Origin of the sequence: Bacillus sp. AFS088145, from assembly GCF_002564465.1 — a bacterium.
Lineage (GTDB): Bacteria > Bacillota > Bacilli > Bacillales > Bacillaceae_G > Gottfriedia.
In genome coordinates, this window is the sequence record NZ_NUUX01000023.1 from 1 (window position 1) to 57,254 (window position 57,254).

The window sequence follows — 57,254 nt, forward strand, 5'->3', positions numbered from 1 at the left end:
GCGAGCGTTTGCCAATAGTTGAAACACCGATTAATTCGGCGGTTCATTTTTATCTGTATAATATCTAATAACCCCTCTATATATAGCTGCAGCAAGTTTATCTTGATATTCTTCATCTCTTAACTGCTGACTTTCTTCATAATTTGATAAAAAGCCAACTTCTACAAGCGCACCTGGTACTTTGGCATATTTCATCAAATAAACATGATTAATAATTTTCGCTAATCGATGCGTATTATTTAGACTTTCTCTTAGCTCAGCTTGGACGTATTTTGCAAATCGCTCATTTTCAATTAATGAACCATAAAAGAATGTTTGTGCTCCTTTTGACGATGTTCTTGGTAAGGAGTTTAAATGAATTGATATGTATAGGTCTGCGTTCGATCCATTAATAATTTCTACCCTTTTCCTTAAATCCACGCTTTTTCTTCTACTATATCCTTTCATTCCATCCTCTGCTAAATCGTAATCTCCATCTCTTGTCATAATAACCGTTGCTCCTTGACCTTGTAAATAATCCCTCAGTTTGTTTGTTATTGATAGTGCCACAACTTTTTCAATAACATCTCCACCTGAAGCACCTCCATCTGGTCCACCATGCCCAGCATCCAAAACAATCACTTTTCCATCTAGAGGTAGTCCTCTAAAATTCCAGGTCTTTGAAGTTTTTTGTAATAAAGGTATACTCAAAATCAAAAAAACAAAGGTTACAATGATAACGATTAAATGCCATCTTTTCATTTTTTCTCCCCCTGATTGTCCTATAAAAAATATATGGGACAACTAGGAAGAATATGACTTACTTTGATAAACGAAGTCTGTGTCTTCTTTCTCCTTTTACATATCCATCTAACCACCAATTATTTAAAAAAGATTTACATCGGTCAAACGGTTCTGTTTGTATATCATCCTTACGGCCAAATACAGAAGAATAAAATAAATAAGCTAACCATTCAGATTCTTTAGCTGATCTTCTTATAACATTCTCGATTGGTTCGCCATAATAACCAAATCGGCTATATCTTGCACCTAATAAGTATGTCTCTACCGCTAACTCAAAACAGTAATCTTCTCGCGCTTTTCTTTGGTTAATGTCTGCATCTATACAGTAGGAAAACGAATCCTTTAATTGGGCTTTTAATTGCATGATTTTTAGTTCTTTTAATAAGCTCTTTTCAAATTTAATTTGCTTTGCTCTTCTTTTTTCTCGGAAATTTGTTATAAGATTCATGATGAAACCTCCCCGTAGCCATAGTCTAAGACGAAAAGGGGTGCTTCATTCAAAAACTACATACTTAATTTCTTCCATAAAAAAATAATAATTTTCATAAAAAACACTGATTTTAAAAATTGTATTAATTTTGAATTTAAAATGCATTTTTTTAAGACTTATAAAGGTCTACTATTTCTTAAATAATAAAAAAGAGAGGTCTCAAAAACACTTCCTCCCCTCTTTTCAAATTTTTAATTATTGAATGATTTCATTCTTTGTAAAAGTAATCCGTCACTTTTTTCATTTACTCCATATACAAACTGAGGCATATGATATTTTAAATACTGTCCATATTTACTATTTGTATTTAATACTAATTCATCAACAAAGTAGGCACCTTTTACTACAGTATCCAAAAATAAACTTGCAACCCCTGCATAAACTCCACACGCGACCTGAAGATAGGTTGCATTTGTACCGTAATTAGCGAATGAATCTTTATTGTTCATAACATTGTAGATATAGCGCTCTTTATCTTCGTACACAAGTAAAACTCCAACTACGTCCTCTCCTACCAATGGAGCTGTTGAAGGATCTAGAAGCTTTTTATCAAAACCCAATATTTCGTCAGTGTTTTTTAAATTATTTCTAATTAGATTTGTTGTATGCTCATTAACACGATACACAAAACCACTTTCTAAGTTGAACAATTTGCCAATAATAAATACTTCTTCATGTGGCATAAGACAACCATAAAAGACTTTTTCCCCCAAGGTTACTTTAAATTCAACAGAATAAACATCATCATACAAGAAAATTGGAATATTTTGTTTAACAAACATAGGAAAGCTTGTGACTGCCTCTTCTAGGAAGCAATCTGGGGACCAGGTGGTGTAAATTGTTTCTTTTTGAGCTATTGAAGGGTTTTCATAAAAAGAATTATCATGTTCAACAATGTAACATGCAAGAGGTTTTTCGGAAGGGAATTGGTTCATTAAATCGATGGCCATCCATTGTACAATACCTGGATTCATCCCTGAACCAATAATTGCTGTAGTATTTTTAAACTTTCGTTTATTTTCCTCGAAGATACGTAAACGTTCTTTAAGTGGGAACCCGGAACTAATACTTTCATCTCCATCAACTATTTCACTTTCTAAAGCTGTGTTAACATACTTCACACCAAACTCATTACAGCAGCGCAACATTTCAACAGAATCTGCTCTAGAAACATCGACTACAATAACTGTATTACTCTCTATGAGATGTTTTTTCATTAAATCAATATTATTAACATTCATTTCATGAAACGTAACGTTTTCTATAAGGTTAGGAATAATCCTTTCAAAATAAGGTAAATCTTTCTGTTTCAAATCAACTAAATGAAACCTGGCATTTTTCATTATCTGATGAATTGGATCATTTGGATCCTTTGCCGCTTTATTAAATATAGAAAGTACTGCCTTTGCCACTCCGCCAGAACTACCTAATAGGGTAATAATCGCATCTTTTTCAAACATATAAACAACTCCATAAATTGGTTTAATATTAGCTTTTACTTTACTATATGAACCAATGGAAAAAGTGTTCGGACAAGTATCCTGTCTATCTAACCTATGCTAACTTTCTAATTGAAAAAAAAAAGCCTAACTAATAATTAGTTAATAGCTCTATTTTATCTAATTAATTATTTTTTTCGTCTGTTTCTGGTTTTTCTAAAAGTTTCTTCTGTTCTTCCATACAAAATTCTTTAAATCGTTTACATTCAGCAATACACTCTTGTCTGCATTTTTCAATTTCTTCTTCACGTTTCTTTTCTCTTTCAACACGTAACTCAAATTCTCTATCTCTTTCTTTCTGATCGATTGGAGCCGTATCAGTTTTTAGAAGTGGAACATCTCCTCTTTGAATTGGTCCGATTCCCATTAAGGAACGCCATTCGTTAGGAGTTAAGGAAGCTCGTTCTACCATAATTGAAAATGCTAATTTTGTTGCAATTGATGCAAATTCTAAGTTAGATGCTTCAAAAACGATCCGATTACCATTTTTTCGTTCCGCTGGAGTGAAGAATTTACGTGTAAATTCATTATTCAGCTGGATGACTAAAGGATTAATTACGGCTTCATTATACGCATACCATTGATCCTCATTAAATGTACTTTGAACGATGTTTTCGTTCGTATTAAAAAAACTATAGATTCTTTTGATTGCATCACTTGTTCTTTGTGCTTCTGGAGCATAATTACTTGTAGGTACTTGTTGTAAAGTGTAAGTTGGCTCTGAAAAACCTGCTTTTACACCATCTCCTGTATATTTCATATAATTGTTTACAAATTCATTCGTATTCTTGATCATATCATCTTGATCTAGTACTTCCTTAAAGTTTAATAACCAATTCATAAAACGATTGTTACTTACATTATTGACGATACTGTCATCTACCGAATCAATCACTTCTAATAAAGGAAGTAAAGGATCATATGGGGGCGTTCCAAATAGATCATTACTATTAAAATCTTGTCTTAAATGAATGATATCGCTATATGGTAAAATTAGTACATTTTTGGTTTTGAATGTGAATTTTAAAAAGATCAAACCTTGATTATTTTCGAGCACTTCAACTTTCGTACAAGGAATAGGAAAAATGGCGGTAGGATAACCAAAATCATTTCGCTTTATAAATGCAAACGCATTACTGTTTAGGTCAAGCTGGGTTACCATTTTCTCTAAAAGTAATTGCCTAGACATAAATGGATTTGGTTCTTGCAGTACATTATAAACCCATGGATCAGGATTAATCTTGCATTCTCTATTGTTTTCTCTAACATGCGTTACTTTTAGTTTTCCAATTGCATTAGCTTTAGGTCTAATACATGCCCTAATCACATCATTCTTAAATAATGTATCACCTAATGTTAATTGGCCATCTCCTTCATCATTTAATAATTCAAAAGAACTAGTGCTTGATTGGAAATTCATTTTGCCCATTATCCAGTCGATTAAGCCCAATGTACATCACCCCTAACGTAGATGGCCATAGGTATAATTTATTAAGGTATATTATTTTATTCTTTTAAAACTCTTCTATGCTACAATTTGAGAATGAATTATTAGAATTTTTTAATTTTTGTCATTTTAAAATATGAGTATACTATTTAGTTTATTCCAGAAAGTAATCTCATACGAAAAGGCCCTCACCAAAAGCGCTTGAGGGCCTACTCATATTTTAATATCGTTCAACTAAAAGCTGTTTCGATTCAAAGTATAAAACTTGTATAAATTTCTTTGCATTAATGCGAGTATGTGTTGATGAAGTCAAGGATACTTGCTTCAATTCACTCATTCTTTGACGAACTGTTTCAAAATCAAAAAACTTTGAAGCATAATTTTCAAATTTAGGGTTCGCAAAATCTGTTAGTCCTATTGATGCCATATGGTTTAATGATTGATAAATTGCTCTACGAACTCGTTGTTCTGATGATTTCCTTTCCCGCTCAACATCTTCTTGAGAGTTTACAATCCCTAGCTTTTTCAAACTGATATGTGTGTATATATCCTTTAATGTAGGAAATCCTGCCTCTAAACCAAAATTCGTTTCATATTCATATAGGTAATTGAGCATATCAAGCAAGTCTTTGCTCCCATTTTCTCCAGCTATGCCAAGTTCTGATAATAGAACCTGTCCCCAATCCGTTATTTTCTTTTTATCAGACACTGGATTATGTTGCTTGATTGAATTTACATCAAAAACATTACTTAATGATTTTTGAATATCAAGAATCGATCGCTCTAGTCGAATTCGCTCTAAGACCTTTCTGACGACCGATATCACTTCAATTTTGTTCAATGGCTTAGTAATGTAATATTCAATACCGAGAGAATAAGCTTCTCCTATTAATTCTTTAGACTCCACTTGAGAAATCATAATAATTTTTCCTTTGAATGAAGATCCCATTCTCCGTATTGTTTCTATACCGTCCTGAAGAGGCATTAATAAATCGATAAATAATATATCAACATGATTTATTTCAAGCGTATTTGTATCTAAAAAAAAGCCGTCTTCCGCCTCACCAACAACTTCACCTAACTCTTCATCCTCTATGATTTGTGATAACATCGATCGAAAGACTTCATCATCATCTGTGATATAAAAATTCATAAATTCATCCTTTCTAAGACGAGAGCTCCGATTGGTAGTCGGATCGTAAAAATACATTCACTCTCTTTTTGATTGAGAATAACTTCTCCTCCAAGTTCTTCTGCCATTTCTTTGATATAGGATAAACCGATTCCTGTAGATGGGGTTCCATCATCGCTATACTTAGAAGTAAACCCAGGTTTAAAAATAAGCTTCATATTTTTTGAAGGAACTCCAGGTCCATTATCAATAACCTTACATTCAATCCAATCTTCAACTCTTTCTATTGATAAGAGAATCGTCCCTTTATGCTCTATAGCTTCAACTGCGTTCGCAACTAAGTTATTAATGAATGATAGCATTAGATAGATATGATAGTGCGGATGTTGTCCCTTTATTTCGGACATAAACTCAATATTCTTTCCTAGCATGCCTGCATATTTTTGATTAATTCGGATAACCATTGTCACTAAATCATTTACACTCATATATTCAGGCAAACTTTCACTTGTAATTAGTTTAGAAAGTCCAGCAAAAATTCTTTGGTTATCCTTTTTTATTTCATGTACCTCTCCTGCAATTCTTAAAGATTTGCTCCCCCATTTTTCAATTGGAACTCCTAAATCCTGTTTGTACTTACTCATGTCTCGATATAAATTGTAGGATTCTTTTGTTATTGTTTCGGCATTTTGTAATGTCTTTTTCAAATAAACAGACTCTACATACAAATTGGATAAATGCATAAGCATATTTTCATTTTCTTTACGAGTTTGTGATTCCTTCAGTTTTAGCTCGTAAAGTTTCATCATATTGATAAACGCTAATACAAAGAAGCTTCTAAACACTGCAATAATAATAATTTTGTTTAACTCTTCAACTGTAAGTGAAGAACCCATTCCATATAGTTGAAGGATTAATTCGATTAAACTAGATGTGATTTCAATCGTAATACCGAAGATTCCTATTAGTAAAGGATGCTGAAACCGATTCACCTTCAGTAAATAAAATAAAACGGAATATGAAAAATAATATAAGAAAGTAGGAAATCTAACCGAAAAAGATGAAGCAAGATTAAAATCGGTCAATATTAACCAATCTAGTCCAACACGGAATACAGAGACAGATATGCCTATTAAAAGCCCTATTAAAACTGAATGATATTTCTTAAAATACAATAAAGAAAAGAAAAAAATTGGGGTTCCAAAACTAACGCGAAATATATTATCAAAAGGATGAAAGTTCAGTTCACCCGCTATTGGAACTATAACCATAAGTGCAATAACAATCCAGAAATCTTTCCCTTGCAGTCCTTTAGATTTCAATTCCACCACTTCCTGATTTTTGCTACTAGTATATCGCCTTGTTGTTATTAACACAATGATCCTCCATACTACTAAATTTCATAAGAAAATACAGCTTGATCATACAAGCTGTATTTTTTATTTTTATATAGTGACCAATTCTTTTGTAGCTTTAATCGGTCGATATGCAGGCTCCCACATTGCGTTTCGTACTGCTTGTTCAATATCGTCGTGTACAACTCGAGCTACTCCATCAGCAACTGCTGCTTTAACTACTTCAATCGCAACTACTTCAGAAATAGTTCGTAGATTCTCGATTTGAGGAAGTAAAGGTGCACCTAATTTACTTACATCAATCATTTCCGCTACAGCTTCTGCCGCCGCTGCAAACATTCCATCAGTAATAATACTAGCGCGTGAAACATTTGTTCCAAGTCCTAAGCCTGGGAAAATAAGCGCGTTATTTGATTGACCAATTACATAAACCGTTTTGTTAAATGTTACTGGAGCAAAAGGACTTCCTGTTGCTACCAATGCTCTTCCTTCAGTCCACTTGATTAAATCAGAAGGTTTTGCTTCTGCAAGTGGTGTAGGATTTGACATCGGTAAAATTACAGGTCTTTCAACATGTGCTGCCATATCTTTTACAATCTCTTCTGTGAAAGCACCGGCAACAGTTGAAGTACCAATTAAGATCGTAGGATGAACTTGGCTTACAACTTCTGCTAGGCTTGCACCTGAGTTATTTTCCTCGATTGGGCGTGCATACGGTTGTTGGAAGTCGAACAACCCTTCCATATCCTCTGCAAGCAATCCATTTCGGTCAATACACCAAAATCTGCGGTTTGCTAATTCGAATGAAAGGCCTTCACGTACCATTGCATCACGTACTTGATCTGCGATCCCAATACCAGCCGCTCCTGCACCGAATACAACTACACGATGTTCACTTAAAGGAATACCAGATGCATTCACTGCTGCTAACACAGCGGCAAGTGATACTGCTCCTGTGCCTTGAATATCATCATTGAAAGTACAAACATGGTGACGATATTTATCTAATATGTTTCGTGCATTTTTAGAGCTGAAATCCTCCCAATGAAGTAAAGCATTTGGGAATTTTTCAACAGCAGTTGTTACAAACTTATCAATGAACGCATCATATCGACTATCGCGTACGCGAGGATGACGGTTTCCAACATAAAATGGATTATTTAGTAGCTCTTCACGATCAGTACCAACATCTAAAACGACTGGCAATACACGTGCTGGATCAATACCTGCCGCAGCTGTATATACCGCTAATTTGCCGATTGCGATATTAATACCTCCAACTCCCCAGTCACCAATTCCTAATATTCCTTCACCGTCAGTAATAACGATTAAATCAATTTCATCTGCATTTGCACCATAATGATCAAATGCTTGTTCAATACCATCTTCTTCATTAATAGAAAGATACAAACCACGTGGTCTTCTATATTCATTACTATAACGTTGAATTGCTAAACCAACTGTTGGTGTATAAACAACTGGAAGCATTTCAGGTAAGTGATCTGTTAGTACTCGATAAAATAATGTTTCATTACGATCATGTAAAGCTGATAATGCAACATTTTTATGCAAATCAGTAGGTTGTGACGAGAATTGCGCGTAAGCTCGTTTAGCTTGCTCCTCCAGCGTCAGTACAGCTGGCGGTAATAATCCTGTTAAACCTAATTCTTTTCGTTCCTCTTGAGTAAATGCAACTCCTTTATTAAGCATTGGTACACCTAATAATTCGGCACCTCGCAAGGTAGTCTCCACTTCTCCATTCGAACCTACCTTGAATTTATGCATATAATCCCATCCCTTTTCTATCTTTTTATTTTTATCTTTTTTAGTTAAGCAAAAAAGGGCTTTTCGCCCTTACTTTGTAATAATTAATTATCAGACTGATTGAAAACGAATTTTCTTTCAATGTACATGGCCCGATGCGGCGCTAAAGTTACATACATGGCGGTATAAGCACCGCAAACAGGCTAAGCAACATAGAAAGTGAGCTTTTATCAGCAGACTGACTGTTTTATTGACGTTCTAAAAGAACTGCACCAGCAATACCAGGGTGAGTCATTTCAAATGGATCTAAAATTAAATCAAGCTCTTCTTCAGATAATACGTCATATTTTAGGCAAAGTTCACGAATTGGCTTTCCTGTTAAAATTGCTTCTCTTGCTATTCTCGCAGCAACTTCATAACCGATATGTGGATTAACCGCTGTGATTAAACCAACGCTCTTTTCTACATATTCTTTCATTCTGTCTTCATTTGCTTCAATTCCTTTTAAACAATTATCAGTAAATGCACGGAATCCATTATTCATAATGTTAATTGATTGAAGTAAATTAAATACAAGAACTGGCTCCATAACGTTTAATTCTAATTGTCCCGCTTCAGAAGCTAAACAAATTGTATGATCATTACCGATTACTTGGAATGCAATTTGGTTAATTACTTCAGCCATTACAGGATTTACTTTTCCTGGCATAATAGATGAACCCGGTTGACGCGCTGGTAATGAAATTTCCCCAAGACCTGCACGAGGACCAGAAGCCATTAAACGTAAATCGTTTGCAATTTTAGACATATTCATCATACAAACTTTAAGAGCACCAGATACCTCTGTGTAAGCATCAGTATTTTGAGTAGCATCAACAAGATGCTCAGCTCCAACAAGTGATAAGCCGCTTATATCAGCAAGTTGCTTAACAACTAGTTCAATATAGCGTGGATCTGCATTTAAGCCTGTTCCAACCGCTGTAGCTCCCATATTTACTTCATATAAGTGCTGACGAGATTGTTCGATACGTTTTATATCACGACCAAGTACTCGAGAATATGCTTCGAATTCTTGTCCTAAACGAATTGGTACTGCATCCTGTAAGTGAGTACGGCCCATTTTAATTACATGGTCAAATTCTTTTGCCTTTAAGTCAAATACATCACGCATATAATTCATTGTGTTTAATAATTTATCTAACATATTTAAAGTCGCGATATGAATTGCAGTTGGGAATGCATCATTTGTAGACTGCGACATATTTACATGAGTATTTGGACTAATGCAGAAATAGTCACCTTTTTCTTTACCTAGTATTTCAAGCGCACGATTTGCAATAACTTCATTTGCATTCATATTCATTGATGTCCCTGCGCCACCTTGAATCGGATCAACAATGAACTGATCATGCCATTTGCCCTCAATAATTTCTTGAGCTGCCTCTGCAATCGCTTTACCATTTCCCTCATAAAGGCGTTTTGTTTCTACGTTAGCAAGTGCTGCTGCCTTCTTTACAATCGCTAAAGCTTTAATAAGTTCTTCGTGAATTTTATAACCAGTAATAGGAAAATTCTCAACTGCGCGTAATGTTTGGACACCATAGTAGGCATCTGCTGGAATTTCTTTTTCCCCTAAAAAATCTTTTTCAATGCGTATGTTTGGTTTAATTTCAGTAGCCGCCATTTGTTTTTTCTCCCATCTTTACGCAACTTTTGATTCCTTAATAGAATCAATATATTGTTGCGCCTTCTCTTTATCGAATTCGCCTTCCCATTTCGCCATCGTAATGGCTGCTAAAGAGTTTCCTAATACATTTACTGCAGAACGAACCATATCTAAAATACGATCAATACCTGCAATTAATGCGATACCTTCTAAAGGTAATCCCATTGAACCTAGTGTAGCCAGTACAACTACGAACGATGCACCAGGGACACCAGCCATACCCTTTGATGTAAGCATTAATACAAATAATAATGTTACCTGCTCCATAAATGACATGTGAATATTGTACATCTGAGCAACAAATAATGCAGCAAGCGCTTGGTAAATCGCTGAACCCGTTAAGTTAAACGAGTACCCTGTCGGTATAACAAAAGAAACTATTGCTTTTGGACAACCCATCTCTTCCATTTTTTTCATAATGTTTGGAAGTACTGCTTCAGAACTTGCTGTTGTAAATGACAGAATTAGTTCTTCCTTTAAGATCTTCATAAGTGTAAAAATATTCGTCCCTGTCATTTTAGCATTAATACCTAAAATAACAATAGCAAAAAATGCCACAGTTATATAAACAGCTAAAACAAGTTTACCAAGTGGTAATAAAGTACTTACACCAAATTTTGCAACTGTTACAGCAATCAATGCGAAAACCCCAAACGGAGCAGTTTTCATAACTTGATTTGTAACCCAAAACATCGCTTCTAATACGCCTTCAAAAAATCCAAGAACTGGCTTTCCTTTATCTCCTATCGCTGCTACTCCTAAACCAAATAGAACAGAGAAGAAAATAATCGGTAATAAATCACCTTGTGCCATTGATTCAAACACATTTTTCGGGAAAATATGAACAATTGTTTCTGCAAAACCACTTTGTTGTGTTGCAGTTGCTGTTTGTTCATATGCTGAAATATCACCTTTTTGCAGATGACTCATATCTACGCCTTTACCTGGGTGGAATAAATTCGCTGCAAGTAATCCAATTCCAAGCGCAATCGTCGTAATGATTTCAAAATAAAGAAGTGTTTTCCCACCAAGTTTTCCTAGCTTCTTTATATCCCCTACACCTGCTACAGCTACTACAAGAGCTGAAATGACAATTGGCATAACGATCATTTTAATTAAATGAATAAAGATATCACCAATCGGTTGAATATAAGATATTGCCTTTTCATTTCCGTATACTAAAGCTCCTACAACAATACCTAATATAAGAGCAACAAAGATTTGCGTAGCTAATCCAAATTTCTTCATATAAATCCCCCTTGTTAACGCTTTCAAATATATAAATGAAATACTAAACTAATTCTATATGCAAACCTACAAAACAATACAAAAACCTACAAACACTTTTAAAATAATTATAAAAAATTTCAAAAACGCTAAATGGTCGAACGGATTGAACAGGAATAGGTCAAAAGAAAAAGTAGCTCGTGTAATAAAGCCCCTTCATTTTGAAAAAATATCAGACAGACAAAAATTAAAAAGTCTGTCCATAATCAAAGGAAAGTTAGGAAAAAGCAGTATAGAAGGGGAAGAATTGAAAATAGCGGAATTTACGCACGATGAAATAAACCTAAAAATAAAAAACTCCTGTCCACAAAGTGGAGAGGAGTTTTGAACGTATAAATAAAAATTAACGTTTTGAGAACTGAGGAGCTCTACGTGCACCTTTAAGACCGTATTTTTTACGCTCTTTCATACGTGCATCACGAGTTAATAATCCAGCGCGTTTTAAAGTTCCGCGGTATTCAGGATCAACTTGTAATAATGCTCTTGAGATACCGTGACGAATTGCACCAGCTTGACCAGTGTATCCACCACCGTTAACGTTTACTAAGATATCATAGCTACCTAATGTTTCAGTTGCAACAAGTGGTTGTTTAACAACTTCTCTTAATGCAGCGAATGGGATGTAATCTTCAAAATCACGACCGTTAATGATAACGCGTCCTTCGCCAGGAACTAAACGTACACGAGCTACTGAGCTTTTACGACGTCCTGTGCCATAGTATTGTACTTGTGCCATGTGAATGCCCTCCTTTTATAATTATCCGCGAAGTTCGAAAACTTCTGGTTTTTGTGCTTGGTGTGGATGCTCGTTACCAGCATACACGTGTAACTTTTTAATTTGAGCACGTCCAAGACGTCCTTTTGGAAGCATACCTTTAACAGCTAACTCAAGCATTTTAACTGGGTAGTTAGTACGCATTTCTAAAGCTGTACGCTCTTTTAAACCACCAGCATACATTGTATGACGGTAGTAAATTTTATCGTTTAATTTGTTTCCTGTTAAATGAACTTTCTCAGCATTGATGATGATTACGTTATCACCTGTATCAACGTGTGGTGTGAAAGTTGGTTTGTGCTTACCGCGAAGTAAAGTAGCTACTTCAGTTGCAAGACGACCTAAAGTTTTTCCTTCAGCGTCTACAACGAACCACTTACGTTCAACTTCGCTAGCTTTTGCCATATAAGTTGTGCGCATTCTATTTTCCTCCTAATACAATATACATAAAGTAAAATTGTTTTTATTGTTTATCTTTAACACGACTGGTTCCGGGGCTAATCGTGGTTCTTAAAACAATACCGTATTTAATATTAAACTTTATACCTTCTAATGTCAAGCAAATGTTACACCAGGATTAGTTGTTATAATCAACTTTCCATAAAAACAGCCCATTAGGCGGTGAAGTCTTGCCAGCCTTGGCTCGATCACGTGCTAATAATGCGTTTTTAACACTTTCTACATCACGCTTTCCTTGCCCTACTTCAATTAATGTTCCAACAATTATTCTTACCATATTATAAAGAAAACCATTTCCTTCAAGAGCGATGACAAGCCCCTGATCTGTTTTATTAATACTTCCTTTATAAATCGTTCGTACTTTGTCCTTAATATCCGTATTTGATGCACAAAAGGAACTAAAATCATGTGTACCTAGTAAGCAATCTAATGCTTCTTGCATTTTAACAATATTTAGATCAAAAGGGAAAAAATAATGATGATTTCTAGAAAAAACATTTTCGTCTTTTTCATTCCAAATAAAATAACGGTATTCTTTCCGAACGACGTCAAATCTAGAATGAAAATTATCATCGACAATCTCTACATTTCTGACATTAATATCTTTAGGCAATTGTGCATTTAATGCTCTCTTCCATTGCTCTGGTTGAAGCGCATATTCACTATCAAAATGAATTACTTGTCCTACTGCGTGTACCCCTGTATCTGTCCTACCAGATGCATGAATTCTTATTGGATTACCTTTGTGCATTTTAGTTAGAACCTTCTCAAAATCTGTTTGAACTGTTCTCTGATTAGGTTGAACTTGGTATCCATTAAATAGTGTGCCATCATATGAAATTATACATTTAATTCGATTCATAACTTATCTCCATTACTTACGTAAAAACAATAATAGTAAAAATAATATCAGTAATACAACAAAACACGCTGTATCCCGCAAATGCCACTTCATAATACGAAACTTTGTTCTTCCATCTCCGCCTTGGTATCCTCTGGCTTCCATCGCAACTGCTAAGTCTTCAGCTCGTTTAAATGAATGAATAAATAATGGAACAAGTAAAGAAACTAATGCTTTTAACCGGTCTTTTATAGGTCCTGAAGAGAAATCCACTCCTCGAGACGACTGTGCCTTCATAATCTTTTCAGTCTCTTCCATAAGCGTTGGAATAAATCGTAGTGAAATAGACATCATTAAAGCCATTTCATGCACAGGTAGACCCAACCTTTTAAATGGGTTAAATAATGACTCAAGTCCATCTGTAATTTCGATTGGATTTGTTGTTAATGTCAGTAAAGTAGTAATTGAAACTAAAAGAAAAAATCTCAAAGATATATAAATACCTTGAATAATTCCTTCTTTATGAATGTCGACCCATCCAAAATGATAAATTAGTGGTCCTTCTTTATTTGTAAAAACATGCAATAAAAACGTAAACACTGCTAACAACCAGATTGCTCTTAATCCTTTTAAATAATAATTAAGTGGTACTCTTGATAGCAATACTGTTACGATTGAAAATAAAAATAAAATACCGTATGTTATAAAATTATTTGCTAAGAAAACGATACAAATAAAAATGAACATTGTAAGAAGTTTTGCTCTAGCATCTAGACGATGAATAAGTGAATCGCTTGGAATATATTTTCCGATAATTAGACTATTCATTTTGTTTCCCCATTATAAAGATTCGCTATATAATTAGCGAGTTGTTCGATTGTTAAACTTGTAGCTTTTTCATTAATGCCTAATTTTTGATTTAGTTCTTGGTGGAACTTTAAAGAAAGTGGAATTTGTAATCCAATTTCCTCTAACTCCCTTTCATATGAGAACACTTCTAAAGGGCTTCCCTTTAAATAAGTAGTCCCTTTTTGAAGCACATGGATCGTATCTGCATATCTCGCTGCATCTTCCATGCTATGCGTCACCAAAATGATCGTCAGTCCCTTTTCTTTATGCATTTCGTAAAACATATCCATTAACGCCTTTTGTCCACTAGGATCAAGACCAGCAGTTGGTTCATCCAAAACTAAAACTTCTGGTTCCATTGCTAAAACACCTGCAATTGCAACCCTTCTCATTTGACCACCACTTAATTCAAATGGTGACTTCATTAAATATTCTTCACTTAAGCCTACTTTTTCAATTAGATCTTTAGCTCTTTTTTTTGCTTCATCTTCAGATACACCAAAATTCATTGGACCAAAGCAAATATCTTTCTCTACAGTTTCTTCAAATAATTGCTGCTCAGGAAACTGAAAAACTAATCCTACTTTTTTTCTTAATGATTTTAAATTCTTGTTTTTCTTATCTGATAAAAGGGTAATATCGTCTATTTTAGCAATGCCCTCTGTTGGTTGTAAGAGGCCATTTAAATGTTGCAGAAAAGTAGATTTACCTGAGCCTGTGTGACCAATTACAGCATAATATGACCCATCTGGTATCGTAACATCAATATCATAAAGAGCACGATGCTCGAAAGGTGTCTTCGGCTGATAAGTATAGCCTACTTTTTCAAAAGTAATTTGCATAATTCGCTCACCAAGCTTTCTTGCTCTAGATGGTCTTGCCTCAAAGGTAAACCTTTTTCGATTAATAAACTAGAAAGGTTATTTGTAAAAGGAGATGCTAATCCAAGCGACTCTAAAGAAAACTCTGTTTTTAAAAGCTCTTCTGGAGTTACACTTTGAACTAAATGACCATCATGCATAATTAAAATACGGTCTGCATGTATTGCTTCTTCTATATCATGAGTAATTGAAATAACTGTCATATTAATGTCTTTATGTAAATCACGAATTGTCTCGATTACTTCTTTTCTACCGAAAGGATCTAACATCGAAGTAGCTTCATCTAATATTAATATACTTGGTTGAATTGCTAATGCTCCGGCTATTGCTACTCTTTGTTTTTGGCCACCAGAAAGAGAGTGTGGCTCATGGAGTACAAATTCATTCATATTGACGATGTTTAAAACTTCTTCAATTCGACGATCCATTTCTTTTTTCTCAATTCCATGGTTTTCTAATCCAAATGCAATATCGTCTATTACTGTCGTACCTACAAACTGATTATCAGGATTTTGAAATACCATCGCTATTTTCTTTCGCACGTCCCAAATTGTTTTTTCTGATAAGCTAATTTCCTCATCAATCACAATTTGGCCTTCTTCGGGTAATATTAGTCCATTTAAAAGTTTAGCTAATGTTGACTTTCCTGATCCGTTTCGACCTACAATAGCAATCCATTCATTTTCTTTTATATTAAATGATACAGAATGAACTGCATTTGATTGTGCCTGTGGATATTTAAAAGAGATGTTATCTACTTTAATACTATCTTTTCTCATTTGTTCACCTATAATTTCTCATTGTTTATAGATATATAATAGTCTAAAAGTAAACAGAAAAAAAGGGCAACGACATGTTTACAAGAAACGTCGAGCCCTTTTGTATTCGAATATTAAACTAATTCGATAACAACCATTGGTGCAGCGTCTCCACGACGAGGACCAATTTTTGCGATACGAGTGTATCCACCTTGACGCTCAGTGTAACGAGGAGCGATGTCAGCAAATAATTTTTGTAAAGCGTCTTGACCGTTTTCAGCGTTAGCAACTTCATTACGGATGTAAGCAGCAGCTAGACGACGAGCGTGTAAGTCTCCACGTTTACCTAAAGTAATCATTTTTTCAACAACTGAACGTAACTCCTTCGCACGAGTCTCAGTTGTTTGAATACGTTCGTTGATAATTAAATCAGTAGCTAAGTCACGTAACATAGCTTTACGTTGTGAGCTAGTACGTCCTAATTTTCTGTATCCCATTTCTAGTTCCCTCCTTTGTAAGTAGTATCAAAATTGGGTCATATAGACATGAAGAGAACGCCTCTCCCTTTATCGAAGCTACAATCAGTCTTCTTTACGTAGGCCAAGACCTAACTCTTCTAACTTATGTTTTACTTCTTCTAAAGACTTACGACCTAAGTTACGTACTTTCATCATGTCTTCTTCTGTCTTATTCGCAAGCTCTTGTACAGTATTAATACCAGCTCGCTTTAAGCAGTTATATGAACGAACAGAAAGATCAAGTTCTTCAATCGTCATTTCAAGGACTTTATCTTTTTGATCTTCTTCTTTTTCGACCATGATTTCTGCATTTTTAGCTTCGTCAGTTAAACCTACAAAAATGTTTAAGTGTTCAGTAAGAATTTTTGAACCTAATGCGATAGCATCCTTTGGTCCAATACTTCCGTCAGTCCAAACATCAAGTGTTAACTTATCGAAATTTGAAACCTGTCCCACACGTGTATTTTCAACTTGGTATGTGACACGAGACACTGGAGTGTAAATCGAGTCGATAGGAATAACACCTATTGCTTGATCCTCTCTTTTGTTACCATCTGCAGGGATGTATCCACGTCCACGTCTAGCAGTTAGACGCATACGTAAATGAGCATCTTTAGCAAGAGTTGCAATATGAAGATCTGGATTTAGAACTTCAACATCGCTATCATGCGTAATATCGGCTGCAGTAATTGGCCCTTCACCGCGTACATCAATTTCTAATGTTTTTTCTTCGTCTGAATAAATTTTCAAAGCAAGTTTTTTAACATTAAGGATAATTGTTGTAACGTCTTCTACAACACCTTCAACTGTAGAGAACTCATGTAACACGCCATCAATTTGAATAGCAGTTACAGCGGCACCAGGAAGTGAGGATAAAAGGATACGACGTAAGGAGTTACCTAGCGTTGTACCATATCCACGCTCAAGTGGTTCAATAACGAATTTACCATATTTGGAATCGTCACTGATCTCAACCGTTTCGATTTTCGGCTTTTCGATTTCAATCATTTTTTAAACCCTCCTTCAAAACGTCGAAACCCTCGGTTAGACCACGCTAACCGAAAGTCCCTATTAGGCAGTTCCTAATTGTGCACAACAAGAGATGTCTGTTAATATTTGCCAAACATATATCATAATCCATTATAGACAATTCTTGTAAATTTATACAGACAAATTATACACGACGACGTTTTGGTGGACGGCATCCGTTATGTGGAACTGGAGTAACGTCTCTGATAGCAGTTACTTCAAGACCAGCAGCTTGAAGAGCACGGATAGCAGCCTCACGACCAGCACCCGGACCTTTAACAGTTACGTCAAGAGTTTTTAAACCGTGTTCCATAGAAGCTTTAGCAGCAGTTTCAGCAGCCATTTGTGCAGCGAATGGAGTAGATTTACGAGATCCTTTGAAACCTAATGATCCAGCGCTTGACCAAGAAATTGCGTTACCATGAACATCAGTGATTGTTACGATTGTGTTATTGAAAGTTGAACGAATATGAGCTGTACCAGCTTCAATATTCTTTTTCACACGACGTTTACGTACATTTGTTTTACGTGCCATGTTGAATACCCTCCTTTACTTAAAAAATATTATTTCTTCTTGTTCGCTACTGTGCGGCGTGGGCCTTTACGAGTACGAGCATTGTTTTTAGTGTTTTGACCACGAACAGGTAAGCTACGACGGTGGCGAATACCACGATATGAACCGATTTCGATTAGACGTTTAATGTTTAAAGAAACTTCACGACGAAGATCCCCTTCAACTTTCAACTTGTCGATTAATTCACGAATTTTACCTAATTCTTCTTCTGTTAAATCACGTACACGAGTGTCTTCTGAAATACCAGCGTCAGCTAAGATTTTTTCAGAAGTTGCACGACCGATTCCGTATACATAAGTTAAAGAAACAACCACGCGTTTGTCGCGAGGAATATCTACACCAGCAATACGAGCCATTCTAGTGCACCTCCTTCTATATTAACCTTGTTTTTGTTTATGTTTTGGATTTTCACAAATTACCATTACTTTACCACGTCTGCGGATAACTTTACATTTTTCACAGATTGGTTTTACTGATGGTCTCACTTTCATGATTTCAACCTCCTTGTAGATTACGGAGTGCATATTTATTATTTAAAACGGTACGTAATACGGCCACGAGTTAAATCATATGGAGATAGTTCTACAGTAACTTTGTCACCTGGAAGAATACGAATGAAGTTCATACGAATTTTACCAGAAACGTGTGCAAGAACGACATGACCATTTTCTAATTCAACCTTGAACATCGCATTCGGAAGTGTTTCCGTAACGGTACCTTCAATTTCAATTACATCATCTTTCGCCATTAGGGCATTCTCCTTTCTTCAAATCAGTAGCTTGCTTGTAGGCAAACATACGCTTAGGAACATTAAGCCAAAGTGCTCTGATATGTTGGAGATTTTTGGCCTACTAAAGACCTATATTATATCAATCGTTCCAAGCAAAGCTATGTTTAAGCTTTTATAACAGTATCAGTTTTGACGAAACAACAATACGTCATACACAAGGAACGACGATCTTATCGTTCAATTATTAAACTAACTCTTTTAAAAGATTATCAATGTCATTGAAGACTTTAGTAATCTCTTGTTCACCTTCAATTGTTTTTACATAACCAAGATTATTGTAGAAATCAAGTAATGGCTGAGTTTGTTTAATATTTACTTCAAGGCGATTTGCAACTGTTTCTTCATTATCATCCGCACGTTGATAAAGTTCTCCGCCACATTTTGGGCAAACACCCTCTTCAACAGGTGGATTGAAAATTAAATGATAAGTTGCTCCACACTCTTTGCAAATACGACGACCTGTTAAACGTTCAATTAAAAGTTGTTGGTCTACATGAATGTTTAACACGAAGTCAATTTTACGATTCATTACTTTCAGAGTCTCTTCTAGTGCTTCAGCCTGCGCAACTGTTCTAGGAAAACCATCCAGTAAAAAACCATTTTGGCAATCATCTTTAGCTAATCGTTCACGTACAATACCAATTGTTACCTCATCGGGAACAAGATGACCTTGATCCATAAACGATTTTGCTTGAAGACCTAGTTCAGTGCCGTCTTTAATCGCTGCACGGAACATATCACCAGTAGATATATGAGGAATGCCGTATTTTTCGACAATTTTCTCAGCTTGTGTGCCTTTGCCTGCACCAGGAAGCCCCATAAGAATTAAATTCATGGTTAATCCTCCTCAAAATTAGGTGAGCAATAGGGAATTAATCATTTCCCTATGCTCGTTCTTTAATAAAGCCTTTGTAGTTTCTCTTAACAAGCTGACTTTCTAATTGTTTCATTGTTTCAAGCGCAACTCCGACTACGATTAGTAAACTTGTTCCTCCAATTTGAGCTGAAGGTGGTAAGTTCGCAATTTTACCAAATACAATTGGTAATAAAGCGATGACAGCTAAGAAAATTGCTCCTACGAAAGTTAAACGATATAAGACTTTAATGATATACTCTTGAGTGCTCTTACCTGGGCGAATACCCGGGATGTAGCCACCTTGCTTTTGAAGATTTTCAGCCATTTGCTCTGGGTTTGCCTGAACAAAAGTATAAAAATATGTGAAAGCAACGATCAAGATTAAATAAAATGCCATACCCCATGGATTGTTATACGTAAAGTGCGTTTTAATCCATTCAGTCACATTGTTGCTTGGTAAGAACGATGCAATTGTTGATGGAGTAATTAAAAATGAAACAGCGAAGATTACCGGAATAACCCCAGCGCCATTTACTTTTAATGGCAAGTGAGTAGATTGTCCTCCGACATAACTATTATTACCATTGTTACGTTTAGCATATTGAATTGGAATTTTACGATTAGCTTGTTGAATATAAATTACAGCTACGATTACTAATAGTAAAACTAAAACCACTAGGCCAACTTTCACGATGTTTAAGAATAGCGCGTCACCAGCACCTTTAAATTGTTGCTGATAGACTTGACTCATTGTATTAGGTATAGCAGCAACTATACCGCCAAAGATGATAACTGATATACCGTTCCCTACACCTTTAGCAGTAATCTGCTCACCTAACCACAATAAGAAAGATGTTCCAGCTGTTAGTACAATTGCTATATAAAGATAGGTTGACCAACCTGGATTTTCTATTAACATTCCGCCAGTAATATTGTTCATACTGATTGATAATCCAATTGCTTCTACAAAACCAAGAATAATTGTGATGTATCTAGTCAGTTGAGTCAATTTACGTCGACCAATCTCACCTTGCTTCGACCATTCAGTTAACTTCGGAACAACGTCCATTTGAAGTAACTGAATAATGATTGAAGCAGTAATGTACGGCATTATACCCATTGCAAAAATCGAGAACTGTTTAAGAGCTCCTCCACCGAATGTGTTTAGAACACCAAAGATGCTTGAGCTATCTTGTGATGCTAATACATCGGCGTTGACGTTTGGAACAGGTATAAACGTTCCAATACGAAATACAATTAACATTAATAACGTAAAGAATATTTTTTTTCTAATATCTGCAATGCGCATAAAGTTGGAGATTGTCCGGAACATTTTAGATCACCTCAGCATTTCCACCAGCTGCTTCGATTGCCTCTACCGCAGAAGATGAGAACTTGTGAGCTTTAACAGTAAGTTTAACTTCTAACTTACCTTTACCTAAAATCTTAATACCAGCTAATTCTTTACGAACAATACCAGTTTCGATCAGTAACTCAGGAGTTACTTCAGTTCCGTTTTCGAAGCGATTTAACGTTTCAACATTAACGATTGCGTAATCTTTACGGTTGATGTTAGTGAAACCACGTTTTGGTAAACGACGGAATAAAGGAGTTTGACCACCTTCAAATCCAAGACGAACACCGCCACCTGAACGAGCGTTTTGTCCTTTATGACCTTTACCTGCAGTTTTACCAGTACCTGAACCAATACCACGACCGATACGTTTAGATACTTTACGAGAACCTTCTGTAGGTTTTAATTCATGAAGTTTCATTAGGGCACCTCCTTACTTATTCATGTTCAATTAAATTTCTTTTACAGATACAAGGTGAGAAACTTTGTTAATCATCCCACGCATTGCAGCGTTATCTTGTTTAACAACAGTTTGGTTTGTTTTAGTAATACCTAAAGCACGAACTGTTGCGATTTGGTCTTGTTTACGACCAATTACACTGCGAGTAAGGGTAATTTCTAACTGTTTAGCCATCGTTATCCCTCCTTATTAACCTAGTAATTCTTCTACAGATTTACCACGTAGTTTTGCAACTTCATCCGCACGTTTTAAGTTACTTAAACCTTCGATAGTAGCACGTACAATGTTTACTGGTGTGTTAGAACCAAGAGATTTAGATAAAATATCATGTACCCCAGCAAGTTCTAATACCGCACGAACAGGACCTCCAGCGATAACTCCAGTACCTTCAGAAGCAGGTTTTAAGAATACTTCACCAGCTCCAAAACGACCAGTAATTACGTGAGGAATTGTAGTTCCAACGATTGGTACGTTAATTAGGTTTTTCTTAGCATCTTCAACAGCTTTACGAATAGCATCAGGTACTTCTTGAGCTTTACCAGTACCAAAACCTACATGACCGTTTTTGTCACCAACAACTACTAATGCTGCAAAGCGGAAACGACGTCCACCTTTAACAACTTTAGCAACACGGTTGATCGTAACTAAGCGTTCTTCAAGCTCTAATTTATTAGGATCAATGCGACGCATGTATGTCCCTCCTTCTTTTATTAAAATTGTAAACCAGCTTCACGAGCAGCTTCAGCTAAAGCTTTTACGCGACCATGATATAAGTAACCACCGCGGTCGAATACAACTACAGAAACACCTTTTTCAGTAGCGCGTTTTGCAACTAAACTACCAACTAATGTTGCTGCTTCGATATTGCCAGTACCATTTAAAGTTAATTCTTTATCTAAAGTTGATGCACTTGCTAATGTTACACCATTAACATCATCAATGATTTGAGCATAGATATGGTTGTTTGAACGGTAAACGTTTAAACGTGGACGTTCTTGAGTACCAGATAATTTAGTACGAACACGAGCATGTCTTTTTTTACGTACTGCATTTTTATCAGCCTTAAAGATCATCTTGGTCACTCCTTTCTCTTATCTAGTTATAGATTACTTCGCAGTTTTACCTTCTTTACGACGAACCATTTCGCCTTCGTAACGAATACCTTTACCTTTGTAAGGCTCTGGTGGACGTACTTGACGGATGTAAGCAGCAAGAGCGCCTACACGTTCTTTGTCGATACCTTTAATACTGATTTTAGTATTTGAAGGTACTTCGATTTCAACACCATTTTCAGGAGTGATCTCAACTGGGTGAGAATAACCAACAGCTAGAACAAGTTTGTCACCTGTTTTAGTTGCACGGTAACCTACCCCAACTAATTCAAGGTTACGAGTATAACCATTAGTTACACCTTCAACCATGTTACCTAAGATAGCACGAGTTGTACCATGAAGAGCACGGTGCTCTTTGTTATCAGTTGGACGTGCAACTGATAATACGTTCTCGTTAACTTCGATTGTCATATCAGGGCTAAAAGTACGAGTTAACTCACCTTTAGGTCCTTTTACTGTAATAGTATTGTTGTTATTAGTAAGAGTAACTCCAGCAGGAATTACAAGTTCTTTTTTACCAACACGAGACATTCACTACACCTCCATTCTCTCTGTGTTATATTACCAAACGTATGCTAAGATTTCGCCACCAGTTTTTGCTTGACGAGCTTCTTTATCTGTCATTACACCTTTAGATGTTGAAACAATTGCAACACCTAAACCGTTAAGTACGCGAGGTACTTCGTCAGCTTTCGCGTATACACGTAAGCCAGGCTTAGAGATTCTTTTTAATCCAGTGATAACACGTTCGTTGTTCACACCATATTTTAAGAAAATACGGATGATACCTTGTTTATCATCTTCAATGTACTCAACGTCACGGATGAAACCTTCACGTTTTAGAATTTCAGCAACTTCTTTCTTTAGGTTAGAACCTGGGAATTCTAATTTCTCGTGACGTACCATGTTCGCATTACGAATGCGAGTAAGCATATCTGCAATAGGATCTGTCATGACCATGTTCAGATAACCTCCTTCCTAATATCTATAGAATTACCAACTAGCTTTTTTAACGCCAGGGATTTGTCCTTTATAAGCAAGTTCACGGAAACAAATACGGCAAAGTTTAAATTTACGTAATACTGAGTGTGGACGTCCGCAACGTTCGCAACGTGTATACTCTTGTACTTTAAATTTTTGAGCACGTTTTTGTTTCGCAATCATTGATTTTTTAGCCACGTTTTCGCCTCCTCTTCTTTAGCGCTGGCTTTCATTATTTTTGAAAAGGCATTCCGAATAATGTTAGCATTTCACGAGCTTCTTCATCAGTATTTGCAGTAGTTACAATAACGATGTCCATACCACGTACTTTGTTTACTTTATCATAATCGATCTCTGGGAAGATTAATTGCTCTTTAACACCTAAAGTGTAGTTTCCACGGCCATCGAATGCTTTTTTAGAGATTCCACGGAAGTCACGTACACGAGGTAATGTTACAGAAACTAATTTCTCAAAGAATTCGTACATACGCTCACCGCGTAATGTAACTTTAGCACCGATAGGCATTCCTTCACGAAGACGGAATTGTGCGATTGATTTTTTAGCTCTAGTTACAACAGGTTTTTGACCTGCGATTAAAGTTAATTCCTCAACAGCAGTATCTAATGCTTTTGAATTTGAAACAGCCTCACCAACACCCATGTTGATGACGATCTTTTCAATTTTTGGCACTTGCATAACTGATTTATAGTTAAACTTGCTCACTAGAGCAGGAGTGATTTCATTTTGATATTTCTCGACTAGGCGGTTCATTCAGTTGACCTCCTTTCATAAATTTCTATTATTTATCAAGTAATTCGCCTGATTTTTTTGCAATACGTACTTTTTTACCATCCACTAATTGGTAACCTACGCGTGTAGGTACTCCAGTTTTTGGATCTAATGCCATAACATTAGAAACATGGATTGGTGCTTCTTTCTCGATGATGCCACCTTGTGGGTTAGCTTGAGTAGGTTTTGAGTGTTTTTTAATGATGTTAACACCTTCAACTAGTACGCGGTTATTCTTTGGAAAAGCAGCAAGGATAACACCTTGTTTTCCTTTGTCTTTACCAGAGATAACTTGAACTTTATCACCTTTTTTTACATGCATCTTCTTCGTGCACCTCCTTAATAAGGCTTTCTGAAGTATTTATTAAAGTACATTAATTAAAGTACTTCTGGAGCTAATGATACGATTTTCATGAAGTTGCTATCACGTAATTCACGTGCAACTGGTCCGAAAATACGAGTACCACGTGGGCTCTTATCATCTTTAATGATAACAGCTGCGTTTTCATCAAATTTGATGTAAGTACCGTCTGGACGACGAACACCGCGTTTCGTACGAACGATAACAGCTTTAACTACATCACCTTTTTTAACAACGCCACCTGGTGTTGCTTGTTTTACTGAACATACGATGATATCACCGATGTTAGCAGTTTTACGGCCTGAACCACCTAATACTTTAATAGTAAGTAATTCACGTGCACCTGAATTGTCAGCAACTTTTAAACGAGTTTCTTGTTGGATCATGTCAAATTGACCTCCTTTCGGATTAAGAATGATATCCGATCATCTATTAGATAATAACAGCTTCTTCTACGATTTCAACTAAACGGAAACGTTTTGTAGCTGATAATGGACGAGTCTCCATGATTTTTACGATATCGCCAACTTTTGCAGTGTTTAGCTCATCGTGCGCTTTATATTTCTTAGAATATTTAACGCGTTTTCCGTATAGTTTATGTGTTTTATAAGTTTCAACTACAACAGTAATTGTCTTATCCATTTTATCAGAAACTACACGTCCTGTGTAAACTTTACGTTGGTTACGTTCGCTCACTGGGCAAACCTCCCCTCATTATTAATTATTAGAGTTAACTTCTCTTTCACGAACTACAGTTTTCATACGAGCAATTGCTTTACGAACCTCGCGGATACGAGCAGTGTTCTCTAATTGTCCTGTAGCTAATTGGAAACGAAGATTGAATAACTCTTCTTTAAGAGATTTCACTTTTAATTCAATTTCAGCAGTGGTAAGATCGCGAATCTCATTAGTTTTCATTAGAATCACCACCATTGTCTTCACGTTTTACAAACTTACATTTAACTGGTAATTTGTGAGCTGCTAAGCGTAGTGCTTCACGAGCTACTTCTTCAGATACACCAGCGATTTCGAACATAATTTTTCCTGGTTTAACGACTGCTACCCAACCTTCTGGAGCACCTTTACCGCTACCCATACGAACCTCAAGAGGTTTAGCTGTGTAAGGCTTAGAAGGGAAGATTTTAATCCATACTTTACCGCCACGTTTCATGTAACGAGTCATAGCACGACGCGCTGCTTCAATTTGACGGTTAGTAATCCAAGAAGCTTCAGTAGATTGTAAACCGAATTCACCGAATGCAATTTCAGTACCACCTTTGGCACGTCCACGCATTTTTCCACGATGCTCTCTTCTATATTTAACACGTTTAGGCATTAACATAATTAATTTCCTCCTTCCTCAGAAGCTTTCTTTTTTGTAGGAAGAACTTCACCTTTGTAAATCCATACTTTTACGCCTAGTTTACCATATGTTGTATCTGCTTCTGCAGTTGCATAATCGATATCCGCACGTAATGTATGAAGTGGCACTGTACCTTCACTATATGACTCTGAACGAGCAATATCTGCTCCGCCAAGACGACCAGAAACTTGTGTTTTAATACCTAATGCACCAGCACGCATAGCACGTTGAAGTACTTGCTTTTGAGCACGACGGAAAGAAACACGGTTTTCTAATTGACGAGCGATGTTTTCAGCTACTAATTTAGCATCAAGATCTGCTCTTTTAATTTCGATGATGTTGATATGAACACGTTTGCCAGTAAGGTTGTTTAAAGCTTTACGAAGAGCTTCAACTTCCGAACCACCTTTACCGATTACCATACCTGGTTTTGCAGTGTGAACTGTAATGTTTACACGGTTAGCAGCTCTTTCGATTTCTACTTTAGAAACAGCAGAATCTTTTAAACGAGTGCTGATGTACTCACGAATTTTGATGTCTTCATGTAAAAGATCAGCGTAATCTTTTTCAGCGTACCATTTAGATTCCCAATCTTTAATAATACCAACACGAAGTCCGACTGGATTTACCTTTTGTCCCATCGATTATCCCTCCTTCTTCTCTGATACCACGATTGTAATGTGGCTTGTGCGTTTGTTGATTGCGCTAGCACGTCCTTGTGCACGAGGGCGGAAACGTTTTAAAGTAGCACCTTCATCAACGAATACTTTTTCGATGTATAAGTTATTAACATCCATATCATAGTTATGCTCTGCGTTAGCAATAGCAGATTTTAATAATTTTTCTACAACAGGAGAAGCAGTTTTTGGTGTGTGTCGAAGGATTGCGATCGCTTCGCCAACTTGTTTACCTCGGATTAAATCGACTACTAGACGAACTTTACGAGGAGCGATACGAACTGTTCTCAGTACAGCTTTTGCTTGCATTGGAGTGCCTCCTCTCATTATCTTCTAGTTTTCTTGTCATCCGCATCGTGACCTTTATAAGTACGAGTTGGAGCAAATTCACCAAGTTTGTGACCTACCATATCTTCCGATACATATACAGGTACGTGTTTACGACCATCGTATACTGCAATAGTATGTCCGATAAATTGTGGGAAAATTGTCGAACGACGTGACCAAGTTTTAACAACTTGCTTAGAGTCAGTCTCGTTTAATTTCTCAACTTTAGCTAATAAGTGATCATCAATAAATGGACCTTTTTTTAGGCTGCGTCCCATTGTGGTACCTCCCTTCGTGATTGACCTACGGTTCTAGTGAACCGTAGCACAATCGCGTTATTTTTTACGACGACGAACGATAAACTTGTCTGACGCTTTGTTTTTCTTACGAGTTTTGTAACCAAGAGTTGGTTTACCCCATGGAGACATTGGTGATTTACGTCCGATTGGAGAGCGTCCTTCACCACCACCGTGTGGGTGATCAACTGGGTTCATTACAGATCCACGTACAGTTGGGCGTTTACCCATCCAACGAGAACGACCTGCTTTACCGATGTTAATAAGTTCATGATGTTCGTTACCAACTTGACCTACTGTCGCGCGGCAAGTTGCTAAAATCATACGTACTTCACCAGAGTTTAAACGAACTAGTACATAACGGTCTTCTTTACCTAATACTTGAGCAGAAGTACCAGCTGAACGTACTAATTGTCCTCCACGACCTGGTTTTAACTCGATGTTGTGGATTGTAGTACCTACTGGAATGTTTACAAGTGGTAAAGCGTTACCTACTTTAATATCTGCTTCAGGACCTGAAACGATTTCCATTCCTACTACTAAGTTTTTAGGAGCTAGGATGTAACGTTTTTCTCCATCAGCGTAGTTAATTAACGCAATGTTTGCAGAACGGTTTGGATCGTACTCGATTGTAGCAACGCGTCCTGGTATACCATCTTTATCTCGTTTGAAATCGATGATACGGTATTGACGTTTGTGTCCACCACCTTGGTGACGAACAGTAATTTTACCTTGGTTATTACGGCCAGCTTTTTTGCTAAGTGGAGCTAATAGTGATTTTTCTGGTTTGTCAGTAGTGATCTCAGCAAAATCATTAGTAGTCATACCACGGCGACCGTTAGTGGTTGGTTTATACTTTTTGATTCCCATCGTAATTTCCCTCCTTTTCTAGTAGTTAGTATTAAACGCCTTCGAATAATGTAATTTCTTGGCTATCAGCAGTTAATTTAACGATTGCTTTTCTACGACGGTTTGTGTAACCAGCATGTTTACCCATACGCTTAAACTTACCTTTGTAGTTCATTACGTTAACTTTTTCTACTTTAACACCGAAGATTGCTTCAACAGCATCTTTAACTTCAGTTTTGTTAGCTCTTACATCTACTTCAAAAGTGTATTTTTTTTCAGCGATTGCTTCCATAGAAGCTTCAGTGATAACTGGGCGTTTGATAATATCACGAGGATCCTTCATTACGCAAGCACCTCCTCTACTTTTTCCACCGCAGCTTTAGTCATGATTAATGTATCATGATGTAAAACGTCGATTACGTTTACTTCATTTGCTGCAAGAACTGTGATTCCAGGGATATTGCGAGCAGATAAAGCTACGTTTTCATTTAAGTCAGCTGTTACGATTAAAACTTTCTTAGCAACTGATAAGCCAGTTAAAACAGTAACCATATCTTTTGTTTTTGGTGCGTTTAACGCTAAATCTTCAAGAACTAGCATGCTTTGTTCTAATACTTTAGTAGATAAAGCAGATTTAATCGCTAAGCGACGTACCTTTTTAGGTAATTTATAAGAGTATGATCTTGGAGCTGGACCGAATACGATACCACCACCACGCCATTGTGGAGAACGGATTGAACCTTGACGAGCACGTCCAGTTCCTTTTTGTTTCCATGGTTTACGACCACCACCACGTACTTCAGAACGTGTTTTAACTTTGTGAGTACCTTGACGTAAAGATGCACGTTGCATCATTACAGCATCAAATAAAGCATGTTCGTTTGGAGCTATCCCGAATACAGCATCAGCTAATTCGATTTCTCCTACTTGAGCACCTGTTTGATTAAACATAGTAACTTTAGGCATTTTATTTCCTCCTTTCTTCTAAATTAATTATTTAGATTTAACCGCAGTACGGATTGTAACGTAAGATTTTTTAGAACCTGGTACATTACCTTTTACTAAAAGTAAGTTACGTTCAACGTCAACTTTAACGATTTGTAGGTTTTGTACAGTTACTTTTTCTCCACCCATTTGACCAGGTAAAGCTTTGTTTTTGAATACACGGTTCGGAGCAACAGGACCCATTGAACCTGGACGACGGTGGTAACGAGAACCGTGAGACATTGGCCCACGAGATTGTCCGTGGCGCTTAATGCTACCTTGGAATCCTTTACCTTTTGAAGTTCCAGTTACATCAACGATGTCACCATTTGCAAAAATATCTACTTTGACTTCTTGACCAACTTCATAAGCTGATACGTCAGCGTTGCGAAGTTCACGAACGAAGCGCTTAGGTGCAGTGTTTGCCTTAGCAGAGTGCCCTTTTTCTGGTTTGTTAGCTAATTTTTCACGTTTGTCAGCGAAACCGATTTGGATAGCTTCGTAGCCATCAGTTTCAGTAGTTTTCTTTTGTAAAACCACGTTTGGAGTAGCTTCGATTACAGTTACTGGAATTAACTCGCCGTTTTCAGCAAATACTTGTGTCATACCGATCTTTTTCCCTAAGATTCCTTTAGTCATAAGTCACACCTCCTGAATTTATATATAATTTTATTAAAGTTTGATTTCAATATCAACGCCAGATGGTAAATCTAGTCTCATTAATGAATCAACTGTTTGTGGAGTTGGATTCACGATATCGATTAAACGTTTGTGAGTGCGCATTTCGAATTGCTCACGAGAATCTTTGTATTTATGAACCGCACGAAGAATCGTGTAAATTGATTTCTCAGTTGGTAACGGAATCGGACCAGATACAGAAGCACCAGAACGTTTCGCTGTTTCAACGATTTTCTCTGCAGATTGATCTAAAATACGGTGATCATAAGCTTTTAAACGAATACGAATTTTTTCTTTTGCCATAATTTTCCCTCCTTTTTCGCCTATTTAAATAATAGACATACTCCGTGGAAATTTCCCTACACTCGCCATGGCAAAGCGGCCGGGTGTATCAGCAACCTTCCACTTCTACGCAGTCAAAGACCAACATCATCTATTATACATAAAAAATAATGCTATTGCAAGCATTTGTTATAAGTTTAAATAAATAATGTTCTCGTCGTCTTCAGTACTTAGTTATTATATTATCTTCAATTATTAAAATCAAGCAAGAATCGGTTTTAATGCATATTTTAAATATTTCCAATTTACTTATAAAAAAAAGCTTAGAAGAAAAGATCTTCTAAGCTTTTAAGTTTAATTATTCAACGATTGTAGCAACTACGCCAGCGCCTACAGTACGTCCACCCTCACGGATAGAGAACTTAGTTCCTTCTTCAACAGCGATTGCGTTGATTAACTCAACAGTCATTTCGATGTTGTCGCCAGGCATAACCATTTCAACGCCTTCTGGTAATTGGATGATTCCAGTTACGTCAGTTGTACGGAAATAGAATTGTGGACGGTAGTTAGCGAAGAATGGAGTGTGACGTCCACCTTCTTCTTTAGATAAAACGTAAACTTCAGCTTTGAACTTAGTGTGTTGTTTAACTGAACCTGGTTTAGCTAAAACTTGACCACGTTGGATATCGTCACGAGCAACCCCACGAAGAAGTGCACCGATGTTATCTCCAGCTTCTGCTTGGTCAAGAAGCTTACGGAACATTTCAACACCTGTTACAGTAGTTGATTTTGGCTCTTCAACAAGACCAACGATTTCTACTACGTCACCAACTTTAACGATACCACGCTCAACACGACCAGTAGCAACTGTTCCACGACCAGTGATTGAGAATACATCCTCAACTGGCATTAAGAAAGGCTTGTCAGTTTCACGAGCTGGTGTTGGGATATAAGAATCAACTTCAGCCATTAATTCATGAATTTTAGCTTCCCACGCAGCATCTCCTTCAAGAGCTTTAAGCGCAGAACCTTTGATTACTGGAATGTCATCGCCAGGGAATTCGTATTCTGATAATAGATCACGGATTTCCATTTCAACTAATTCAAGTAACTCTTCATCGTCAACCATGTCACATTTGTTCATGAATACTACGATGTAAGGTACACCTACTTGACGAGATAAAAGAATGTGCTCACGAGTTTGAGGCATTGGACCATCAGCAGCAGATACTACTAAGATACCACCGTCCATTTGAGCAGCACCAGTGATCATGTTTTTAACATAGTCAGCGTGACCTGGGCAGTCAACGTGTGCATAGTGACGAGTTTCTGTTTCGTACTCAACGTGTGCAGTAGAGATTGTGATTCCACGTTCTCTTTCTTCTGGAGCTCCGTCGATTTGATCGTAAGCGCGAGCTTCAGCTCCACCTACTTTAGCTAATACAGTTGTAATAGCAGCAGTTAATGTAGTTTTACCATGGTCAACGTGTCCGATTGTACCAATGTTAACGTGTGGTTTTACACGTTCGAATTTAGCTTTACCCATTGTAAAAATCCTCCTTATAATTAAGAAAATTAATTTTTAGTTTTATTATTATGCCACAAAGGGTGAGACACCCTTTGTAGCTAACATAAATAGTTATACATGATGAGAACTAAATAATCAATTACTCACCTTTATATTTTTTGATAATCTCTTCAGAAATTGATTTTGGTACATCTTCGTAATGGTCAAATACCATTGAGAACGTTCCACGACCTTGAGTGTTAGAACGTAATGAAGTTGCATAACCAAACATTTCAGAAAGAGGAACCATTGCACGTACTACTTGAGCGTTACCGCGAGCTTCCATACCTTCAACGCGTCCACGACGAGAAGTAATATCACCCATGATATCTCCTAAGTATTCCTCAGGGATAACAACTTCTACTTTCATTAATGGTTCAAGTAGAACTGGGTTACATTTCTTAACAGCGTTTTTAAGAGCTAATGAAGCAGCTACTTTAAACGCCATTTCGTTTGAGTCAACATCATGGTAAGATCCATCGAATAATTTCGCTTTAATGTCGATTAGTGGGAAACCAGCTAATACACCATTTTTAAGAGAATCTTCAAGACCTGCAGCTACAGCTGGGATGTATTCACGAGGAACAACACCACCAACGATTGCGTTTTCAAATTCGAAGCCTTTTCCTTCTTCGTTTGGTGAGAATTCAATCCAAACGTGTCCGAATTGTCCACGTCCACCTGATTGACGAACGAATTTACCTTCTACTTGTGCAGAAGAACGGAAAGTTTCACGGTATGCTACTTGAGGAGCACCAACGTTAGCTTCTACTTTGAATTCACGACGCATACGGTCAACGATGATATCAAGGTGAAGCTCACCCATACCAGCGATGATTACTTGACCAGTTTCTTGGTCAGTATGTGCACGGAAAGTTGGATCTTCTTCAGTTAATTTTACTAATGCTTGACCCATTTTATCTTGGTCCGCTTTAGATTTTGGCTCAATCGCAATTGAGATAACTGGATCAGGGAATTCCATAGACTCAAGAATTACTAAATTCTTTTCATCACATAAAGTATCACCAGTTGTAGTATCTTTAAGACCTACAGCTGCTGCGATATCTCCAGCGTATACTTTCGAAATCTCTTGACGAGAGTTAGCATGCATTTGTAGGATACGACCTACACGCTCACGCTTACCTTTTGTAGAGTTTTGAACGTATGAACCAGATTCTAACGTACCTGAGTATACTCGGAAGAACGTTAATTTACCAACATAAGGATCAGTCATGATTTTGAATGCTAATGCTGCGAAAGGCTCTTCATCACTTGAAGGAACGATTTTCTCTTCATCAGTATCAGGTAAAGTTCCTTTGATAGCTGGTACATCTAATGGAGATGGTAGGTAATCAATTACTGCATCAAGCATTAATTGAACACCTTTGTTTTTGAAAGCAGAACCACATACTACTGGGTAGAATTGTACTGAACATGTAGCTGTACGAATAGCAGCTTTTAATTCAGGAAGTGTGATTTCTTCACCTTCAAGGTATTTCATCATTAATTCTTCATCTAGCTCAGCTACCGCTTCGATTAAACGACCACGGTATTCTTCAGCTAGTTCTTGATATTCTTCTGGAATTTCAATTGTTTCAATGTCAGTTCCTAAGTCATTATTGTACTTAATAGCTTTCATTTCAACTAGGTCAACGATTCCCCAGAAGTTATCTTCAGCACCCATCGCTAATTGGATTGGGTGTGCGTTAGCTTGTAAACGGTCATGTAACGTACCTACAGAGTATAAGAAATCCGCGCCGATTTTATCCATTTTGTTAACGAATACTACACGTGGAACTCCGTAAGTAGTTGCTTGGCGCCAAACTGTTTCAGTTTGAGGCTCAACACCTGATTGAGCATCAAGTACTGCTACTGCGCCATCAAGTACACGTAGAGAACGTTCAACTTCTACAGTGAAGTCTACGTGACCTGGAGTATCAATGATATTTACACGGTGGTTATTCCACTGAGCTGTTGTAGCAGCAGATGTGATAGTGATACCACGCTCTTGCTCTTGCTCCATCCAGTCCATTTGTGAAGCTCCTTCATGAGTTTCACCAATTTTGTGTATACGACCTGTGTAATAAAGGATACGCTCTGTTGTTGTTGTTTTACCAGCATCAATATGAGCCATGATCCCGATATTACGAGTGTTATTTAAGGAGAACTCTCTAGTCATCAGGGTTCTTTCTCCCTTCCAGTATTAGTTAAGATTTTTTAGTACAAGAAAAAGTTATTCCTATACATATTTCATGTTATTAAGTTAAGCAAGCACTACAAGCAAGGAACTATTATGTCATCCTAAATTATGTAATCCGACGTTCACCTATTTAATCTAGCAAACTAAATTAGAAATAGGTGAACGACTTAACCAACATTCATTATGTGCAGAAATAACTATATTGCTTTTAATCTTACCAACGGTAGTGAGCAAACGCTTTGTTCGCTTCTGCCATTTTGTGTGTATCTTCACGTTTCTTAACTGCAGAACCTGAGTTGTTAGCTGCATCAAGAATTTCATTAGCTAAACGCTCTTCCATCGTTTTTTCTCCACGAAGACGAGCATAGTTAACTAACCAACGAAGACCTAAAGTTGTACGGCGCTCAGGGCGAACCTCAACTGGTACTTGGTAGTTTGAACCACCAACACGACGAGCTCTAACTTCTAGAACTGGCATGATATTTTTAAGAGCTGCTTCGAATACTTCCATTGGTTCTTTACCAGAACGTTCTTGGATTAATTCAAATGCTCCGTATAAGATAGCTTGAGACTTTCCTCTTTTTCCGTCAATCATCATTTTGTTGATTAAACGAGAAACTAATTTTGAATTATAAAGTGGATCTGGCAATACATCTCTTTTTGCAACAGGACCTTTACGTGGCATGTTATTTCCTCCTTTCGGCTAGTTGTTATTTATTACTTCTTAGCTGCTTTTGGTCTCTTAGTTCCATATTTAGAACGACCTTGCATACGTTTGTCAACACCTGCAGTATCTAATGCACCACGAACGATATGGTAACGTACCCCCGGTAAATCTTTTACACGTCCACCACGGATAAGAACAACACTGTGCTCTTGTAAGTTGTGTCCGATACCTGGGATATAAGCAGTTACCTCGATTTGGTTAGTTAAACGCACACGAGCATATTTACGTAAAGCTGAGTTTGGTTTCTTTGGAGTCATTGTACCAACACGAGTACAAACACCACGTTTTTGTGGAGCTGATAAATCAGTTGATTTTTTCTTTAATGAGTTGAAACCTTTATTTAATGCTGGTGATTTTGATTTCCATACTTTAGAAGTACGTCCATTACGCACTAACTGGTTAATAGTAGGCATGAGTTTTCCTCCCTTCAAATATTTATAAGACCACACATCCAGGTGGTTCATAATAAGTTGAAAACAAAGTTTTTGCAAGAAGGAAGAAGCCTCCTTCTCACAAAAACAGTTTTAACCTGTATATTCCTAAATTAGCCCCGGATCTAACCTGCTTAGATTAGCAGTGCTATTGTCTAGGAGCAACCTTGAATATCTTATCATTTTTCATCAAATGATGTCAACTCAAGTTTTAAAATATTTTAAGATTATTTTTCAACTAATACTTCTTCATTCATTTCAACTGATTCAGTTAAATCTTTAACAAGATCTACTTTACGGTATCTGTTCATACCAGTACCAGCTGGAACCAACTTACCTATAATAACATTCTCTTTTAATCCTAGCAACTCATCACGTTTACCTTTAATCGCAGCGTCTGTTAATACACGCGTTGTTTCTTGGAATGATGCAGCAGAAAGGAATGAGTCTGTTTCTAATGATGCTTTTGTAATACCTAGTAATAATGGGCGCGCAGTAGCTGGTTGTTTACCTGCAAATAAAGCTTCTTTATTCGCTTCAGTAAACTGGTGTAATTCTAATAATGTACCAGGTAGTAAGGTAGTCTCACCTGCATCCATTACACGAACTTTCTTCAGCATTTGACGTACCATTACCTCTACGTGCTTATCGCCAATTTCTACCCCTTGCATACGGTATACTTTTTGTACTTCACGTAGTAAGTATTCTTGAACAGCATTTGTACCTTTTACTTTTAACAGTTCTTTCGGATCGATTGAACCTTCTGTCATTACTTGACCACGTTCAATTGATTCACCTTCTTGAACTTTTAGTCTAGCGCCATAAGGAACTGGGTAGTTTCTAGATTCAACTGAGCCTTGAACAATAATTTCTTGTTTATCTTTAGCGTCAGTAGAAATTGAAATAATACCATCTATTTCAGAAATAACCGCTTGACCTTTAGGATTACGTGCTTCAAATAGCTCTTGAATACGAGGTAAACCTTGAGTAATATCGTCTCCTGCTACCCCACCTGTATGGAATGTACGCATCGTTAACTGTGTACCTGGTTCACCAATTGATTGTGCAGCAATAATACCTACTGCCTCACCAACTTCAACCTCAGCACCTGTAGCTAAGTTACGGCCATAACATTTTTTACATACTCCATGGTTAGTATTACATGTGAACGCAGAACGGATATTAACTTCTTCAATACCTGCATCAATAATTTCACGAGCTAAGTCTTCTGTAATTAAATCGTTCTCTTGAGCAAGTAATACACCTGTTTCTGGGTGACGTATAGTTGAACGTAAATGACGACCAACTAAACGATCGTATAACCCTTCAATAATTTCGTTACCTTCTTTAATTGCTTTAACATGTAAACCACGGTCAGTACCACAGTCATCTTGACGAACGATTACATCTTGTGCAACGTCAACTAGACGACGAGTTAAGTAACCTGAATCGGCTGTTTTTAGTGCTGTATCGGCAAGACCTTTACGTGCACCGTGTGTAGAGATGAAGTATTCAAGTACCGTTAGACCTTCACGGAATGAAGACTTGATTGGTAACTCGATAATACGACCAGCCGGATTGGCCATCAGACCACGCATACCTGCAAGCTGAGTAAAGTTTGATGCGTTACCACGGGCACCAGAGTCACTCATCATAAAGATTGGGTTGCGTTTATTTAGGGAAGCCATCAGTTTGCCTTGAATAACATCCTTTGCATCACTCCAAATTGCGATTACACGATCGTAACGCTCATCTTCTGTGATTAAACCGCGTCGGAATTGCTTTAAAACTTTATCTACTTTCTCTTGAGCTTCAGCAATAATTAACTGCTTCTCAGGTAATACGATGATATCGGATACACCAACTGTAATACCAGCTTTAGTAGAGTGTCTAAATCCAAGATCCTTCATGCGGTCTAGCATTTTTGACGTTTCAGTAATTTTAAAACGTTTAAACACTTCTGCGATGATGTTTCCAAGTATTTTCTTTTTGAAAGGAGCAATTTCTTCTCTACTTTCAATAATTTCTTTAATATTCGAGCCTTTAGCTACAAAATAAATCTGAGGAGTTTCCTTCTCAAGGTTACTCTGAGTAGGTTCATTAATATATGGGAACGAAGTAGGTAAGATTTCATTGAAGATTAACTTACCAACCGTTGTGATTAATAATGAATTTTTTTGCTCTTCGGTAAATGTTTCGTTATTTAATGAATTTGCTGCTACAGCAACACGAGAATGTAAATGTACATAACCATTTTGGTATGCAATTAACGCTTCATTAATATCTTTAAATACCATACCTTCACCGACAGCGCCTGCACGCTCAAGAGTTAAGTAATAGTTACCTAATACCATATCTTGCGATGGTGTAACTACTGGTTTACCATCTTTCGGGTTCAGGATGTTTTGTGCCGCAAGCATTAGGATACGAGCTTCTGCTTGAGCTTCACTTGATAACGGTACGTGAACAGCCATTTGGTCACCATCGAAATCGGCATTGTATGCAGTACATACAAGTGGATGTAGACGAATTGCACGGCCTTCTACTAATGTAGGTTCGAACGCTTGGATACCAAGTCTGTGTAGAGTTGGGGCACGGTTTAGTAACACCGGGTGCTCACGAATAACTGATTCTAATACATCCCAAATCTCAGGGTGTAAACGCTCAATTTTACGTTTTGCAGACTTAATGTTATGTGCTAATCCACGCTCTACTAATTCTTTCATCACGAATGGCTTGAATAATTCAATTGCCATTTCTTTTGGTAATCCACATTGATACATTTGTAAGTTAGGTCCTACAACAATAACCGAACGACCAGAGTAGTCAACACGTTTACCAAGTAAGTTTTGACGGAAACGTCCTTGCTTACCTTTAAGCATGTGAGAAAGAGATTTTAATGGACGGTTACCTGGTCCAGTAACTGGACGACCACGACGACCATTGTCAATTAACGCATCAACTGCTTCTTGAAGCATACGTTTTTCGTTTTGTACGATGATGCTTGGTGCACCAAGGTCTAATAAACGTTTTAAACGGTTGTTACGGTTAATTACACGACGATATAAATCGTTTAAATCTGAAGTTGCAAAACGTCCACCATCTAATTGAACCATTGGTCGTAATTCAGGTGGGATTACTGGTAGCACATCTAAGATCATCCAAGAAGGCTGATTACCAGAGTTACGGAATGCTTCTAAAACTTCTAAACGTTTAATTGCTCTTGTACGACGTTGACCTTGAGCAGTTTTTAACTCTTCTTTTAATGAATCAACATCTTTTTCAAGATTAATATCGCTTAGTAGTTTTTTAATCGCTTCAGCACCCATAGATGCTTGGAAAGTTTGACCGTAACGCTCACGATAAGCACGGAACTCTTTCTCAGAAAGCAATTGTTTCTTTTCTAAAGGAGTATCTCCAGCTTCTGTTACTACATAAGAAGCGAAGTAGATTACTTCTTCCAGAGCACGAGGGGACATGTCTAAAACAAGTCCCATTCGGCTTGGAATACCTTTGAAATACCAAATATGTGATACTGGTGCAGCTAATTCGATGTGACCCATACGCTCACGACGCACTTTTGCACGAGTTACTTCAACTCCACAACGATCACAAACTACACCTTTATAACGTACACGTTTATATTTTCCGCAATGACATTCCCAATCTTTCGTAGGACCGAAAATGCGTTCACAGAAAAGACCATCTTTTTCAGGTTTTAATGTACGGTAGTTAATTGTTTCAGGTTTTTTAATTTCCCCGTATGACCACGAGCGAATTTTGTCAGGCGATGCAAGTCCGATCTTCATATACTCGAAATTATTTACATCTATCAAGGGGCCTACCTCCCTTTCTGTCCTAAGGTTTTACCCTATATAATACTTATTCTTTTACGTATTCCATATCCATCGCTAAATGTTCTGAAGTTTGATCATCATCATCTTCAGTATCACGCATTTCGATTTCTTGATCTGTAGCAGACATCATTTTAACATCCATACCTAGAGATTGTAATTCCTTAATCAATACTTTAAATGATTCTGGAACACCTGGTTCAGGTACATTTTCACCTTTAACGATTGCTTCATATGTTTTCACACGGCCAACAACGTCATCAGATTTAACTGTTAAGATCTCTTGTAATGTATAAGCAGCACCGTATGCTTCAAGTGCCCAAACCTCCATCTCACCAAAACGCTGTCCACCAAATTGTGCTTTACCACCAAGTGGTTGTTGCGTAACAAGTGAGTATGGTCCTGTTGAACGAGCATGTAACTTATCGTCAACCATGTGTGCAAGTTTGATCATATACATGACACCTACAGAAACACGGTTATCGAAAGGCTCACCACTACGTCCATCATATAGTACAGTTTTTGCATCACGTGCCATACCAGCTTCTTCAATTGTTCCCCAAACATCTTCCTCACGTGCTCCGTCAAATACTGGAGAAGCAACATGAACTCCAAGATATCTAGCAGCCATACCTAAGTGTAGCTCTAATACCTGACCGATGTTCATACGAGAAGGTACCCCTAATGGATTTAACATGATATCAACTGGCGTTCCATCAGGTAAAAATGGCATATCTTCTTCTGGTAAAATACGAGAGATAACCCCTTTATTACCATGTCGTCCAGCCATTTTATCCCCTTCAGAGATTTTACGTTTCTGAACGATATAAACACGAACAAGTTGGTTTACTCCTGGTGGTAATTCATCACCGTTTTCACGAGTGAATACTTTAACATCAAGGATAATCCCGCCTCCACCGTGTGGAACACGTAATGATGTATCACGAACTTCACGAGCTTTTTCACCGAAGATTGCGTGTAGAAGACGTTCTTCAGCAGTTAATTCAGTAACCCCTTTAGGCGTTACTTTACCAACTAATAAATCTCCATCTTTTACTTCTGCACCAATTCGAATAATCCCACGCTCATCAAGATTTTTAAGTGCATCTTCACCAACGTTTGGAATATCACGAGTGATTTCTTCAGGTCCTAATTTTGTATCACGAGCTTCTGACTCATATTCTTCAATATGAACTGAAGTGTAAACATCTTCTTTAACTAGACGGCGACTCATAATGATCGCATCCTCGTAGTTGTAACCATCCCATGTCATGAATGCTACTAATACGTTACGTCCTAGAGCTAATTCACCTTTTTCCATTGAAGGTCCATCTGCAAGAATCTCGCCTCTTACTACTTCATCACCAACACTTACGATTGGGCGTTGGTTATAACAAGTACCTTGGTTAGAACGTACGAATTTTAACATACGATATTTATCAAGGTCGCCTTTAACTTTTTGTCCATCTACTTCTAAGTAGCGACGTACCCAAACTTCTTTCGCTTCAACACGTTCAACGATACCTGGGTGTTTACAAATTACTGCAGCACCTGAGTCTTTTGCTGAAACGTATTCCATACCTGTACCTACGATTGGAGATTCAGGGTTTAATAATGGCACTGCTTGACGTTGCATGTTCGCTCCCATTAGGGCACGGTTCGAGTCATCGTTCTCTAAGAATGGAATACATGCTGTCGCAGCTGATACTACTTGTTTAGGAGATACATCCATGTAGTCAATACGTTCACGTTTTACAACTGTGTTGTCTCCACGGAAACGAGCTACTACATCTTCATCTAAGAAGCTACCGTCTTCACCTAAACGTGCATTCGCTTGGGCTACAACGTATAGATCCTCTTCATCAGCAGTTAAATAGTCAATTTTATCTGTTAGACGACCTGTTTCAGGGTCTACACGACGATAAGGAGTTTCAATGAAACCAAATTGATTTACTTTTGCATAAGAAGAAAGCGAGTTAATTAATCCGATGTTTGGTCCCTCAGGCGTTTCAATCGGACACATACGACCATAGTGAGAGTAATGAACGTCACGCACTTCAAATCCTGCACGTTCACGTGTTAAACCACCTGGTCCAAGTGCTGATAGTCTTCGCTTATGAGTTAATTCAGCAAGAGGATTTGTTTGGTCCATGAATTGAGATAGCTGTGAACTACCAAAGAATTCTTTAATTGAAGCAATTACAGGGCGAATATTAATTAATGCCTGCGGAGTAACTGCGTTTGTATCTTGAATTGACATACGTTCACGTACTACACGTTCCATACGAGATAGACCGATACGGAATTGGTTTTGAAGTAATTCACCAACTGAACGTAAACGACGATTTCCTAAATGGTCAATATCGTCAGTGTCACCTACGTTATGTAGCAGGTTAAAGAAGTAAGAAATTGAAGAGATAATGTCCGCAGGTGAAATGTTTTTCACACTTTTGCTTACATTCGCATTTCCAATAACTTGAATAACTTGTTCACCATCTTCAACAGGTGCGTAAATTTTAATAGATTGTAGAGTAATCTCATCTTCTAGTACGCCACCAGCAGGGTGAGCAACTTTTTCACCGATATTCTTTTCTAAGAATGGAATAATACGGTCTAACGTACGGCGATCAAGAGTTGTCCCTTTTTCTACAATAATTTCACCAGTTTCTGGATCCACTAATGTTTCTGCAATACGTTGGTTAAACAGTCTATTTTTAATGTGTAATTTTTTATTTATTTTGTAGCGTCCAACGCTAGCTAAGTCATAACGCTTCGGATCAAAGAAGCGAGTAATTAATAGGTTTTTAGCGTTTTCTACTGTAGGTGGTTCACCTGGACGTAATCTTTCATAGATTTCAAGAAGCGCTTTTTCAGTGCTATCTGTGTTATCTTTTTCAAGCGTATTACGCAGGTATTCATTTTCGCCTAATAAGTCTAGAATCTCTTGGTCTGTACCAAACCCAAGCGAACGTAGTAGTACCGTTACAGGTAGTTTTCTTGTACGGTCAATACGTACATAAACTACATCCTTCGCGTCCGTTTCGTACTCTAACCAAGCACCACGGTTCGGAATAACTGTAGCCGTAAAGCCTTTTTTACCATTTTTGTCGATCTTTCCACTATAGTACACACTTGGAGAACGTACTAATTGTGAAACGATTACACGTTCAGCACCATTAATAATGAATGTGCCTGTGTCCGTCATCAGTGGGAAATCCCCCATGAAAACGTCTTGCTCCTTAACTTCGCCAGTTTCCTTATTTAATAGGCGAACTTTCACTCGAAGTGGAGCAGCGTAGTTTACGTCACGCTCTTTCGATTCTTCTACAACATACTTCGGCTCACCTAAACTGTAATCAATGAACTCTAATGATAGATTACCTGTGAAATCCTCAATTGGTGAAATGTCTTGGAACATTTCTCTCAAACCTTCATCTAAGAACCATTGGTAAGATGCAGTTTGAATTTCAATTAAGTTAGGTAACTCTAAAACTTCACTGATACGAGCATAACTTCTGCGTTGGCGGTGTCGTCCATATTGAACTAGTTGACCTGTCAACATATTCACCCCTTAAATAAGAGTATTTAAAACAAAAAAATAGTAACAAATAAGCAGAAAACATCCCTTACTTGTTAAACAAAAAATAAAATGGTTTCAAAATGAAAACCATTTATTAAACTCAACGACAGTCATTTTACTATCATTTCCAAAGAATATAGAAATATACCCACTTTCAAAAAATCATTTTTGAAAATAAATATATATTGGCATTTAATAATACTATCACAAGCAAAAATTACAGTCAATCTTTTTTACTTTTTATGATATAATATCCTTTATCTTTTTTTACTACCTCAACCTCGTCGAAAGTTTCTTTTAATAAATCAAGAGCAGATGGCGCTCCTTGCTTCTTTTTTATAACCACCCAAAGCTCTCCACCAGGGAGTAATTTATCATGAGCACCTTTTAAAATTTCATGAACAACACTTTTCCCGGCACGAATTGGCGGATTTGTTAAAATAGCCGCATATTCACCAGTTACATTTTCATAGATACTACTTTCATAGATTTTCACATTACCTATTTTATTTACATCCGCATTATCTTTTGCTAATTCTATCGCTCTTAAATTTACATCAACCATTTCCACCGTTCGACTAGAATCATCTTTTGCGATTGATAATCCTATTGGACCGTATCCACATCCAACGTCTAAAATATTACCTTCAACTTTTGGAAATGCGAACGTGTTAATTAAAACACGGGATCCAAAATCAACTTCATTCCTAGAAAAAACACCTGAATCAGATTGGAACTTCAAATCATTCCCTCTTAGAGTAAACGAAAATACCTTTTTATCAGTTTTACTATTCGGTTGATTTGTAAAATAATGATCTGCCATAAAAAATCCTTCTTCCATATATATACTTATCAACAGTCTTCCCAAAAGTAACCCCATATGTACAAAAAAAGCTCGCATAAATGCGAGCTTTTCTAAAAACTTTTAGAAATTACTTAACTTCTACGTTAGCGCCAACTTCTTCAAGTTTAGCTTTCATTTCTTCAGCTTCTTCTTTGCTGATTCCTTCTTTAATTGCTTTAGGAGTGTTGTCAACTAATTCTTTAGCTTCTTTTAATCCTAAACCAGTTAATTCACGAACAACTTTGATAACTTTGATTTTTTGGTCGCCAGGGCTAGCTAATACTAAATCAAATTCAGTTTGCTCAGCAGCAGCTTCTACAGCGCCACCCATCATAGCTACAGGAGCAGCAGCAGTTACGCCGAACTCTTCTTCGATTGCTTTTACTAAGTCATTTAATTCTAATACAGTCATGTTTTTAACTGCTTCAATGATTTGTTCTTTAGTCATTGTTAATTTCCTCCTTGTTTATACCTTTAAATTATATATTTTAAGCGATCTTGGCATTAAGCGCCTTGTTCTTCTTTTTGTTCTGCAACTGCTTTAGTTGCAAGAGCGAAGTTGCGGATTGGTGCTTGTAGCACGCTAAGCAACATAGAAAGTAAACCTTCGCGAGATGGAAGTTCAGCAAGAGCTTTAACTTCTTCAACAGTAGCAACGTTTCCTTCGATTACACCAGCTTTAATTTCTAAAGCTTCATGTTTTTTAGCGAAATCGTTGATTACTTTAGCAGGAGCAATTACATCCTCCATACTAAACGCGATTGCGTTTGGACCAGTTAATGATTCGTTTAAACCAGCTAAGCCAGCCTCTTCAGCAGCACGACGAGTTAAAGTGTTTTTGTAAACTTTGAACTCAACGCCAGCTTCACGTAATTGCTTACGTAATTCAGTTACTTCAGCAACATTTAAACCACGGTAGTCAACAACAACTGTTGCTTTGCTATCACGTAATTTAGCAGCTACTTCAGTTACAACTTGTTTTTTAGCTTCTAATACTGCGCTCATTTATTACACCTCCTGTGGATTTTAGTGTGTATACCGCAAAAGTGTAACCATAGCAAAACCTCCACGAACTTTTCAAAAAAAGACATGGAGGTTGTATATGCACGAATTTATCAGTTATACACCTCGGTAGGATATTAAGCTTAAGCACCTACTGTCTACGGTAGTCTATTTAATTAGCAAGACAATCTCCATTATAGAGAGTTCTTGTCGAATTGTCAACTTTGTTTTTTATCTTAGAAACTAGCTGGATCTACTTTGATACCAGGTCCCATAGTTGAAGTGATTGCTACGTTCTTCATGTATGTTCCTTTAGCAGCAGCAGGTTTAACTTTTACCATAGTTTCAAAGATTGTTGTAAAGTTTTCTACTAACTTTTCGTTTTCGAAAGATACTTTACCGATTGGTACGTGAATGTTACCAGCTTTATCAACACGGTATTCAACTTTACCAGCTTTGATTTCGTTAACAGCTTTAGTTACGTCAAATGTAACTGTACCTGTTTTCGGGTTTGGCATTAAACCTTTAGGTCCTAATACACGTCCTAATTTACCAACTTCAGCCATCATGTCTGGAGTTGCTACTACTACATCAAAATCGAACCAACCTTGTTGGATTTTGTTAATCATGTCAGCATCGCCTACGAAATCAGCACCAGCAGCTTCAGCTTCTTTAGCTTTTTCACCTTTAGCGAATACTAATACACGTTGTACTTTACCAGTACCGTGTGGAAGAACTACTGCACCACGAATTTGTTGGTCAGCTTTCTTTGGATCTACTCCTAAACGGAATGCTACTTCAACTGTTGCATCAAAGTTAACAGTTGTAGTCTTTTTAACAAGTTCAACAGCTTCGTTTACTGCGTAAACAGCTGTACGATCTACTAATTTAATAGCTTCTTGGTATTTTTTACCTTTGTTAGCCATGTTTTATTCCTCCTAATGTGGTTTTAACGGATTTTCCTCCCACGAATAAAGGTTGCGATAAAACACATCAAGTGATGCTCGCAACCTCCTCAATCACACCTTATTGAAGATGGGATTAGTCTTCAATAACGATACCCATACTACGTGCAGTACCTTCTACCATACGCATAGCAGCTTCAACAGAAGCAGCATTTAAGTCAGGCATTTTTTGTTCAGCAATCTCACGCACTTTATCGCGTTTAACTGTTGCTACTTTTTTACGATTTGGTTCACCAGAACCAGACTCAATACCAGCCGCTACTTTAAGAAGTACAGCAGCAGGAGGAGTTTTCGTAATGAATGTAAACGAACGATCTTCGAATACAGTGATTTCAACAGGAATGATTAGACCAGCTTGGTCAGCTGTACGAGCGTTGAACTCTTTACAGAATCCCATGATGTTAACACCTGCTTGTCCTAGTGCAGGACCAACCGGTGGTGCTGGGTTTGCTTTTCCTGCAGGAATTTGCAATTTTACCATTTTAATTACTTTTTTAGCCACGAGACACACCTCCTTAAGTCCGTGATGTGGTAATGGGGTTTTACGCCCTCCCACTCATATCGTTTTGCATTTACATGCATATTCTTATACAGAAGTTAATATCATCTTTTCGATGCATATTGACCTTTAAAAGTCTAACATTTTCAAAATAAAAATGCAAGGTCTTGTATTATAATTTTTCAATAAGATGTAAATCCAGCTCTACCGGTGTTTCTTTATTAAAGAATTCTACTAATACAGTCACTTTTTTCTTTTCGAAATCAATTTCTTTAATTGATCCCGTATAATTTGCAAAAGGACCTTCTTTTAATCGAACAACTTCATTTATATCTAAATCAAAATCAATCACTTGTTCATCTAGACCCATGTGTTTTAGAATATGTGTAATTTCTTCTTCTAAAAGAGGTGTTGGTTTTGAACCAGATCCAGCTGAGCCAACGAACCCAGTAACTCCCGGTGTATTTCGAACTACATACCAAGAATCGTCAGTCATGACTAGTTCAACTAACACATAACCTGGAAACACTTTACGTTTCGTTACTTTCTCTTTACCGTTCTTCATTTCCACTTCTGATTCTTCTGGAACGATTACACGGAAAATTTTATCCTGCATTCCCATTGTTTCAACACGTTTTTCTAAATTCGCTTTTACTTTATTCTCATATCCTGAGTAAGTATGAACTACATACCATCTTTTTTCCATGTTAGAGGACTACTTGTCCTTCCCTCCCCGGTCAACTTTCTTTGCAAATTAAAAAACCCGTCACCGGGCTTTTTTTTAAACATTATCACTCATTATAGCACAATTAGTTTTAACTTATTCAAGAATAAGTCGAATTAGTTTAGAAAGTCCTGTGTCAATTACAGCGAAGAATACTACAAAGAATAAAACTGTAGCTAATACTGTAACTGTTGAATTAACTAATTCTTTACGTTTAGGCCATGAAACTTTTTTCATTTCACTTTTTACTTCGCGAAAAAACTTACCGATACGACCCACAGATGCAACCCCCATATATACTAGTTTAGAGATTTACGAAACGTCCGCCTTGTCCAAAAATAGTGCATGATCTTTAACTTATATACTGAATAAGGACATTCGCAATTATCATTTATCTTACTTCATTTATTTTGTTTCTTTATGTGTAGTATGCTCATTGCACGTTTTACAAAACTTTTTCATCTCCAAACGTTCTACAGAAGAGGAATTCTTCATCGTGGAGTAATTTCTATTATTGCAATTAGCGCACGACAGGACAACTTTTTTTCTCATGGCGACACCAACCTAATTCATCTATAATTATCCATTTAGAATGTACCATGTGAAATATAAACTGTCAAATTCATTTCCAAACCCTTGTACTCCTATATATTATTATGAATTACAAAGGAATTTCTTTGATCTAATTAAACTGATAGTTCTCTAATTTCCATATATCTTTCAAGCTTTCTTTTCACTCGTTGAAGAGCATTATCAATCGATTTTACATGCCTGTTTAACTCTTCTGATATTTCTTGGTAAGATCGACCATCTAAATAGAGTGATAATACTTTTCTTTCTAAATCGCTTAATAATTCAGACATTTTTAGCTCTATGTCCACATTTTCTTCTTGATTGATAACAAGTTCCTCTGGATCCATGTTTTTTGTTTCTGTTAAAACATCCAGTAATGTACGATCAGATTCCTCATCGTAAATAGGCTTGTCCAATGAAACATAAGAATTTAATGGGATGTGCTTTTGTCTAGTCGCTGTTTTAATCGCTGTAATAATTTGTCTTGTAATGCATAATTCTGCAAACGCCTTGAAGGATGAAAGTTTATCTTCCTTGTAATCACGAATTGCTTTGTATAATCCAATCATACCTTCTTGAATGATGTCTTCACGGTCAGCTCCTATTAGGAAATAAGACCTAGATTTTGCTTTAACGAAATTTCGGTACTTTTGAATTAAAAATGTTAGTGCCTCTTGATCACCCTCTCGAACATATTCGAGAATTACCTCATCTTCTAAAGGGCCATACTCTATCATTAGCTTCAATTCCTGTTCAACGTTCAAAATTAGCACCTCCGACCAAACAATTTAATTAAATTATACAGCACAAAGAAGAAGGAAACAATAAGTCATCGTTCCCCTCTTCGCCATTTTTCTAAAATTTCTGTTTGTTTCGAATTTAAAGTCTTACTAATCGTCAGTCTTTGATCAGGTATTTCACTAATTCGACTACTTATCATTTTTTTATTTTGAGTAACAGATCGATAAAGTTCCATTGCAGGTATACGAAGTGCACCTTGTCCAAATATTTGCCATTGCTCAGTAAAGTCAGATGTCGCAACATAAATATGATGGTTAACATGACGAAGCTCAATTGCAAGTTTTTCAATTTTTTCATCAGCCGTTTGGTTTTTCCGAGTAAAAATCACTTCGACCTTTGAATTCTTGTCGACCTTTTCGATTCCATTTACAAAATGAGCATCAAATACAACAATTATATACATCCCTGTGTATGCCTTATACTCAGCAAGTTGAGTAATTAGATAATCACGTGATTTATCAAAGTCAATTTCTCGAAGTTTTCTAAGATTCGGCCAAGCTCCAATCATGTTATAACCATCTACAATAAGAATCTCTTTCTTTTTATGATCCAAGCGGGTGTCTCTTACGATGTATTTCATACATTAATAGACTAGCCGCAACAGACGCATTTAAAGATGTAACTTTACCGACCATTGGTAACTTAATTAGGAAATCACATTTTTCCTTTAAGATCCTGCTCATGCCTTTACCTTCGCTACCAATAATTAACCCAAGAGAAATTTGGCCATCCATGTTTCGATAGTCATCAGCACCTTTTGCATCTGTACCAAAAATCCAAACTCCTCTTTCTTTTAATTCATCTATAGTTCTTGCTAAGTTCGTTACTCGAGCTACTGGAATGTATTCAATTGCTCCAGTAGAAGCTTTAGCAACCGCTGAAGTTAAACCTACCGCTCTTCTCTTTGGAATAATGATTCCATGAGCACCAACTGCATCTGCAGTTCTCATAATTGAGCCTAAATTATGAGGATCTTCAATTTCATCAAGAATTAAGAAGAACGGTTGTTCATTTCGACTACTCGCAACTTCAAATAAATCATCAAGTTCCACATATTCATATGCAGCTACTTGTGCTACTACACCTTGATGGTTTCCTTTAACCATTCCATCTAATTTCTTGTTTGGTGCTGTTTGAACTATCACTTTGTTTTGGTTAGCTAATTCTAAAAGTTTATGAATTTGACCTTTATTTGCTCCTTCGCTAACCCAAATTTTATTTATATCACGACCTGAACGTATTGCTTCCATAACTGGATTACGTCCAATAATAAATTCCTCAGACATATTATGCTCCTTTATCATTCTCAATAAATTGAATCGCAAACTGTACAATTGTATTGAGTCTATCTTCATTTTTTAATAAATAATGGTATCCAATTAACGCTTCCATTGCGGTTGCGTATCGATATGTTTGTACATCAGTATTTTTTGGTACAGTTCCTGACTTTGCATTACGGCCCCTTTTAACGACCGCAACTTCTTCATCTGACAGTATCTCAGTAAAAAGCATTTCTCTAATTACTTTAGCTTGTCCTTTCGCAGAAACAAATCTTGTTGCTGCTCGGTGAAGTTGATTAGGTCTTACTTTCCCTTTTTCAAGGAGGTGATGACGTACATAAATTTCATATACAGCATCACCTATATAAGCAAGTGCTAAACTGTTTAGTTGCTTAGCATCAATATTTTGGTTACTTTCAATCATGAAGTTATCCTCTTTTCCAGCGAATACCTTGTGGAGTATCTTCAATGATTATATTCATTTCTTTTAATTGATCACGAATTTGGTCCGCTAATGCAAAATCACGATTTTTACGTGCGTCTGTACGTTTTTGAATTAATGCTTCGATTTCATCATCTAACATTGCTTCTTCTTTAACTAGTGTAATGCCTAGAACATTTGATAATTCATCAAAAGTTGCTACTAACTGCTTTAATACATTCGTAGAAGTATGTGTCTCTAGTAAATATTGATTTGCCAATTTAGCTAATTGATATAAAACAGAAATTGCATTAGCTGTATTAAAGTCATCATCCATTACTTTTGTGAAGACGGTTTTTTCATCTGCTATTTCTTTTAACCACTTATTGTCATCTTCTGTTAAATTAGTACTACTTTCTAAACGATGCTTACTATTTTGATATGCCGTTTTAATACGTTCAAAACCATTTCTAGCTTCTTGTAAAAGTTCTTCACTATAGTTAATTGGGTGACGATAATGCACTGATAACATAAAGAAACGTAATAACATAGGATCAACGATTTTTATAATGTCATGTACTAATACAAAGTTACCTAATGACTTAGACATTTTTTCGTTGTCGATATTGATGTATCCATTATGCATCCAATAATTTGAAAAAGTTTTCCCGCTTAAAGCTTCTGACTGAGCGATTTCATTCTCATGGTGTGGAAATGATAAATCTTGACCGCCTGCATGTATATCAATTGTTTCTCCAAGGTATTTCTTTGCCATTGCTGAGCATTCAATATGCCATCCTGGTCTACCTTTCCCCCATGGACTTTCCCAGAATATTTCACCTGGTTTAGCTGCTTTCCATAGGGCAAAATCTAATGGATCTTCTTTCTTTTCGCCAACTTCAATTCTTTCACCAATTCGAAGGTCTTCAATTGATTGGTGTGAAAGTTTACCGTAACCATCAAATTCCTTTGTTTTGAAGTAAACATCACCTTCGGATTCATATGCATAACCTTTTTTTACTAGCTCATCGATAAACTCAATAATAATATCCATATTATCCATTACACGAGGATGATTCGTTGCTGTTTTGCAACCTAGTTCTTGAACATCTTCAAAATATGCATTAATAAAACGATCTGCTATAGTTGGAACATCTGAGCCTAATTCATTTGCTGCTTTAATTAACTTATCATCAACATCAGTGAAATTTGAAACATAGTTTACTTCGTATCCACGATATTCAAAATAACGTCTTACTGTATCAAAAACAATAGCAGGTCTTGCATTACCAATGTGAATATAGTTATATACAGTAGGTCCACATACATACATTTTGACCTTACCTTCTTCTATCGGCTTAAAATCTTCTTTATTCCTTGTTAATGTATTATAAATTTGAATTGCCATCGTTTTACTTCCTTTCAGATATTCTCATTAAACTTCTTAGCTCTTCTAATTCCGCTTCTAGTTGTAGTAATCGATCTGCTACTGGGTCAGGTAGATCACAGTGATCAAATTGATTATTAACTCTAATTCCATCTTGAACAACTATCTTACCAGGTATACCAACAACCGTAGTATTATTTGGAACATCCTTTAGTACAACTGAATTTGCACCGATTTTTGCATTTTCTCCGATTGTGATTGACCCTAGAACTTTTGCTCCCGTAGCTACTAGTACCCCACTCAATAAGGTTGGATGTCGCTTACCTTTTTCCTTACCGGTTCCACCTAATGTTACCCCTTGATAAATCGTAACATCATCACCTATTTCACATGTTTCTCCAATTACGACTCCTGCTCCATGATCGATAAAAAATCGTCTACCAATTTTCGCCCCTGGGTGAATCTCAATTCCTGTTAAAAACCGAGCAAACTGTGAAATACTTCTTGCAATAAAGTGCCATTTTTTCCGATAGAAATAATGAGCAAATCGATAAAGCCATAATGCATGTAAACCAGCATACGTAAGTATAACTTCTAAATAGCTAGTAGCGGCTGGATCGCGTTCAAATATCGTCGCTACATCTTCCTTCATGTACTTTAGCATCTTCATTTCCCCTTAAAGAATTTATTAAGAATTTGATTTTTTTCTCTATAAAAAATAAAAAGCGTCCCAGTGTACATAACATACACAGAGACGCTTTATGCGCGGTTCCACTCTGTTTAGATAAAATAAATTTATCTCAACTCATGTAATGTAACGGTTTCCACCGCCCTAGCCTACTAAAACGTATTTTTCGGCTAAGGACTCAAGGGGGCACTTCCATGACTACCGTTAAAATCACTTTCACCAATGTGATTCTCTCTGGGTAACGAGTAGCCATTTACTTTTCCCTATCAACATTTTACCTATATGAATATTACTTATATATATTACAAATAAATCAAAATGTTAACCAATTATTTGTTGTAAACGGGCAATAACTTTTTCTTTTCCTAATAAAGTCATCGCTGCTGGTAATTCAGGACCATGACATTGACCAGTTGTTGCAACACGAATTGGCATAAATAACTTTTTGCCTTTTTGTCCAGTTGACTTTTGAACTGATTTCATTGCAGCTTTAATTGAATCAACTGTAAATTCTTCAGAAGCGTTAAGTTCTTCAACTAATGCTGAAAGTACTTCCTTCACTTGCTCTTCAGAAATAACAGCTTGCTCTTCTTCACCGAATGTAAATACTTCTTTGAAGAATAGGCTTGATAATTCTACAATTTCAGCACCAAAGCTCATTTGGTCTTGATATAAAGCTACTAGATTTGTAACCCACAGATTTTCGTCTGCAGTGCGTTCTTCATTTACAAAACCAGCTTTAATTAGATGTGGTAATGAAATTTCTACCACTTTTTCTAATGGTTGCTCTTTAATATATCGGTTGTTAATCCAAGTTAATTTTTGCTTATCAAACATAGCAGGAGCAGAACTTAAACGGCTTGGATCGAAAATCTTAATAAATTCATCCTTGCTGAAAATTTCTTCTTCACCAACTGGTGACCAACCAAGAAGAGCAATAAAGTTAAATAACGCTTCTGGTAAGTAGCCAAGATTTTGATATTGTTCAATAAATTGTAATACAGATTCGTCACGTTTTGAAAGCTTTTTACGGTTTTCATTCACAATTACTGCCATATGACCAAAATCTGGAGCATCCCAATTTAATGCACGATAGACCATTATTTGTTTAGGCGTATTAGAAATATGCTCTTCCCCGCGCAGTACGTGACTAATCTTCATTAATGCATCGTCAACTACTACCGCGTAGTTATAAGTAGCGATTCCGTTCTTTTTAACAAGAACCCAGTCACCGATATCTTTTGATTCAAATTTAATATTTCCACGAACGATATCTTCCCACTCATACGTATCGTTTGCTGGTACTGCAAAACGAATAGTGTGCTCTGCACTTGCTGCTTCTTTAACAGCTCTTTCTTCAGCTGTTAAATGACGGCATTTTCCGCTATAACGTGTAGTTGGATGACCAGCCGCTAATTGCGCTTCACGTTCCGCTGCAAGCTCTTCCTCTGTACAATAGCACTTGTATGCATGACCATTCTCAATTAATTCATTAGCATATTGTTTGTATAAGTCTAGTCTTTCTAACTGACGATAAGGACCGTACTCGCCACCTTTATCTGGACCCTCATCCCAATCAATACCCAACCAGTGTAAATATTTCGCTTGGCTTTCTTCGCCACCTTCAACATTACGTTCGATATCAGTATCTTCAATACGTAATACCATATCACCGTTAAAATGCTTAGCAAATAAATATACGTATAATGCTGTACGTGCATTTCCAATATGTAAATGACCTGTCGGACTAGGTGCATAACGAACTCTTACTCTATTTGACATTTATAGACACTCTCCACTGAATAATTATTATACTTTATTAGTTTAAGCCTTCTTTTGTAACAATACAACCGCTTGGGATGCAATTCCTTCTTTTCTTCCTGTAAAACCTAATTTTTCAGTTGTTGTTGCTTTAACATTAATACAATCAGATGTCGTTTCTAGCAGTTCTGCAATTCGCTCTCTCATTAATTGGATATATGGTGCCATTTTAGGCGCTTGAGCAATAATCGTACAATCCGCGTTAACTAACTCATAGCCTTTATTCTTAACAATATGAAATACATGTTGAAGTAGTTTTGCTGAATCAGCATCTTTAAAAGCTGGATCTGTATCCGGAAAATGTCTACCTATATCTCCTTCACCAATAGCCCCTAATAATGCATCCGATATTGTATGAAGAAGAACATCGGCATCAGAATGACCTAATAAACCTAATTCGTATGGGATCTCAATTCCACCAATAATTAATGGGCGATTTTCTGCAAAAGCGTGAACATCAAACCCTTGTCCAATTCTAAACATGTAAACACCTTCTACCCTCTATATTGTTCATAGATTGTTTCAGCAAAAAACAAATCTTCTTTAGTTGTTACTTTAATATTGTTATAATCTCCATTTACTACAAAAACTTTACTTCCGTTCCATTCAACTAAGCTAGCATCATCAGTTCCTAAATAACCATTTTCGATTGCTTTTCGATGCGCTTCTATTAAACATTTGTATGTAAAAGCTTGGGGAGTCTGTACTCCCCATAGTGTAGAACGATCGATTGTTTCAACGACTTCTTGATCAATAACCTTCTTTATTGTATCTTTCATTGGAACAGCACAGATGACTGCCTCATGTTCATTCATCTTTTCAAGAATCCGCTCAATCACTGCATTTGTTACAAAAGGTCTCGCCCCATCATGTACTAAAATAAAACTTTCAGTATCCTTAATTGAAACTAAACCATTATAAACACTTTCTTGCCTTTCTGCTCCACCTTTTACATAGGTTATTTTATTTTGAATAAAGCTTGGCAAATTTAAAGTTTCAAAGAACTGTTTTTCAGATTCTTTAATCGGTAAGATAATCTCATTGCAACGATGATCTTCGCCAAATACTTTTAAAGTTAATTCAATAATTGGCGAGCTAATTATTTTTAGAAATAATTTATTATAGCCTGCACCCATTCGAGAGCCAGAACCCGCTGCTGGAATGATGACCTTATATTGCATTTTACGTATACCCCTCTAACTTACTTTACTTTTGCAAAAATCATGCGACCAGCAGAAGTTTGTAGTACGCTCGTAACGACAGTCTCTACTCGTTTACCAATTGATTCTTTACCGTCTTCTACAACGATCATTGTACCATCATCTAAATATGCAACACCTTGTAATTTTTCTTTACCTTCTTTTACTACAAAAGCAGTTAATACTTCCCCAGGTAATACTACTGGTTTAATTGCATTTGCTAGATCGTTAATATTCCAAACTTTAATTTGCTGAAGTTCACTTACTTTATTTAAATTAAAGTCATTTGTCACTAAAATACCATTTTTTAATTTAGTAAGCTTTACTAATTTGGCATCTACTTCAGGAACATCTTCAAAATCCCCTTCGTAGATTTCAACTTTCATAGCTAGCTCTTTTTGAATTCTATTTAGAATATCTAATCCTCTTCGTCCTCTATTTCGTTTTAACGTATCTGAGGAATCAGCTATATATTGTAATTCTGCTAATACAAATTGTGGAATCACAATTGTTCCTTCTATGAATCCAGTTTGGCATATATCAGCAATACGACCATCAATGATTACACTAGTATCTAAAATTTTAACTGGAATATCGAATGATGCATCTTGATCTTCAGCAGCCTTTTTCTTGGCTTTTGAAGATAAAGTAAATAAACTCAATAATTCTTCTCTCTTTTTAATCCCAACTTGAAAACCTAAATATCCTAATAAAATCGTAACAACTATTTGAATAATTGATGAAACATACTGTAATCTAATTGAGTCAATTGGCAATGAAATAAGAAATGCCAGAATAAGTCCAAAAACAAGTCCTAAACTACCAAACAAAATCATTGAAATAGGAGCTTTTAATAATTTCTCCTCAATATACTTGATAAACGTTACTGTTGGGTCAACTAACCAAAGCGATAAAATAAAAAAGATCACTGCTCCACTTAAAGCTTGCACATAAGAATTATGCAAAATATTAGGTAACTCTGTTTTTAACAGTTTATCTAATAGTGGAAAAAGTACTAAACCTAAAGTACTTCCGACAAAAATATAAATAACTTGAACGATCCTCTTTATCAATTCGCCACCTCCTTTAAATAAATAATAACTCTATCTTAGACGAAATAACTTAGTTATGTCTATTGATATACAGTTGCTCCTGAATTCGTTTTAATCCTTCTTTGATTTTTTTTGCACGAATTTCACCAATCCCATCAACATCATCTAACTCAGCAAGAGTAGCTTTGTAGATCCCTTTAAGGTGCTTAAATCGCTGTGTTAGATTTTCGATCACTAGCGGTGGTAGTCTAGAAATTTTCATCAACATACGATATCCTCTAGGTTCTACCATTTCTTCAAGATTTGTGTTATTCGGATAACCTAGCAATTTAATAATGGCATGATCCTCTAACAATTCTTCATTTGCCAGTTCTTGGAGTTTTTGCAAAATACTTTTAGGATCTTGCTCCTTACTATAATGATAATCCTTTATTAAAAGTAATGCCTCCTCCTCAAGGTCCGAAATGATTTCAATTAACTGTAATTCAATCAGTCTTCCTTCATCACCAAGTTCAATTACATAGTTATTAATTTCATTTTTAATTCGAAGAACCATTTCTACACTATGTAAGACATTTACAACTTCAAATAATGTAACTAGCTCTTCAAATTCTAAAATACTAAGTGAAGTAATCCCTTGATTCCACACAATTTTATATTTTTCAAGAGTCTGGATCGCCTGATTAGCTTTTGTTAAAATTACGCCGATATCTCGCAGTGTATAGCGCAAATTACCTTTATATAAGGTAATAACATTACGTCTTTGCGAAATAGCAATTACTAAGTTTCCTGTCTGTCTTGATACTCGTTCTGCAGTTCGATGACGCATACCAGTTTCTTTTGTAAAGATTGATTGATCTGGTATCAATTGTGCATTTGCTAACAGGATTTTTGAACCTGTTTCATTTAAAATGAGCGCTCCATCCATTTTTGCTAATTCATATAAGCTAGCTGGAGAGAAAGGGTCATTAATATGAAAACCACCGTCGACCATTTCTTTTGTTTCATCATTAAAGCCAAGTACAATTAGTCCTCCAGTCTGTGCTCTAAGTACATTATCAATGCCATCACGCAATGGTGTACCTGGAGCAATCATTTCTAAAACTGGCAACATTGATTTAGCTTTTTGTTTTTGATCCTCCATCTCTACCCTCCTAACACGTATTTTAATGCTTCATGTACTGTATTAATACCTATTATTTCCATTCCTTCAGGAAAACTCCATCCTCCAATATTTTTTGATGGAATTATTGCCCTTTTAAATCCAAGTTTAGCTGCTTCTTGTACTCTTTGCTCTATTCTAGATACCCTA

The 57,254-nt window shown here is 36.6% G+C and carries 70 protein-coding genes and 2 other annotated features (1 of these 72 running past the window's edge); all 70 genes read right to left on the minus strand.

Features of this window, described 5'->3' with window-relative positions; all coding sequences use genetic code 11:
* Positions 1-30: 30 nt before the first annotated feature.
* On the minus strand, positions 31-741 hold the full coding sequence (gene cwlD, locus COI44_RS15220; protein WP_056467529.1) for an N-acetylmuramoyl-L-alanine amidase CwlD: 711 nt from the start codon (positions 739-741) through the stop codon (positions 31-33).
* Positions 742-799: 58 nt separating this feature from the next.
* Entirely contained in the window at positions 800-1,231 is a 432-nt protein-coding gene (locus tag COI44_RS15225; RefSeq protein WP_098428724.1) for a DUF2521 family protein, read from the minus strand.
* Between the two features lie 233 nt (positions 1,232-1,464).
* On the minus strand, positions 1,465-2,733 hold the full coding sequence (locus COI44_RS15230) for a saccharopine dehydrogenase family protein (RefSeq protein WP_098428725.1): 1,269 nt from the start codon (positions 2,731-2,733) through the stop codon (positions 1,465-1,467).
* A gap of 163 nt (positions 2,734-2,896) precedes the next feature.
* The gene (locus COI44_RS15235; protein WP_098428726.1) at positions 2,897-4,222 is read right to left on the minus strand and encodes a phage portal protein; all 1,326 of its coding nucleotides are present in this window, start codon (positions 4,220-4,222) and stop codon (positions 2,897-2,899) included.
* A gap of 217 nt (positions 4,223-4,439) precedes the next feature.
* Positions 4,440-5,372, minus strand: a complete 933-nt coding sequence (locus COI44_RS15240) for a response regulator (RefSeq protein ID WP_098428727.1) — start codon at positions 5,370-5,372, stop codon at positions 4,440-4,442.
* Positions 5,369-6,622 (minus strand): ATP-binding protein, encoded by a 1,254-nt coding sequence (locus COI44_RS15245; protein ID WP_098428756.1) that lies wholly within the window; start codon positions 6,620-6,622, stop codon positions 5,369-5,371. Before COI44_RS15245 ends, COI44_RS15240 begins: the two co-directional genes overlap by 4 nt.
* Before the next feature lie 174 nt (positions 6,623-6,796).
* Entirely contained in the window at positions 6,797-8,491 is a 1,695-nt protein-coding gene (locus COI44_RS15250; protein WP_142329268.1) for an NAD-dependent malic enzyme, read from the minus strand.
* A gap of 226 nt (positions 8,492-8,717) precedes the next feature.
* Positions 8,718-10,154, minus strand: coding sequence for an aspartate ammonia-lyase (gene aspA / locus COI44_RS15255; protein ID WP_098428729.1), 1,437 nt, complete (start codon positions 10,152-10,154; stop codon positions 8,718-8,720).
* Positions 10,155-10,172: 18 nt separating this feature from the next.
* On the minus strand, positions 10,173-11,444 hold the full coding sequence (locus COI44_RS15260) for a cation:dicarboxylate symporter family transporter (RefSeq protein WP_098428730.1): 1,272 nt from the start codon (positions 11,442-11,444) through the stop codon (positions 10,173-10,175).
* 382 nt (positions 11,445-11,826) lie between these two features.
* Positions 11,827-12,219 (minus strand): 30S ribosomal protein S9, encoded by a 393-nt coding sequence (gene rpsI, locus COI44_RS15270; RefSeq protein ID WP_056467505.1) that lies wholly within the window; start codon positions 12,217-12,219, stop codon positions 11,827-11,829.
* A gap of 21 nt (positions 12,220-12,240) precedes the next feature.
* A complete protein-coding gene (gene rplM, locus COI44_RS15275) occupies positions 12,241-12,678 on the minus strand; it encodes a 50S ribosomal protein L13 (RefSeq protein WP_098428732.1) in 438 nt (145 codons plus the stop codon).
* Between the two features lie 157 nt (positions 12,679-12,835).
* A complete protein-coding gene (gene truA / locus COI44_RS15280; protein WP_098428733.1) occupies positions 12,836-13,579 on the minus strand; it encodes a tRNA pseudouridine(38-40) synthase TruA in 744 nt (247 codons plus the stop codon).
* 12 nt (positions 13,580-13,591) lie between these two features.
* Positions 13,592-14,386 (minus strand): cobalt ECF transporter T component CbiQ, encoded by a 795-nt coding sequence (gene cbiQ / locus COI44_RS15285; protein ID WP_098428734.1) that lies wholly within the window; start codon positions 14,384-14,386, stop codon positions 13,592-13,594.
* The gene (locus COI44_RS15290; RefSeq protein WP_098428735.1) at positions 14,383-15,249 is read right to left on the minus strand and encodes an energy-coupling factor ABC transporter ATP-binding protein; all 867 of its coding nucleotides are present in this window, start codon (positions 15,247-15,249) and stop codon (positions 14,383-14,385) included. Before COI44_RS15290 ends, cbiQ begins: the two co-directional genes overlap by 4 nt.
* Positions 15,225-16,067: an energy-coupling factor ABC transporter ATP-binding protein gene (locus tag COI44_RS15295; RefSeq protein WP_098428736.1), complete on the minus strand. Its 843-nt coding sequence runs from the start codon at positions 16,065-16,067 to the stop codon at positions 15,225-15,227. The genes COI44_RS15290 and COI44_RS15295 overlap by 25 nt, the downstream gene beginning before the upstream one ends.
* A gap of 113 nt (positions 16,068-16,180) precedes the next feature.
* Complete coding sequence (rplQ, locus tag COI44_RS15300) at positions 16,181-16,543, minus strand: 50S ribosomal protein L17 (protein ID WP_056467487.1); 363 nt, start codon at positions 16,541-16,543, stop codon at positions 16,181-16,183.
* 84 nt (positions 16,544-16,627) lie between these two features.
* Entirely contained in the window at positions 16,628-17,572 is a 945-nt protein-coding gene (locus COI44_RS15305; protein ID WP_056467484.1) for a DNA-directed RNA polymerase subunit alpha, read from the minus strand.
* 166 nt (positions 17,573-17,738) lie between these two features.
* On the minus strand, positions 17,739-18,128 hold the full coding sequence (gene rpsK, locus COI44_RS15310) for a 30S ribosomal protein S11 (RefSeq protein ID WP_056467481.1): 390 nt from the start codon (positions 18,126-18,128) through the stop codon (positions 17,739-17,741).
* 29 nt (positions 18,129-18,157) lie between these two features.
* Positions 18,158-18,523 (minus strand): 30S ribosomal protein S13, encoded by a 366-nt coding sequence (rpsM, locus tag COI44_RS15315; RefSeq protein WP_098232302.1) that lies wholly within the window; start codon positions 18,521-18,523, stop codon positions 18,158-18,160.
* Positions 18,524-18,544: 21 nt separating this feature from the next.
* A complete protein-coding gene (gene rpmJ / locus COI44_RS15320) occupies positions 18,545-18,658 on the minus strand; it encodes a 50S ribosomal protein L36 (protein ID WP_000868344.1) in 114 nt (37 codons plus the stop codon).
* 38 nt (positions 18,659-18,696) lie between these two features.
* Positions 18,697-18,915, minus strand: coding sequence for a translation initiation factor IF-1 (infA, locus tag COI44_RS15325; protein ID WP_056467475.1), 219 nt, complete (start codon positions 18,913-18,915; stop codon positions 18,697-18,699).
* 226 nt (positions 18,916-19,141) lie between these two features.
* On the minus strand, positions 19,142-19,792 hold the full coding sequence (locus COI44_RS15330) for an adenylate kinase (RefSeq protein ID WP_098232301.1): 651 nt from the start codon (positions 19,790-19,792) through the stop codon (positions 19,142-19,144).
* 49 nt (positions 19,793-19,841) lie between these two features.
* A complete protein-coding gene (gene secY, locus COI44_RS15335) occupies positions 19,842-21,146 on the minus strand; it encodes a preprotein translocase subunit SecY (protein WP_098428737.1) in 1,305 nt (434 codons plus the stop codon).
* Between the two features lies 1 nt (position 21,147).
* A complete protein-coding gene (gene rplO / locus COI44_RS15340; protein WP_056467467.1) occupies positions 21,148-21,588 on the minus strand; it encodes a 50S ribosomal protein L15 in 441 nt (146 codons plus the stop codon).
* A 30-nt stretch (positions 21,589-21,618) separates the two neighbouring features.
* The gene (rpmD, locus tag COI44_RS15345) at positions 21,619-21,801 is read right to left on the minus strand and encodes a 50S ribosomal protein L30 (protein WP_056467464.1); all 183 of its coding nucleotides are present in this window, start codon (positions 21,799-21,801) and stop codon (positions 21,619-21,621) included.
* 15 nt (positions 21,802-21,816) lie between these two features.
* Positions 21,817-22,317 carry a 30S ribosomal protein S5 gene (rpsE, locus tag COI44_RS15350; protein ID WP_056467462.1) on the minus strand — a complete coding sequence of 167 codons (501 nt, stop codon included), beginning with the start codon at positions 22,315-22,317 and terminating at the stop codon, positions 21,817-21,819.
* 20 nt (positions 22,318-22,337) lie between these two features.
* Entirely contained in the window at positions 22,338-22,700 is a 363-nt protein-coding gene (gene rplR, locus COI44_RS15355; RefSeq protein WP_069033615.1) for a 50S ribosomal protein L18, read from the minus strand.
* Positions 22,701-22,733: 33 nt separating this feature from the next.
* The gene (rplF, locus tag COI44_RS15360; protein ID WP_069033614.1) at positions 22,734-23,270 is read right to left on the minus strand and encodes a 50S ribosomal protein L6; all 537 of its coding nucleotides are present in this window, start codon (positions 23,268-23,270) and stop codon (positions 22,734-22,736) included.
* Between the two features lie 30 nt (positions 23,271-23,300).
* The gene (rpsH, locus tag COI44_RS15365; RefSeq protein ID WP_056467453.1) at positions 23,301-23,699 is read right to left on the minus strand and encodes a 30S ribosomal protein S8; all 399 of its coding nucleotides are present in this window, start codon (positions 23,697-23,699) and stop codon (positions 23,301-23,303) included.
* Positions 23,700-23,732: 33 nt separating this feature from the next.
* The gene (locus COI44_RS15370; RefSeq protein ID WP_056467450.1) at positions 23,733-23,918 is read right to left on the minus strand and encodes a type Z 30S ribosomal protein S14; all 186 of its coding nucleotides are present in this window, start codon (positions 23,916-23,918) and stop codon (positions 23,733-23,735) included.
* Positions 23,919-23,952: 34 nt separating this feature from the next.
* Positions 23,953-24,492 carry a 50S ribosomal protein L5 gene (gene rplE, locus COI44_RS15375; protein ID WP_069033613.1) on the minus strand — a complete coding sequence of 180 codons (540 nt, stop codon included), beginning with the start codon at positions 24,490-24,492 and terminating at the stop codon, positions 23,953-23,955.
* 28 nt (positions 24,493-24,520) lie between these two features.
* Positions 24,521-24,832, minus strand: a complete 312-nt coding sequence (gene rplX, locus COI44_RS15380) for a 50S ribosomal protein L24 (protein ID WP_056467443.1) — start codon at positions 24,830-24,832, stop codon at positions 24,521-24,523.
* A 56-nt stretch (positions 24,833-24,888) separates the two neighbouring features.
* The gene (rplN, locus tag COI44_RS15385) at positions 24,889-25,257 is read right to left on the minus strand and encodes a 50S ribosomal protein L14 (protein ID WP_088014602.1); all 369 of its coding nucleotides are present in this window, start codon (positions 25,255-25,257) and stop codon (positions 24,889-24,891) included.
* Between the two features lie 46 nt (positions 25,258-25,303).
* Positions 25,304-25,567, minus strand: a complete 264-nt coding sequence (rpsQ, locus tag COI44_RS15390; protein WP_056467437.1) for a 30S ribosomal protein S17 — start codon at positions 25,565-25,567, stop codon at positions 25,304-25,306.
* A gap of 21 nt (positions 25,568-25,588) precedes the next feature.
* Positions 25,589-25,789 (minus strand): 50S ribosomal protein L29, encoded by a 201-nt coding sequence (rpmC, locus tag COI44_RS15395; RefSeq protein ID WP_097978199.1) that lies wholly within the window; start codon positions 25,787-25,789, stop codon positions 25,589-25,591.
* On the minus strand, positions 25,779-26,213 hold the full coding sequence (gene rplP / locus COI44_RS15400; RefSeq protein WP_056467431.1) for a 50S ribosomal protein L16: 435 nt from the start codon (positions 26,211-26,213) through the stop codon (positions 25,779-25,781). Before rplP ends, rpmC begins: the two co-directional genes overlap by 11 nt.
* 2 nt (positions 26,214-26,215) lie before the next feature.
* On the minus strand, positions 26,216-26,875 hold the full coding sequence (gene rpsC, locus COI44_RS15405) for a 30S ribosomal protein S3 (protein ID WP_056467428.1): 660 nt from the start codon (positions 26,873-26,875) through the stop codon (positions 26,216-26,218).
* A gap of 3 nt (positions 26,876-26,878) precedes the next feature.
* A complete protein-coding gene (gene rplV, locus COI44_RS15410; RefSeq protein ID WP_056467425.1) occupies positions 26,879-27,220 on the minus strand; it encodes a 50S ribosomal protein L22 in 342 nt (113 codons plus the stop codon).
* Between the two features lie 17 nt (positions 27,221-27,237).
* Entirely contained in the window at positions 27,238-27,516 is a 279-nt protein-coding gene (gene rpsS, locus COI44_RS15415; protein WP_069033610.1) for a 30S ribosomal protein S19, read from the minus strand.
* Between the two features lie 57 nt (positions 27,517-27,573).
* Positions 27,574-28,404 (minus strand): 50S ribosomal protein L2, encoded by an 831-nt coding sequence (gene rplB / locus COI44_RS15420; protein WP_056467419.1) that lies wholly within the window; start codon positions 28,402-28,404, stop codon positions 27,574-27,576.
* Positions 28,405-28,435: 31 nt separating this feature from the next.
* Positions 28,436-28,726 (minus strand): 50S ribosomal protein L23, encoded by a 291-nt coding sequence (gene rplW / locus COI44_RS15425; protein WP_056467416.1) that lies wholly within the window; start codon positions 28,724-28,726, stop codon positions 28,436-28,438.
* Positions 28,726-29,349: a 50S ribosomal protein L4 gene (rplD, locus tag COI44_RS15430; RefSeq protein WP_098428738.1), complete on the minus strand. Its 624-nt coding sequence runs from the start codon at positions 29,347-29,349 to the stop codon at positions 28,726-28,728. Before rplD ends, rplW begins: the two co-directional genes overlap by 1 nt.
* A 27-nt stretch (positions 29,350-29,376) precedes the next feature.
* Positions 29,377-30,006 carry a 50S ribosomal protein L3 gene (gene rplC, locus COI44_RS15435; protein WP_056467410.1) on the minus strand — a complete coding sequence of 210 codons (630 nt, stop codon included), beginning with the start codon at positions 30,004-30,006 and terminating at the stop codon, positions 29,377-29,379.
* Between the two features lie 33 nt (positions 30,007-30,039).
* Positions 30,040-30,348 carry a 30S ribosomal protein S10 gene (rpsJ, locus tag COI44_RS15440; protein ID WP_088003795.1) on the minus strand — a complete coding sequence of 103 codons (309 nt, stop codon included), beginning with the start codon at positions 30,346-30,348 and terminating at the stop codon, positions 30,040-30,042.
* Positions 30,349-30,685: 337 nt separating this feature from the next.
* Entirely contained in the window at positions 30,686-31,873 is a 1,188-nt protein-coding gene (gene tuf, locus COI44_RS15445; protein ID WP_098428739.1) for an elongation factor Tu, read from the minus strand.
* 121 nt (positions 31,874-31,994) lie between these two features.
* A complete protein-coding gene (fusA, locus tag COI44_RS15450) occupies positions 31,995-34,073 on the minus strand; it encodes an elongation factor G (protein ID WP_098428740.1) in 2,079 nt (692 codons plus the stop codon).
* Between the two features lie 235 nt (positions 34,074-34,308).
* Positions 34,309-34,779 carry a 30S ribosomal protein S7 gene (gene rpsG, locus COI44_RS15455; RefSeq protein WP_056467395.1) on the minus strand — a complete coding sequence of 157 codons (471 nt, stop codon included), beginning with the start codon at positions 34,777-34,779 and terminating at the stop codon, positions 34,309-34,311.
* Positions 34,780-34,811: 32 nt separating this feature from the next.
* Positions 34,812-35,234, minus strand: coding sequence for a 30S ribosomal protein S12 (gene rpsL, locus COI44_RS15460; RefSeq protein ID WP_056467392.1), 423 nt, complete (start codon positions 35,232-35,234; stop codon positions 34,812-34,814).
* A gap of 245 nt (positions 35,235-35,479) precedes the next feature.
* Positions 35,480-39,088, minus strand: a complete 3,609-nt coding sequence (gene rpoC, locus COI44_RS15465; protein WP_098428741.1) for a DNA-directed RNA polymerase subunit beta' — start codon at positions 39,086-39,088, stop codon at positions 35,480-35,482.
* A 46-nt stretch (positions 39,089-39,134) separates the two neighbouring features.
* Complete coding sequence (gene rpoB, locus COI44_RS15470; protein WP_098428742.1) at positions 39,135-42,665, minus strand: DNA-directed RNA polymerase subunit beta; 3,531 nt, start codon at positions 42,663-42,665, stop codon at positions 39,135-39,137.
* Between the two features lie 244 nt (positions 42,666-42,909).
* Positions 42,910-43,509, minus strand: a complete 600-nt coding sequence (locus COI44_RS15475) for a class I SAM-dependent methyltransferase (protein WP_098428743.1) — start codon at positions 43,507-43,509, stop codon at positions 42,910-42,912.
* 109 nt (positions 43,510-43,618) lie between these two features.
* The gene (rplL, locus tag COI44_RS15480) at positions 43,619-43,978 is read right to left on the minus strand and encodes a 50S ribosomal protein L7/L12 (RefSeq protein WP_069033604.1); all 360 of its coding nucleotides are present in this window, start codon (positions 43,976-43,978) and stop codon (positions 43,619-43,621) included.
* Positions 43,979-44,034: 56 nt separating this feature from the next.
* A complete protein-coding gene (gene rplJ / locus COI44_RS15485) occupies positions 44,035-44,535 on the minus strand; it encodes a 50S ribosomal protein L10 (protein ID WP_098428744.1) in 501 nt (166 codons plus the stop codon).
* Between the two features lie 43 nt (positions 44,536-44,578).
* Positions 44,579-44,714: a sequence feature (ribosomal protein L10 leader region), on the minus strand.
* A 54-nt stretch (positions 44,715-44,768) separates the two neighbouring features.
* The gene (rplA, locus tag COI44_RS15490) at positions 44,769-45,458 is read right to left on the minus strand and encodes a 50S ribosomal protein L1 (RefSeq protein WP_056467376.1); all 690 of its coding nucleotides are present in this window, start codon (positions 45,456-45,458) and stop codon (positions 44,769-44,771) included.
* A 115-nt stretch (positions 45,459-45,573) separates the two neighbouring features.
* Positions 45,574-45,999, minus strand: coding sequence for a 50S ribosomal protein L11 (gene rplK, locus COI44_RS15495; protein ID WP_056467373.1), 426 nt, complete (start codon positions 45,997-45,999; stop codon positions 45,574-45,576).
* Between the two features lie 169 nt (positions 46,000-46,168).
* The gene (gene nusG, locus COI44_RS15500) at positions 46,169-46,702 is read right to left on the minus strand and encodes a transcription termination/antitermination protein NusG (RefSeq protein WP_098428745.1); all 534 of its coding nucleotides are present in this window, start codon (positions 46,700-46,702) and stop codon (positions 46,169-46,171) included.
* A gap of 114 nt (positions 46,703-46,816) precedes the next feature.
* Positions 46,817-46,999, minus strand: a complete 183-nt coding sequence (secE, locus tag COI44_RS15505) for a preprotein translocase subunit SecE (protein WP_056467367.1) — start codon at positions 46,997-46,999, stop codon at positions 46,817-46,819.
* 126 nt (positions 47,000-47,125) lie between these two features.
* Entirely contained in the window at positions 47,126-47,272 is a 147-nt protein-coding gene (gene rpmG, locus COI44_RS15510; RefSeq protein WP_082459366.1) for a 50S ribosomal protein L33, read from the minus strand.
* 134 nt (positions 47,273-47,406) lie between these two features.
* A complete protein-coding gene (gene sigH, locus COI44_RS15515) occupies positions 47,407-48,057 on the minus strand; it encodes an RNA polymerase sporulation sigma factor SigH (protein WP_056467364.1) in 651 nt (216 codons plus the stop codon).
* A 65-nt stretch (positions 48,058-48,122) separates the two neighbouring features.
* A complete protein-coding gene (locus COI44_RS15520; protein ID WP_387332445.1) occupies positions 48,123-48,602 on the minus strand; it encodes an NYN domain-containing protein in 480 nt (159 codons plus the stop codon).
* Positions 48,603-48,636: 34 nt separating this feature from the next.
* Positions 48,637-49,380, minus strand: a complete 744-nt coding sequence (gene rlmB, locus COI44_RS15525; RefSeq protein WP_098428746.1) for a 23S rRNA (guanosine(2251)-2'-O)-methyltransferase RlmB — start codon at positions 49,378-49,380, stop codon at positions 48,637-48,639.
* Between the two features lies 1 nt (position 49,381).
* A complete protein-coding gene (locus tag COI44_RS15530) occupies positions 49,382-49,798 on the minus strand; it encodes a Mini-ribonuclease 3 (protein WP_098428747.1) in 417 nt (138 codons plus the stop codon).
* Positions 49,799-49,802: 4 nt separating this feature from the next.
* Complete coding sequence (cysS, locus tag COI44_RS15535) at positions 49,803-51,203, minus strand: cysteine--tRNA ligase (protein ID WP_098428748.1); 1,401 nt, start codon at positions 51,201-51,203, stop codon at positions 49,803-49,805.
* Between the two features lie 4 nt (positions 51,204-51,207).
* Complete coding sequence (gene cysE / locus COI44_RS15540) at positions 51,208-51,846, minus strand: serine O-acetyltransferase (RefSeq protein WP_097978211.1); 639 nt, start codon at positions 51,844-51,846, stop codon at positions 51,208-51,210.
* Between the two features lie 83 nt (positions 51,847-51,929).
* Positions 51,930-52,149, minus strand: a binding site (T-box leader).
* Positions 52,150-52,191: 42 nt separating this feature from the next.
* Positions 52,192-53,652, minus strand: coding sequence for a glutamate--tRNA ligase (gene gltX / locus COI44_RS15545; protein WP_098428749.1), 1,461 nt, complete (start codon positions 53,650-53,652; stop codon positions 52,192-52,194).
* Positions 53,653-53,694: 42 nt separating this feature from the next.
* A complete protein-coding gene (ispF, locus tag COI44_RS15550; RefSeq protein ID WP_098428750.1) occupies positions 53,695-54,174 on the minus strand; it encodes a 2-C-methyl-D-erythritol 2,4-cyclodiphosphate synthase in 480 nt (159 codons plus the stop codon).
* A gap of 11 nt (positions 54,175-54,185) precedes the next feature.
* A complete protein-coding gene (ispD, locus tag COI44_RS15555; RefSeq protein WP_098428751.1) occupies positions 54,186-54,872 on the minus strand; it encodes a 2-C-methyl-D-erythritol 4-phosphate cytidylyltransferase in 687 nt (228 codons plus the stop codon).
* Positions 54,873-54,892: 20 nt separating this feature from the next.
* Positions 54,893-55,963, minus strand: a complete 1,071-nt coding sequence (locus COI44_RS15560; protein WP_098428752.1) for a PIN/TRAM domain-containing protein — start codon at positions 55,961-55,963, stop codon at positions 54,893-54,895.
* Between the two features lie 49 nt (positions 55,964-56,012).
* Positions 56,013-57,086, minus strand: coding sequence for a DNA integrity scanning diadenylate cyclase DisA (disA, locus tag COI44_RS15565; RefSeq protein WP_069033593.1), 1,074 nt, complete (start codon positions 57,084-57,086; stop codon positions 56,013-56,015).
* Positions 57,087-57,088: 2 nt separating this feature from the next.
* Positions 57,089-57,254 carry the 3' end of a DNA repair protein RadA gene (gene radA, locus COI44_RS15570; protein ID WP_098428753.1) on the minus strand. The gene runs 1,214 nt beyond the window's last position, so only the last 166 of its 1,380 coding nucleotides appear in the window; its start codon lies off the right edge, out of view — the gene reads right to left on this strand; it ends in the stop codon at positions 57,089-57,091.

Excerpts from the sequence above, each read along its gene's own strand:
- cwlD (WP_056467529.1), bottom strand. The coding sequence starts at position 741 with ATGAAAAGATGGCATTTAATCGTTATCATTGTAACCTTTGTTTTTTTG.
- COI44_RS15225 (WP_098428724.1), bottom strand. The coding sequence starts at position 1,231 with ATGAATCTTATAACAAATTTCCGAGAAAAAAGAAGAGCAAAGCAAATT.
- COI44_RS15230 (WP_098428725.1), bottom strand. The coding sequence starts at position 2,733 with ATGTTTGAAAAAGATGCGATTATTACCCTATTAGGTAGTTCTGGCGGA.
- COI44_RS15240 (WP_098428727.1), bottom strand. The coding sequence starts at position 5,372 with ATGAATTTTTATATCACAGATGATGATGAAGTCTTTCGATCGATGTTA.
- COI44_RS15245 (WP_098428756.1), bottom strand. The coding sequence starts at position 6,622 with ATGGTTATAGTTCCAATAGCGGGTGAACTGAACTTTCATCCTTTTGAT.
- COI44_RS15250 (WP_142329268.1), bottom strand. The coding sequence starts at position 8,491 with ATGCATAAATTCAAGGTAGGTTCGAATGGAGAAGTGGAGACTACCTTG.
- aspA (WP_098428729.1), bottom strand. The coding sequence starts at position 10,154 with ATGGCGGCTACTGAAATTAAACCAAACATACGCATTGAAAAAGATTTT.
- COI44_RS15260 (WP_098428730.1), bottom strand. The coding sequence starts at position 11,444 with ATGAAGAAATTTGGATTAGCTACGCAAATCTTTGTTGCTCTTATATTA.
- rpsI (WP_056467505.1), bottom strand. The coding sequence starts at position 12,219 with ATGGCACAAGTACAATACTATGGCACAGGACGTCGTAAAAGCTCAGTA.
- rplM (WP_098428732.1), bottom strand. The coding sequence starts at position 12,678 with ATGCGCACAACTTATATGGCAAAAGCTAGCGAAGTTGAACGTAAGTGG.
- truA (WP_098428733.1), bottom strand. The coding sequence starts at position 13,579 with ATGAATCGAATTAAATGTATAATTTCATATGATGGCACACTATTTAAT.
- cbiQ (WP_098428734.1), bottom strand. The coding sequence starts at position 14,386 with ATGAATAGTCTAATTATCGGAAAATATATTCCAAGCGATTCACTTATT.
- COI44_RS15290 (WP_098428735.1), bottom strand. The coding sequence starts at position 15,249 with ATGCAAATTACTTTTGAAAAAGTAGGCTATACTTATCAGCCGAAGACA.
- COI44_RS15295 (WP_098428736.1), bottom strand. The coding sequence starts at position 16,067 with ATGAGAAAAGATAGTATTAAAGTAGATAACATCTCTTTTAAATATCCA.
- rplQ (WP_056467487.1), bottom strand. The coding sequence starts at position 16,543 with ATGGGATACAGAAAATTAGGACGTACTAGCTCACAACGTAAAGCTATG.
- COI44_RS15305 (WP_056467484.1), bottom strand. The coding sequence starts at position 17,572 with ATGATTGAAATCGAAAAGCCGAAAATCGAAACGGTTGAGATCAGTGAC.
- rpsK (WP_056467481.1), bottom strand. The coding sequence starts at position 18,128 with ATGGCACGTAAAACAAATGTACGTAAACGTCGTGTGAAAAAGAATATT.
- rpsM (WP_098232302.1), bottom strand. The coding sequence starts at position 18,523 with ATGGCTCGTATTGCTGGTGTAGATATTCCTCGCGACAAACGCGTGGTT.
- rpmJ (WP_000868344.1), bottom strand. The coding sequence starts at position 18,658 with ATGAAAGTGAGACCATCAGTAAAACCAATCTGTGAAAAATGTAAAGTT.
- infA (WP_056467475.1), bottom strand. The coding sequence starts at position 18,915 with ATGGCGAAAGATGATGTAATTGAAATTGAAGGTACCGTTACGGAAACA.
- COI44_RS15330 (WP_098232301.1), bottom strand. The coding sequence starts at position 19,792 with ATGAATTTAATTCTTATGGGGCTTCCTGGTGCAGGCAAAGGCACACAA.
- secY (WP_098428737.1), bottom strand. The coding sequence starts at position 21,146 with ATGTTCCGGACAATCTCCAACTTTATGCGCATTGCAGATATTAGAAAA.
- rplO (WP_056467467.1), bottom strand. The coding sequence starts at position 21,588 with ATGAAACTTCATGAATTAAAACCTACAGAAGGTTCTCGTAAAGTATCT.
- rpmD (WP_056467464.1), bottom strand. The coding sequence starts at position 21,801 with ATGGCTAAACAGTTAGAAATTACCCTTACTCGCAGTGTAATTGGTCGT.
- rpsE (WP_056467462.1), bottom strand. The coding sequence starts at position 22,317 with ATGCGTCGCATTGATCCTAATAAATTAGAGCTTGAAGAACGCTTAGTT.
- rplR (WP_069033615.1), bottom strand. The coding sequence starts at position 22,700 with ATGATCTTTAAGGCTGATAAAAATGCAGTACGTAAAAAAAGACATGCT.
- rplF (WP_069033614.1), bottom strand. The coding sequence starts at position 23,270 with ATGTCTCGTGTTGGTAAAAAAGAACTTGTAATTCCTGCTGGAGTTACT.
- rpsH (WP_056467453.1), bottom strand. The coding sequence starts at position 23,699 with ATGGTCATGACAGATCCTATTGCAGATATGCTTACTCGCATTCGTAAT.
- rplE (WP_069033613.1), bottom strand. The coding sequence starts at position 24,492 with ATGAACCGCCTAGTCGAGAAATATCAAAATGAAATCACTCCTGCTCTA.
- rplX (WP_056467443.1), bottom strand. The coding sequence starts at position 24,832 with ATGCATGTAAAAAAAGGTGATAAAGTTCAAGTTATCTCTGGTAAAGAC.
- rplN (WP_088014602.1), bottom strand. The coding sequence starts at position 25,257 with ATGATCCAACAAGAAACTCGTTTAAAAGTTGCTGACAATTCAGGTGCA.
- rpmC (WP_097978199.1), bottom strand. The coding sequence starts at position 25,789 with ATGAAAACTAATGAGATTCGCGATCTTACCACTGCTGAAATTGAATTA.
- rplP (WP_056467431.1), bottom strand. The coding sequence starts at position 26,213 with ATGTTAATGCCTAAACGTGTTAAATATAGAAGAGAGCATCGTGGAAAA.
- rpsC (WP_056467428.1), bottom strand. The coding sequence starts at position 26,875 with ATGGGACAAAAGGTAAATCCAGTCGGACTTCGTGTTGGTATTATTAAA.
- rplV (WP_056467425.1), bottom strand. The coding sequence starts at position 27,220 with ATGCAAGCAAAAGCTGTACTGAGAACAGTTCGTATCGCTCCTCGTAAA.
- rpsS (WP_069033610.1), bottom strand. The coding sequence starts at position 27,516 with ATGGGACGCAGCCTAAAAAAAGGTCCATTTATTGATGATCACTTATTA.
- rplB (WP_056467419.1), bottom strand. The coding sequence starts at position 28,404 with ATGGGAATCAAAAAGTATAAACCAACCACTAACGGTCGCCGTGGTATG.
- rplW (WP_056467416.1), bottom strand. The coding sequence starts at position 28,726 with ATGAAGGATCCTCGTGATATTATCAAACGCCCAGTTATCACTGAAGCT.
- rplD (WP_098428738.1), bottom strand. The coding sequence starts at position 29,349 with ATGCCTAAAGTTACTATGTTTAATCAAACAGGTGCTCAAGTAGGAGAA.
- rplC (WP_056467410.1), bottom strand. The coding sequence starts at position 30,006 with ATGACTAAAGGAATCTTAGGGAAAAAGATCGGTATGACACAAGTATTT.
- rpsJ (WP_088003795.1), bottom strand. The coding sequence starts at position 30,348 with ATGGCAAAAGAAAAAATTCGTATTCGTTTAAAAGCTTATGATCACCGT.
- tuf (WP_098428739.1), bottom strand. The coding sequence starts at position 31,873 with ATGGGTAAAGCTAAATTCGAACGTGTAAAACCACACGTTAACATTGGT.
- fusA (WP_098428740.1), bottom strand. The coding sequence starts at position 34,073 with ATGACTAGAGAGTTCTCCTTAAATAACACTCGTAATATCGGGATCATG.
- rpsG (WP_056467395.1), bottom strand. The coding sequence starts at position 34,779 with ATGCCACGTAAAGGTCCTGTTGCAAAAAGAGATGTATTGCCAGATCCA.
- rpsL (WP_056467392.1), bottom strand. The coding sequence starts at position 35,234 with ATGCCTACTATTAACCAGTTAGTGCGTAATGGACGTACTTCTAAAGTA.
- COI44_RS15475 (WP_098428743.1), bottom strand. The coding sequence starts at position 43,509 with ATGGCAGATCATTATTTTACAAATCAACCGAATAGTAAAACTGATAAA.
- rplL (WP_069033604.1), bottom strand. The coding sequence starts at position 43,978 with ATGACTAAAGAACAAATCATTGAAGCAGTTAAAAACATGACTGTATTA.
- rplJ (WP_098428744.1), bottom strand. The coding sequence starts at position 44,535 with ATGAGCGCAGTATTAGAAGCTAAAAAACAAGTTGTAACTGAAGTAGCT.
- rplA (WP_056467376.1), bottom strand. The coding sequence starts at position 45,458 with ATGGCTAACAAAGGTAAAAAATACCAAGAAGCTATTAAATTAGTAGAT.
- nusG (WP_098428745.1), bottom strand. The coding sequence starts at position 46,702 with ATGGAAAAAAGATGGTATGTAGTTCATACTTACTCAGGATATGAGAAT.
- rpmG (WP_082459366.1), bottom strand. The coding sequence starts at position 47,272 with ATGAGAAAAAAAGTTGTCCTGTCGTGCGCTAATTGCAATAATAGAAAT.
- COI44_RS15520 (WP_387332445.1), bottom strand. The coding sequence starts at position 48,602 with ATGATTGGAGCTTGGCCGAATCTTAGAAAACTTCGAGAAATTGACTTT.
- rlmB (WP_098428746.1), bottom strand. The coding sequence starts at position 49,380 with ATGTCTGAGGAATTTATTATTGGACGTAATCCAGTTATGGAAGCAATA.
- COI44_RS15530 (WP_098428747.1), bottom strand. The coding sequence starts at position 49,798 with ATGATTGAAAGTAACCAAAATATTGATGCTAAGCAACTAAACAGTTTA.
- cysS (WP_098428748.1), bottom strand. The coding sequence starts at position 51,203 with ATGGCAATTCAAATTTATAATACATTAACAAGGAATAAAGAAGATTTT.
- cysE (WP_097978211.1), bottom strand. The coding sequence starts at position 51,846 with ATGCTAAAGTACATGAAGGAAGATGTAGCGACGATATTTGAACGCGAT.
- gltX (WP_098428749.1), bottom strand. The coding sequence starts at position 53,652 with ATGTCAAATAGAGTAAGAGTTCGTTATGCACCTAGTCCGACAGGTCAT.
- ispF (WP_098428750.1), bottom strand. The coding sequence starts at position 54,174 with ATGTTTAGAATTGGACAAGGGTTTGATGTTCACGCTTTTGCAGAAAAT.
- ispD (WP_098428751.1), bottom strand. The coding sequence starts at position 54,872 with ATGCAATATAAGGTCATCATTCCAGCAGCGGGTTCTGGCTCTCGAATG.
- disA (WP_069033593.1), bottom strand. The coding sequence starts at position 57,086 with ATGGAGGATCAAAAACAAAAAGCTAAATCAATGTTGCCAGTTTTAGAA.